Raw genomic sequence first — 56857 nt, forward strand, 5'->3', positions numbered from 1 at the left:
CGTGACCTCATCGGATTCGGGGTCGCTGGTGATCGACACCATCACGGCGGGCGGCAAGGTTGACGCGCCGATGCCCCAGCGGGTGTTCTGGGCGGTCTTCGAGGGCGCTGTGGCCATCGTGCTGCTGCTGTCGGCGGGGGGCCTGTCGTCGCTGCAATCCATGGTGATTTCGACCGGGTTGCCGTTCACGCTGGTGCTGCTGGTGATGTGCTTTGCGATCTGGCGCGGCCTGATGGCGGAACGTCGCCTGTAAGCCTGCGCTTTCGGGCGGGCACACCGCGCACGGGCCTTGCGGCCCGTGCGCTTTTTTGGCGGCGCAGGTTTGCGCGGGGTCGCGCTTGACGGCTCGACCGATCCCCGGTCTTTTGCGTCGCGACAAACGACCGGAGGCGTCATGCTGGATCTTAGCTATGTGCGCGGGCAGTTTCCCGCCTTTGCCGAACCTTCGCTGCAAGGTCAGGCGTTTTTCGAGAATGCCGGGGGGTCGTATACCTGCCAGCCGGTGATCGACCGGCTGTTCCGGTTTTATCACCAGCGCAAGGTGCAGCCCTACGCGCCCTATCCCGCGGCGCAGGCGGGCGGGGCCGAGATGGACGAGGCGCGCACGCGGCTGGCGGGGCTGCTGAACATCGCCCCCGACGAGCTGAGCTTTGGCCCGTCGACCAGCCAGAACATCTATGTGCTGTCGCAGGCCGTACGCGAGGCGATGCGTCCGGGCGAGGCGATCATCGTCACCAATCAGGACCACGAGGCAAACTCCGGCGCGTGGCGTCGCCTTGCCGATCACGGCATCGAGGTGCGCGAATGGAAGGTCGATCCCGAAACCGGCCATCTGGACCCGGCCGAGCTGGAACCGCTGCTGGATGAATCCGTCCGGCTGGTCTGCTTTCCGCATTGTTCCAATGTGGTGGGCGAGATCAACCCCGTGGCCGAGATCACCGCGCTGGCCCATGCCGCCGGGGCCTGGGTCTGCGTGGATGGCGTCAGCTATGCGCCGCACGGGTTTCCCGATGTCGACGCGCTGGGCTGCGACATCTATCTGTTTTCGGCCTACAAGACCTATGGGCCGCATCAGGGCATCATGGCGATCCGCCGCGAACTGGCCAACCTGCTGCCCAATCAGGCGCACAGCTTCAACGGGGATACGCTTTACAAGAAATTCACCCCCGCCGGGCCGGATCACGCGCAGGTCGCCGCCTGTGCCGGCATGGTCGACTACATCGAGGCGCTGGCGACCCATCAGGGTGTCTCTCCCCGCGAGGTCGCCGGGTTGATGCACGCGCATGAGGTTGCGCTGATGCAACCGCTGCTGGACTATCTGGGCACGAAGAACTCGGTGCGCCTGCTGGGGCCAACTGACGCCGCGCGGCGCGCGCCCACCGTTGCCGTGGCGCTGCAACGACCGGCCGAAGGCGTTGCGCGCGACCTGGCGCAGCATGGCATCATGGCGGGGGGGGGCGATTTCTATGCGGTGCGCCCGCTACAGGCGATGGGCATCGATACGGTCAAGGGCGTGTTGCGCCTGTCTTTCGTGCATTACACGTCGCCGGACGAGGTTGACCAGCTGCTTGCCGCGCTTGACGCGGTTTTGTGACGGCCCGCCGCCGCTGTCGCGGGGTTGTCGGGGCCTGCGGCGCTTGACCGGGGCGGAGGCGGGCTATCTGGCACCGCAACCAGGGAGCGTTCGATGCCTCAGACCAAGCCCATCCTCGTCTGGATCCGCCGCGATCTGAGGCTGACCGACCACGCCGCGCTTAGCAAGGCCGCGGGGATGGGGCGGCCCGTGATTCCGGTGTTCATCCGGGATCATACGGTCGATGCGCTGGGGGCAGCGCCGAAATGGCGGCTGGGGTTGGGGCTTGCTGTCTACGCGGATAGGCTGGCCGCGATGGGCAGCGCGCTGGTGCTGCGCGCGGGGCCGGCGCGCGAGGTGCTGGAGCGGCTGCTCGATGAAACCGGCGCCGATACCGTTTATTGGCAACGCGCCTACGATCCGGACTCGGTCGAACGCGACACCGCCGTCAAGGATGCGCTCAGGGCGCGCGGCGTCGAGGCGCAGAGCTTTGCGGGGCATCTGCTGTTCGAACCCTGGACGGTGGAAACCAGGCAGGGGGGGTATTACAAGGTTTATTCCCCCTATTGGCGCGCGGTCCAGCATCGCGGCGTGGCCCGGTCGCTGTCCGCGCCCGCGGAGCTGAGCGCCCCGCACACCTGGCCCACGTCCGAACGGCTTGACGACTGGCAGCTTGGCGCGCAAATGCGGCGCGGGGCCGCCGTGGCCGCGCCCTATCAACAGGTCGGCGAACAAGCCGCGCAGGACCGTCTTGCAAGTTTCGCCCGCGATGCCATCGCCGACTACAGGGACGGGCGGAACATGGTGGCCACCGACGGCTGTTCGATGCTGTCGGAAAACCTCAGCCTGGGGGAAATCAGCCCGGCGCAATGCTGGCACGCGGGCCGGCGCGCCATGCAGGCGGGCAAGGACGGTGCCGAACCTTGGGTCAAGGAACTGGTCTGGCGCGACTTTGCCTGGCACCTGCTGTGGCACACACCCCATATCGCCGACCGCAGCTGGCGCGCGGGCTGGCAGACCTTTCCGTGGAACGAAGACGAACGCACGGCCGAAGTCATTGCCTGGAAACGCGGCCGCACCGGCATTCCGTTTGTCGATGCGGCCCTGCGCGAGATGTATGTCACCGGGCGCATGCACAACCGCGCCCGCATGATCGTGGCAAGCTACCTGACCAAGCACCTGATGTGCCACTGGAAAATTGGCATGGACTGGTTCGAGCAATGCCTGACCGACTGGGACCCGGCCAGCAACGCGCTTGGCTGGCAATGGAGCGCCGGCAGCGGGCCGGATGCCAGCCCCTATTTCCGTGTCTTCAACCCGATCACCCAGCGCGAGAAATTCGACCCCGACGGCGCCTATGTCACCCGCTGGATCGCCGAAGGGCAAACCGACCCTCCGGGCACCGCGCTTGGCTATTTTCAGGCGATCCCGAAACGCTGGGCGATGACGCCGCAAGACGCCTATCCCGATCCCGTGGTCACCGCCGAGGCGGGGCGCAAGGCGGCCCTTGACGCCTACCAGAACCGCGATTTCTGACGCGGGCTCTGTTTCTTGCAGGACACAAGGCCAGGGCAGACCTTCCGCCATGGGGCGCAATGGCTTGCGGCAAGGCTTTGACGCGGTCTACGATTCGCGAACCGGATTTTCGAAGGGCCTTTCGATATGTTCACCGCCGCACGGCTGATTGCTGCCCTGTGTCTTGCGATACTGGCATGGTTGGGGGCGGACTATGTGATGCGCCTGATGCCGGAACGCGACCATTTCGGGATGTTTGCCTACACCAGCGTGGTGATCGGGTTCCTATGCGGCTGGATCATCGTCGGTCCGCGCGCGGGGCGGGGCAGCGCGGCGGCGATCTCGCACGGGGTCACCGGGGTTGTGGTGGCCATCCTGTGGGCCCTGTTTCTGCACGCGACGAATGAAATGGTCGATCTTGCGATGCGGCACCGCTACGACGGTGCGCTTGAAGCCTTTGCCGCGATCTTCGAGATCGCGGTCGAATACGGGACCCTGCTGCTGGATACCGGATTCATGATGCTGATGGTGATCGGGGCGCTGGTGACCGGCCTTCTGCCCGAGCTTGCATCGCGGCACTGGCGCTGAATTCGGCCCCGATGCAGGCGCCGATGCCGTTCCAGAAATCAGGCCAGAAACCAGACCAGAAACCAGACCAGAAATCAGGCACCCGCGAGGCGCCGAAGGAGTATCCTTGCCAGAGGTTTTTGTATTCGGCACGCTTTGTCACCCTCCGTTGCTGGACATCGTACTGGGGCGCAGCGCGCGGGTCGTGCCAGCGTTTCTTGCCGATCATGCCGCCTGCCTCGACGGGCAGGGCCGCCCGCCGCAGACAGCCCTTTGCGCATCGCCCGGCGCCAGGGCCGACGGGCTGATTGTCACCGATGCGACGCCGCAGGATTTTGCCCGCCTCGAATACTATCTGGGCGGCTATTCAGACGGCATCAGGCAGATGCAGGTCCGGGGGCTGGATGGAACGCCGCACAAGGTCCTTGTCGCTTTGAAAAGCGTCGCGCCGCGGGCCGACGCGCCGGCTTTTGTCCTGGCGCCCTGGGTGGCGCGGTGGGGGCCGCTTGCCTGTGGCACCGCGCATGAGATCATGGCGCGCTTCGGAGTGGCGGATATGGCCGAAACCGCGGCGCTGCGTCCGTTCCTGGCGGCGCGGGCCTGGGCGCAGGAACTGGCGCGGCGGGGGGCTCCGCACACGTTGCGGTCGGATCGCGGGCGCGACACGGTCGAACTGGTGCGCGACCGGCCCGGCTTCGAAGGCTTCTTTCGGTTGCGTGCCTTTGATCTGCGCCACCGGCGCTTTGACGGAACCATGTCGGATACGTTCGGCCGCGAAAGCTTCGTCACCTACGATGCGGCGCTCGTGCTGCCCTATGATCCCGAAACCGACCGGGTTTTGCTGGTCGAACAGTTGCGTTACGGCACCTATATGCGGGGCGATCCGTTCCCGTCGGTGCTGGAGCCGCCCGCCGGGCTGGTGGATGCGGGCGAAACCCCCGAGGCCTGCGCGCTGCGCGAAGCCCGGGAAGAGGCGGGCCTGACCCTGCGCGCGCTGCATCCCATGCTGCGCGCCTATGCCTCGCCCGGCTATACCACCGAATTTTACCACTGCTTTCTGGGGCTGTGCAGCCTTAGCGAGGCCGACAACGGCCTTGCCGGGCTGGAAGAGGAAAACGAGGACATTCGCAATCACGTCATCAGCTTCGATCACGCCATGACGCTGGTCGATAGCGGCGAAATCAATGTGGCGCCGCTGGCGGCGATGCTGTTGTGGCTGGCACGCCATCGCGACCGACTCCGCGCGGAATCGTGACCGGCGCACGCGCCCCCGTGAGGGGCCCGCAAGCTGCGCTTGAGTTTGCCCGCGCGCACGCCTAAACCTGTCACCCGGACCGTAGGAAAGGGGAGACACCCATGCGGGTTGCACAGGATCTGGCGCAGGCCATCGGGAACACGCCGCTTATCAAGCTTCGCCATGCCAGCGAGCTGACCGGCTGCACCATCCTCGGCAAGGCCGAGTTCGCCAATCCCGGCCAGTCGGTCAAGGACCGCGCCGCGCTTTTCATTATCCGCGACGCGGTGAAAAAGGGACTGCTGGAACCGGGCGGCACGATCGTTGAGGGCACCGCCGGGAACACCGGGATCGGCCTTGCGCTGGTCGGCGCGTCGATGGGGTTCAAGACGGTCATCGTGATTCCCGAAACGCAGAGCCAGGAAAAAAAGGACATGCTGCGTCTTGCGGGGGCCGAACTGGTGCAGGTGCCCGCCGCCCCCTACGCCAACCCCAACAACTATGTGCGCTATTCCGGCCGGCTGGCCGAACAGCTGGCCAGGACCGCGCCGCACGGGGCGATCTGGGCCAACCAGTTCGACAATATCGCCAACCGTCAGGCGCATGTCGAAACCACCGGCCCCGAGATCTGGGACCAGACCGATGGCCAGGTCGACGGGTTCATCTGCGCCGTCGGCTCGGGCGGCACGCTTGCGGGCGTCAGCATGGCGCTAGGCCCCAAGGGCGTCAAGATCGGGCTGGCCGATCCAGAAGGCGCGGGGCTTTACAAGATTTATACCGGACAGGAAAACCCCGGCGATTCCATCACAGAAGGTATCGGACAGGGGCGCATCACCGCCAACCTCGAAGGCTTCACCCCCGATTTCAACTATCGCATCCCCGACGCCGAGGCGCTGCCCGTCGTCTACGACCTGCTGGCGGACGAAGGCCTGTGCATGGGGGGCTCGACCGGCGTGAATGTCGCGGGCGCGATACGCATGGCGCGAGAGATGGGACCGGGGCACACCATCGTCACCGTCCTGTGTGACTTCGGCAACCGCTATCAGTCAAAGCTGTTCAACCCCGACTTTCTCAAGGGCAAGGGGCTGCCGGTGCCGCTCTGGCTGGATAGGGCGCCCGCTTCGATTCCGGGCGTCTTCGAAGACTGATCCCCGCGATGTCTCGCTGGTTTGCGACCCTTGCCCTGGCGCTGTGTCTGGCTTTTGGCGCGGTGGCGCTGCGCGCCCAGACCGGCAGCCTGGATTACGACAGTTGGACCGGGCTTGCGTCGCGGGCCGAACAGGTTCTGGACCGGGCGCAGGCGTCTTCCGAGGCGCTGGAGACGCTGCGCGCCGACATCGCGGGCTGGCGCGACACGTTTCTTCAGGCCGAAAGCACCAACGCGGCGCGCATCCAGACGCTGCAATCGCAGATTTCAGCGCTTGGCCCCCCCCCGGCCGAGGGCGAGTCCGAAGCGCAGGACATCGCCACGCGGCGATCCGAACTGACCGCCGAACTTGAACGGATCGAGGCGCCGGTGCGCCGCGCCCAGGAATCCTATACCCAGGCTGACGGTCTGATCCGCGAGATCGACCAGATCGTGCGCGAGCGCCAGACCGAAGCCCTGCTCGAACTGGGGCCGTCTCCGATCAACCCGTCGCTCTGGCCGGGGGCGTTTCGCGAATTGAGCGCGGCGTTGGGGTCGATCATGGCTGAAACGCGGTTCAACATCGCATCCGAGGTCAAGCAGCGCCGGGCACGGTCCAATCTGCCGATCATCGCGATGCTGCTGACGCTGGCGGCGCTGCTGGTGGTCCGTGGGCCGGTCTGGGTGCGCCGGCTTGTCGACCTGCTGCGCAGACGCACGCGGCGCGGCACCGGGATCTGGGGCTTTCTTGCGTCGCTCGCGGGGATCGTGCTGCCCGGCCTGGGGTTGATGGCGCTGACCGCCGCGCTACAGGCGACCGGGTTTGCGGGGCTTTCCGGGCAGCGCATTCTTCGGCTTGTGCCAATCTGGGGGCTGACCCTGCTTGTGGCGCGCTGGCTTGCGGATCAAAGCTTCAATCGTTCCGAAGACATCGCAACCCTGCCCCTGCGCCAGGCGCAGCGGCGCGAGGCGCGCTATTACGCCACGCTGTTGTCGATCCTGCTGGTGCTGCGCTCGGCCAACGAAACGCTGGATGACATCTTTTCGCTCGCTCCAACGACGCAGGTGGTCCTCGATTTCCCGATCCTACTGCTGTGCGCGCTGATGCTGTCACGGCTGGGGCATATCTTGACAACGCTGACGCCGGCGCGCGTCACCGAAGGCACCTTGCTTGAGGGATCGCATTTCCGACTGTCGCTGGCGCGTATCCTGGGGCGCGGCGCCATCGCCATGGCGGTGATCGGTCCGGTGATGTCGAGCATCGGCTATTACGGCGTGGGCGAGGCGATGGTCTATCCCGCCGTGCGCACGCTGGCGATCCTGGCCATGGTGCTGGTGCTTCAGCGGTTCATCAACGACCTGTACGAATTCTCGACCGGCAAAAGCGCGCAGGGTGCCGACAGCCTGCTTCCGGTGCTGGCGGGGCTGGTGCTGCTGATCGCGGCGCTGCCGTTTCTGGCACTGGTCTGGGGCGCACGGGTCGCGGACATGACCGAACTGTGGGCGCGGTTCAAGGAAGGCTTCGTGTTTGGCGAGACGCGCATCTCGCCGGCGGATTTCCTGACCTTCGTGGTGGTCTTTGCCATCGGCTATGCCCTCACACGGCTGGTGCAGGGGGGGCTGCGCAGTTCGATCCTGCCCAAGACACGGATCGAACCGGGCGGGCAGACCGCCATCGTCTCGGGGCTGGGGTATGTCGGGATCTTCCTTGCGGGGCTGGTTGCGATCACGTCGGCGGGGCTCGACCTGTCGTCGCTGGCCATCGTGGCAGGGGCGTTGTCGGTCGGCATCGGCTTTGGTCTGCAAAACATCGTGTCGAACTTCGTCTCCGGCATCATCCTGTTGATCGAACGACCGATTTCCGAAGGCGACTGGATCGAGACCGGCGGCACGCAGGGCATCGTCAAGTCGATCTCGGTGCGCTCGACCCGGATCGAGACCTTTGACCGCACGGACCTGATCGTACCCAATTCCGATTTCGTATCGGGCCGCGTGACCAACTACACACGGGGCAACGTGATCGGTCGCGTGGTGGTGAATGTCGGGGTCGCCTATGGCACCGACACCCGCAAGGTCGAAGATGTGCTGCGCAGTATCGTACGTCGCCACGACATGGTGTTGCTGAACCCCGAACCGATGATCACGTTCGAAGAGTTCGGCGCGGATTCGCTGAATTTCGTGATTCGGGCGGTGATCCGGGATGTCGGGCAGAAAATCGTGGTAACGTCGGATTTTCACCATGAAATCGCGCGACGTTTCGCCGAGGAAAACATTGAAATCCCGTTTGCGCAAAGGGATGTCTGGTTGCGCAACCCCGAAGCCCTGTACCCGGACAGGGCACCCGCGCCAAAGGATGCATCAGTGCAAACGCCCGCGCCAGACCAGGTGACGTGCGACGGGGATATGCCGGCGGGCCGCGATGGCGACGATGCGGGCGCAACCGACGGGGCTGTAGCCGATGGAGATGGCGGACGATGACAGAACTTCAGTACAACGACGATCCCTACCTGCGCGATGCGCCCGCCGAGGTCGTGGCGCACACGCCCGAAGGCGGGATCGTTCTGGACCGGACGATTTTCTACGCCAAGGGCGGCGGTCAGCCGGGTGACAGCGGGCGGCTTGTCTGGCCGGGCGGGGCGGTGGTCATCGCCACGGCGGTCAAGACCGAGGATGGCGCGATTGCGCTGGTGCCTGCCGAACCCGTGGCGCTGCCGCCGGTCGGGCTGCGGGTCGAACAGCAGCTCGACTGGGACAGGCGGCACCGGCACATGCGCGTGCACACGGCGCTGCACCTGCTGTCGGTGGTGATTCCGCTGCCGGTAACCGGGGGGTCGATATCGGCTGGCACGGGGCGGCTTGATTTCGCGATGCCCGAGCCTCCGGGCGACAAGGCCGCGCTGGAACGGGCGCTGAACGACATGGTGGACCGGGATCTGGTGGTCAGCAGCGACTGGGTCGACGAGGCGGTGCTGGACGCCAATCCGGGGCTGGTAAAGACGATGACCGTGCAGCCGCCGCGCGGGCAGGGCCGGGTGCGCCTTGTGCGGATCGGGGCGGGGCGCGATCAGGTCGACCTCCAACCCTGCGGGGGCACACATGTGGCGCGCACCGGCGAGATCGGGCGGATTCGCATCGGCAAGATCGAGAACAAGGGCAAGCAGAACCGGCGGGTGAACATTGCGCTGGACTGAGCGCGTTTCGCGCAGGTTCCGGGCCTAGGGGCGCGCGGCCCTTCGCCTTCCGCTGTTTCTGGAATGGGTCCGACCGGAAGAAACCAGCGGTGCCGCGATGTAGGCGGCAAGGCTGACGACAACGATAGCGCCGCCCGCCAGCATCCGGCTGGAGGGCGTCTCGTCCAGGATGATCCAGACCCAGAGCGGGCCCAGAACGGTTTCCAGCAACATGACAAGGCTGACATTTGCGGCATGGGTCAGTCGCGAGGCGGTCGAGAGGGCAAAAAAGGACGCGGGCAGGATCAGCACCCCGGTGGCGAGGATCGCCGGCACATTGCCCTGCGTCATCGCGGCGGGTGTGGTGATAAGCAGGCCGACCAGCCCCGCCAGCAGCGCGCCGCTGCCAAGGCCGGGAAGCAGCGGCAGGCTCGGGCGGTGACGCAGGGTGACAAAGGTGGTCGCAAGGCACATGGCGACGCCCAGGCCACAGGCGGCGCCGATCAGGGCCGAGCCGTTTATCGCGTCGTCATGGCTGCCCGAGACGGCGAGGGCGATCCCCGTCACCACCGCCGCGATGGTGATCCAGGTCGCGCGGCTTGTCGGCTCGCCCAGCAGCACGCGGGACAGCAGGGCGGCGCAAACGGGCGTGCAGGCGACCGCAAGCAGCACCACGGCCACCGGCGCATGCGCTATTCCCAGCGGAAACAGCAGGGCATTGCAGAAATGGGCCAGCACGAGCGTCGCTCCGGCCGGGCTGACAAGGCTGCGCAGGGTCGCGCGGTCGCGGGTGGCCAGCAACCAGGCGGCCCAGAAGACCAGCCCGGTGCACAGCCCGCGCCATCCGAGCATCTGAAGCCCGTCCATCCCGGACAGCCGCATCAGCAGCGCATCCGGTGTCAGCACCAGAGTGCCCGATGCGGCCAGAAGGATGCCCTTGGGCGAGGTGTCTTGCATGGGGCATCCAATGGCGGCGGGCGGGTCGCCGCAGCCTGACCTAGCGATAGAGCGGCTGCAAGCCCATCTGCATGTGGATCTGGTTCACCATGGTTTCGGGCAGGGCCATCGCCTTGCCGAGCCGGTCGAGAAACTCGGCCTCTTCCCCGGTATCGACGGTGATCGTGAGCAGGGCCGCGCCATAGACCTGCGGGCGCTGCGGCTCGGGCGTGTCGCGCGCCAGGGCCTCGGGATCGAGGGGGGCGGCTAGCAATTCCTGAACGGCGGCGCGGTCTTCGGCGGTGGCGTTTTCGCCGACGGTGTCGACGATCCGGGTCTTTTCGGCGTCGTCGATATGACCGTCGGCCTTGGCGGCCTGGATCATCGCGCGCAGCATCAGCCGGGCGGTGTTTTCGGTTTCCGGGGTGGTTGCGGCGTCATTGGTCTGGTCGATCATCGCACCGATGCCGTTGCCCCCCATGGTTGCGGCGCCCCCAGCCAGAGCCACCAGCCCGGCGATGCCGCCCTGAAGGCCACCCTGGCCGGCGCCCTGATCGCCGCCCTGCCCAAAGAGCGCCCCAAGGCCGCCTTGCTGCATTTTGGCCATCATGTCCTGCAACGGGTTGGCGCCGGGGGGGGAACCGGGCAGTGCGCCGCTCATGGCGCTGGCAGCCTGCGCCTGCTGGGCGGCACCGGGCTCGGACGCGCGAAGCTGCGCCCCCCCGCCAAGCAGACCCGCAAGGCCCTGTCCCTTTGACAGCTTGTCCATACCGCGCGCCGCGGCATAGCCGAGCGCGAGTTTGGTCATGGTTTTCATCAGGCTCATGGGGTCCTCCGGCGTTGTTGTCGCGCCCAGCATGGCAGAGCTTGCCCCGCCTTGGAAGCGCCAAGCCTTGACGCACCGGTCACACCGTGGTCAACCGGCGCGCATGGTCGTTCGTAGGCAAATGGATATGGCGGGTGCGGGGGGGCTGATTGCCTTTGCGCTGCTGCAGGCTTTCAATCAGGTGGTCGTCAAGGTCACCAACGACGGCATCTCGCCGGTTTTCGCCGCCGGCTTGCGCTCGGTGCTGGCGATGATCGTCGTGCTGGGCTGGGTCGTACTGTTCCGCCGCAAGGCTCTGCACGGCGCGGCGCAAAGCGTGGGGCCGGGGTTGTTGCTGGGCGGGCTGTTCGCGATGGAATTCGTGTTGCTGTTCGTCTCGCTGGATCTGACGAGCGTCTCGCGCGCGTCGGTGGTGTTCTACACGATGCCGGTGTGGCTGGCGCTCGGGGCGCATCTGTGGTTGCCACAGGAGCGCCTGACGCGGGCGCGGGCCTGCGGGCTGGGACTGGCGCTGGCGGGGGTGATCTGGGCCCTGGCCGACCCGCACAGCAGGAACGCGGGCGACTGGCGGGGCGATGCGCTGGCGCTTGGCGCCTCGCTGTCATGGGCCGGGATCGCATTGAGCCTGCGCCTGACCCGCGCATCGGATCTGTCTGCCGAGGCGCAGTTGCTGTGGCAGCTGGTGGTCTCGGCGCTGGTGCTGCCGCTTGTGGGGCCGTTGCTCGGCCCGGTGCTGCGGGCGCCGTCCGCGATGCACTGGGCCGGGTTGGCGTTTCAGGGGATTGTCGTGGTGGGTCTTGGCTTTACGCTTTGGCTGATGTTGCTGAAACGGTACCGCGCGTCGGACGTGGCATCGTTCAGCTTTTTGTCGCCGGTTCTTGCGGTGGCGATGGGCTGGGCGTTTCTTGACGAGCCGGTAGGGTTGTCGTTCGTCGGCGCGCTGGTCCTCGTGGCGGCGGGGATCGGGCTTATCAACCGCGGTTAGGCGGCCGTGTCATGTGCCGCAATAGGTCGCGGGAACGATTTCCTCCGGCAAGGGCGGTTGGGTCAGTGCCTCGGCGTCGGGATGATCGTCATAGGGGCGGGCGAGCACCGTGTTCAGGTGATGAAAGGCGCGGTCGTCGCCGTGCGTGGCGGCCACGATCATCTGTTCGATGCGGTGGTTGCGCGGGATCACGGCGGGGTTGCTGCGACGCATCAGGCCTTCGGGGTCGGGTTCGCTCTCCAGCCGCTGCCGCCAGCCGGTTTCCCAGGCGTCGAACGCTGCGGGATCGCTGAACTGGTCGCGCGCGCCGTCTGTCAGAAGCGCACGGAAGGCGTTGGTGAAATCCGCCTGCCCGGATTGCATCAGCTTGAGAAAGGCGCCGATCAGCGGAGCGTCTTCCTTGCGGGGGGCGGCGATGCCCAGCTTTGCCGCAAAGCGCGACATCCAGTGCCGGCTGAGCGTGTCGGCCATGCCATGCACGATCCTGGTAAAGCTTTGCACGGCCGCATCCTGATCCGGCATCAACGGGATCAGCGCGCTGGCAAGCTGGGCCATGTTCCACACGATGATTTCCGCCTGCGCGGCGTAGGCATAGCGCCCGTTGCGGTCGATCGAGCTGAACACCTGCTGGGGGGCGTAGGCATCCATAAAGGCGCAGGGGCCGTAGTCGATGGTCTCGCCGGACAGGGTGCAGTTGTCGGTGTTCATCACGCCGTGAATGAAACCAAGGCTCATCCAGTGGGCGACCAGCGCCGCCTGACGGTCGCAGACCTGTTGCAGCAGAGCCTGCGGATCGCTGGCGTCGGGGTAGTGGCGGGACACGGTGTGGTCGAACAACTGCCGCAGCTCGGGGATCATGTCCCGCGAGGCGAAAAATTCGAAATGGCCGACGCGGATATGGCTGGCGGCGACGCGGGTCAGGATGGCGCCGGGCACGGGGCCGGTTTCGCGCAGGATCATGTCGCCGGTGCGTACGGCGGCCAGCGCGCGGGTGGTGGGCACGCCAAGCGCGTGCATCGCTTCGGAAATCACATATTCGCGCAGCACCGGCCCCAGCCAGGCGCGCCCGTCGCCGCGGCGCGAATAGGGCGTGCGGCCCGATCCCTTGAGCTGGATGTCGCGCCTGGTGCCCTGGGTGTCGATGACCTCGCCCAGCAGATGCGCGCGCCCGTCGCCAAGCTGGGGGGCGAAGCCTCCGAACTGGTGGCCGGCGTAGATCTGCGACAGCGGGTCGGCGCCGTCGGGCATCACATTGCCGGCAAAGATCGCCGCAAGGCGCGGATCGTCGGTGCCGGTGATGCCCAGCTCGGCGCCAAGGCCGGCGTTGTAGGCGACCAAAGTCGGCGCGCTTACGCTTTGCGGTTTCAGCCGGGTGTGAAAGCTCGCGGGCAGGCGGGCGTAGCTGTTGTCGAAGGGGATGTGCAGGGTCATGAGGGCAATCTAGGGGGTTTTGCCGGTATTGAAAGACCCGTCGGCGCGCGGGTGGCGCGGACGGGACCGAGGGGGCTGCCTGCCCCCTCGGGCTCCCCGGGGAGTTTAAGGGCAAGATGAAGGGGGGCGGGCGTCAGAGTTCGCGGCTCATGAGGGCGTAGCCTTCGCGCATCTTGAAACGGTTGCGGCGGTAAAATTGCTGGGCCCGCTCGTCGCTGCGGTCGACTTCGAGGTGCAGGGCGCGCACGCCTGCGTCGCGCAGCCCGACGCTGAGCTGATGCAGCGCGTCCCCGCCCATGCCGCGGCGGCGGACTGCGGGGCGGATGTAGATTTCATCGACCACGGCGTCGAGGCCGCCGTATTCCAGGCTCCACCCGAAGCTGACCATGACGTAACCCACAGGCGCCTTGCGTGGGCCGACCAGCCACAATGCGCCATGCGGCATACCGTCGAGAATAGGGGCGAGCGCCTGTTCCACATGAACGGCATCGCTGCCGTGGCCGATTTCGCTGTGGAAGGCGAGGACCATGGCGGTCAGCTTGGACAGGTCCGACGGGTCGGCGAGGTGAAGCGATTTCACAGGCGGGCCAGCCTTTCGGCCAGCAGCGTGAAAAACCCGTCCGCGTCGAGGTCGCCGATGAACAGCGCGTTTCTGGGTCTGTCGGTGACGCCCCACCAGTCCGCCACCGTCATGCCACGCGTCAGCGGCGATGCGGTTTCGATTTCCACGTTGATCTCGCGCCCGGAGAACAGGGCGGGGTTCAGCAGCCAGGCGATGACGCAGGGGTCGTGCAGCGGTGCACCGTCCGAGCCGTATTTCTCGCGATCGAAGCGTTCGAAGAAATCGGTCATCTGCGCCACGGCGATGCCCGCGGGCGTGCCAAGCGCGCGGAAGGCGGCGTTGCGCGGCCTTGTCACCAGCGCCTTGTGGGTGACATCCAGCGGCATCACCACCAGCGGTGCTCGGGACGCGAACACGATTCTGGCCGCCTCTGGATCGACGTAGATGTTGAATTCGGCGGCGGGGGTGATGTTGCCGACCTCGAAATAGGCGCCGCCCATCAGCACGATCCGCTTCACCCGCGCGGCGATGTCGGGCGCGCGTTCAAAGGCAGTGGCGATGTTGGTCAGCGGTCCCAGCGGGCACAACGTCACGGTTCCTGCGGGCTCTGTTCGCAGGGTGTCGATGATGAAATCGACGCCATGGCCGGCTTGCAGGGGCATTGTGGGGTCGGGCAGGGTCGGCCCGTCAAGGCCGGTCTTGCCATGCACATGTTCGGCGGTCACCAAAGGCTGGCGCAGCGGGCGGTCGCAGCCGGCAAAGACCCTGACATCGGGCCGCCCCGCCAGTTCGCAGATCTTGCGCGCGTTCAGGGCGGTCAGTTCCAGAGGGACGTTGCCGGCCACCGCGGTGATCCCGAGCACGTCGATGTCATCGGGGGACGCCAGGGCAAGCAGGATGGCGACGGCGTCGTCCTGGCCGGGGTCGGTGTCGATGATGATGCGCTCGGCCATGCCCGCCCTTTCGATATTGCCGCCAAGGGGTGCCATGCTGCGCCATTGCGTTCAAGCGTCAAGCGCTGCGATCAGGCTTGCCATGTGCCTTGGCAAAGCGGTTTTTCGCGACGGGTCATTGCCGCATCGCCGCATGGTGTTACTGTCGCGCCGAGTCTTGCCCTTGAGATAGGTCTACGTTATCGCTAACACGCCCGAAGGCAGACCGATCGCCGGCCGGTGTTCGGCCAACGCACAGAACGCATAGAATCGGAGTACGCCCGACATGGTTTCACGCGTCATCCCTGTCGCCCCGTTCGATCTGGTCATTTTCGGCGGCACCGGCGATCTTGCCCGGCGCAAGATCCTTCCGGGGTTGTTCCGCCGCTTCTGCGCCGGACAGATTCCACCCGAAAGCCGCATCATCGGTGCCGCCCGGTCCGAACTGGACGACGCGGGCTTTCGCGAGTCGATCCGTGAGGCGCTGCATGAATTTGCCGCCAGCAAGGCGGGCGACCCGGACGCGGTTCAGGATTTTCTGGATCATCTGTATTATGTCGCGGTGGATGCGACTGGTTCGAACGGCTGGACGCAGCTCAAGGAGCTGATGCGGGATGACGACGAAGGCTATGTGCGGGCGTTTTATTTTTCGGTCGGGCCCAGCCTTTTCGGCCCCCTGGCCGAAGGGCTGCGCAACCACGGGCTGGCGCATCGCGAAACGCGGATCGTCGTCGAAAAGCCGTTCGGCCACGATCTGGAAACGGCGCGCGCGCTGAACGAGGAGCTGGCGCAGCATTTCCACGAAGACCAGATCTATCGCATCGACCACTATCTTGGCAAAGAGACGGTGCAGAACCTGATGGCGGTGCGGTTCGGCAACATGCTGTTCGAGCCGCTGTGGAACGCGCAATATGTCGATCACATCCAGATCACCGTCGCCGAAACCGTCGGCGTGGGCGGGCGTGGATCGTATTACGACAATTCCGGCGCGATGCGGGACATGGTGCAGAACCACCTGATGCAGCTCTTGTGCCTGATCGCGATGGAGCCGCCGGCGAAATTCGACGCGGATGCGGTGCGCGACGAAAAGCTCAAGGTGATCCGCGCGCTGGACCCGGTCGACCCGGACCAGATCGTGCGCGGGCAGTATACCTCGGATGGCAAGATGTCGTCGTATCGCGAGGATGCGGAAAACCCGGTGTCCAAGACCGAAAGCTATATCGCGCTCAAGTCGTATATCTCGAACTGGCGGTGGGCGAACACGCCGTTCTATCTGCGCACCGGCAAGCGGCTGAACGCGCGCGCCTCGGAAATCGCGGTGGTGTTCAAGGAAACGCCGCATTCGATCTTTGGTATCGATTCGGGGCGGCACCGCAACGTGCTGTCGATCCGCCTGCAACCGGATGAGGGCATGACGCTGGGCGTCACCATCAAGGAACCGGGGCCGGGGGGAATGCGCCTGCTGGACGTGCCGCTGGACATGTCGTTCGCCGACGCTCTTGGCCCCGAGGCCGAAGAGGTCACCGACGCCTATGAACGGCTGATCATGGATGTGATCCGGGGCAACCAGACGCTGTTCATGCGCGGCGACGAGGTCGAGGCCGCGTGGGCCTGGACCGATCCGCTGATCGAAGGGTGGGAGAGGCGCGGCGACAGCCCCAAACCCTACGACGCGGGCAGCGTGGGGCCGGACGACGCGGCCTTTCTGATCAATCGCGACGGTCGCCGCTGGAGGGTACTCAAGTGACGAACTACGAATTGCGCGACTATCCCGACCGGGAATTGCTGGCGATGGATCTGGCGAACCAGATCGCCGGAGAACTGCGCTCGGCGCTGGGACACCGCGAGCGGGTGGCGCTGGCGGTGCCGGGGGGGACGTCTCCGGGGCCGGTGTTCGACGCGCTGTGCGCGGCCGATCTGGACTGGAGCCGGGTCGATGTGCTGCTGACCGATGAACGCTGGGTGCCCGAAAGCTCGGCACGGTCCAACACCCGGCTGGTGCGCGAACGTCTGCTGACAGACCGGGCGGCTGCGGCGCGCTACCTGCCGCTTTATGCCGCCGCCGACACCCCTGAGGACAAGCTGGCCGGGCTTGCCGAGGCGATTGCGCCGTCGCTGCCGCTGGCGGTGGTCTTGTTGGGGATGGGGGCGGACATGCACACCGCATCGCTCTTTCCAGGCGCCGACAAGCTGGCCGAAGCGCTTGCGTCCGACGCGCCGATCCTGTTGCCCATGCGCGCCTCCGGCGCGCCCGAGCCGCGCATCACGCTGACCGCGCCGGTGCTGGATGGCGCTATGAAGAAGCACGTTGTCATTCTCGGAGCCGAAAAGCGCGCGGTTTTGAAAAAGGCCCGTGGCCTGCCGCCGCAGGAGGCGCCGGTGAATGCCATACTCGACGAAGCGGTGGTTCACTGGGCTGAATGACCGGCCCGCTGATCCGGGCTGAATGCACAGGGTCGGATACCGACCTTCAGAAGAAGTGAGAGTGCCATGTGGGATGATCTGAAACGCCTCGCCGCAGCGCGCGAGGGGCGCCGTATCGACGCGCTGTTCGCGCAGGATGCCGACCGCGCCGCGTCTTTTTCCATCGAAGTCGATGGAATGCTGTTCGATTTCTCCAAGACGCAGCTTGATGACGAGGTTCTTGCGGCTCTGATCGCTGTCGCCGACGCGGCCAAGGTCGCCCCCCGCCGCGAGGCGATGTTCGAAGGCGTCAGGATCAACGAAACCGAAGGCCGCGCGGTGCTGCACACTGCCCTGCGCAACCTCGACGGCGCGCCGGTGCTGGTCGACGGCGCCGATGTCATGCCCGCGGTTTTGGGCACGCTGGACCGGATGGAAAAGCTGGCCAACGAGATCCGCGGCTCGGCCATCACCGACGTGGTGAACATCGGCATCGGCGGGTCCGACCTGGGGCCGAAGATGGGCACCATCGCGCTGGCGCCGTTCCATGACGGGCCGCGCTGCCATTTCGTGTCCAACGTCGACGGGGCCGACATTGCGGACACGCTCAGGCGGTGCACCCCCGCGACGACGCTGTTCGTCATCGCGTCCAAGACATTCACCACCATCGAGACGATGACCAACGCGCGCACCGCCTGGGACTGGCTGGAGGCGGCGGGCGAAACCACCGACGGCAAGTTCGTCGCGCTGTCGTCGAACCAGACCAGGGCAGCGGAATGGGGCATTCCGGCCGAACGCGTGTTCGGATTCGAGGACTGGGTCGGCGGGCGCTATTCCATGTGGGGACCGATCGGGTTGTCGATGATGCTGGCGGTCGGGCCGGGCAATTTTCGCGCTTTCCTGAGCGGCGGCATGAAGATGGACCGGCATTTCCGCGACGCTCCGCTGGCGCGGAACATGCCGGTGATGCTGGCGCTGGTGGGCATGTGGCACAATCAGGTGCTGGGTTACAGCACGCGCGCGGTGCTGCCGTACGACAACCGGCTGGAACGTCTGCCAGCCTATCTTCAGCAGCTTGAGATGGAAAGCAATGGCAAGGGCGTCAGCATGGAGGGGGCCGGCCTGACGGTCAATTCCGGCCCGGTGGTCTGGGGCGAGCCGGGCACCAACGGGCAGCATGCCTTTTACCAGCTGATCCATCAGGGCACCCGTGTCGTGCCGTGCGAATTCATGGTCGCCGCGCGGGGGCACGAACCTTCGCTGCGTCATCATCACGAACTGCTGGTCGCCAATTGTCTGGCGCAATCCGAGGCGCTGATGCGCGGGCGTGCCCTGGATGAGGCGCGCGCCGGGATCGCGGACGCGTTCAACGGTGACGAGCTGGAACGACAGGCGCGCCACCGGGTGTTTCCGGGCAACCGCCCGTCGACGACGCTGGTGTATAAATTGCTCGACCCCGAAACGCTGGGGCGCATTGTCGCGCTGTATGAACACCGGGTGTTCGTCGAGGGGGTGATCCTGAACATCAACTCCTACGATCAGTGGGGGGTCGAGCTGGGCAAGGAACTGGCAACGACGCTTCACCCGATGGTGACCGGGGCCGAAACCGCCGAAGGAAAGGACGGATCGACCCGCCAGCTTCTTACATTCCTTCAGCGGAATGTCTGAATTGGTTCCATGACATTAATGTCAGGTCGAAAGGTATCGGGGCATGGAACGGTTGCGGGGTGACCCGTGTTGTTGGGGCATACGTCATTCAAGACGACACCAAACGGAGGAACACCACATGAAACGCCTTACCATGACCGTTGCCGCTCTCGCTCTGACCGCAGGTGGCGCCGCTTACGCGCAGACCGCCGACGAGACCAAGATGCAGACCCAGGACAATATGGAGCAGGCCGAAACCAATCTGGAGCGCGCCGGCGAAAATCTGGAGCAAGCTGCCGAGAACACCGGCGACGCGATCCAAAACGGCGCCCGGAACGCTGGCGATGCGATGCAGAACGCCGCAAACGACGTGGACGGCAAGATGAACCGGGCCGCCGGCGACACCGAGGCGCTGTTTGCCAACGATGCTGACGGTCTGATCCGCGCCCGTGACATTCTGGGTGGCCGGGTCTATGCCGAAAACACCGACGAAATGACCGACGAGTCGATCGACAACGCGGCCACCGACCCGGCGGCAACGACCAGCACCGACATGGCGTCGGGTGACGCTGCGGTCACCACCGAGGGAGAAGAAGACACCGATATGGCGGCCAATGGCCAGTCGGCGATCCAGGACAACTGGGATAACGTCGGTGAGATCGAAGACCTCGTGTTCAACGCCGACGGCTCGCTCGAAGGTATCGTGGCCGAGGTTGGCGGCTTCCTCGACATCGGCGACAAGCACATCCACATCTCGCTTTCGGATGTGAACCTCGTGCCGGTCGACGATGCGACCTACGCCATCGTGGTTCCCTACACCAAGGACCAGATGATGGAGATGCCCGACGTCGATGAATCCGCTCTGAACTGATTTATCGCGCCTCTCGTACTCTCACGGACGGGCCGGAGCTTTTGCTCCGGCCTTTTCTTTTGTCACAAAGGTTTACGGCATTTCCCGAAATCCCGGCGATCGGCCGCGCCGGTCGGCCACAGGTGCGGCCCGCCACCGGACCGCACGCTGCAGTTGGGGGTGGTTAATAAATTCTGGCGACATTTGGTGCTGCGGGAAAGCGTCCCTTCAAGAGGGCGCTCGCCGCGACACCTAGATCGAGCGAGTAAACACCATGACCAGCAGCGACGTTCGGCGCATGGCCGAAGAAATCGTCGCCCGCGAGGGCGGCTATGTGAACGACCCCGACGATCCGGGCGGGGCGACCAAATATGGCGTCACCATCCACACGATGCGCAGGCTCGGGGTCGACCTTGACCGCGACGGCGACGTGGACGCGCGCGATGTGCAGGCGCTCAGTCGTGCCCAGGCGGTCGATATTTTCCTGACTCATTACTTTTCCGGCCCGCGTATCGCGGATCTGCCAGAGGCTCTGCATGCGAGCGTGTTCGACATGTATGTGAACGCTGGCAGCAACGCTGTGAAGATCCTTCAGCGGCTTTTGCTGAAGATGGGCGAGACGGTCGCGGTCGACGGCGCCATCGGGCCGATGACCATCGCGGCGACCCATCGCGCCCATGCGCAGGCGCCCACCGTGATCGCGGACGCCTACGGCATCGAGCGGCGGAACTACTATTTCGCGCTGGCCGATCGCCGTCCGGCATCGCGCAAATACGCCCGCACCCGCGCAGGCGGCAAGGGCGGCTGGATCAAGCGCGCCGAGGAGTTCATCTCGCCGCGGTTCCACATGAGCGCGGCGGAGTTCAACGCTCGGGTGGCGGCATGGGGATGACGGGCATGATCGGATCGCTGTTCCAGGTGGTGTTCGGATCGGGGCGCAACGTCATCCGCGAAACCGCCGAGGTGTTTCGTGAAAACACCGAAGCGCAGGCGGCGCGCGAAGCCGGTTTGCAGGCCAGTGCGCTTCAGCAATTCGGAACCGAGTTCACCTCGCAACACAGTTCGCGGTTCGACCGCTTCATCGACGGCCTGAACCGCATTCCGCGCCCGGCGCTGGCGCTTGGGACACTGGCGCTGTTCGTGGCGGCGATGGTGGACCCGCTGTGGTTTGCCGAGCGCATGGCGGGAATCGCGCTGGTGCCGGACCCGATGTGGTGGCTTCTGACGGCCATTGTCGGATTTTATTTCGGCGCGCGTCATCAGGTAAAGGGCCACGCCTTTCGCCGCGACATCGCCGCGAGCGTGGCGGCGGTGCCGGGCGTGGTGGCGCAGATCCGCGCGCTTGACCCCGAGACGGCACAGGGGGGGGCAGCTGCGCGCCTTCCTGCGCGGGTTGCCGATGACGCCGACGGCGGCGGCAATCCTGCACTGGCGGAATGGCAGTCGACACGGTGATGGCACGGCGCCGTCGGGCCTGACCCACGGGGATGTTTCGGGCCGACAAGGATGGGCGGGCGCGGTTTTCGGACCGCGCCCGTTCCGCATTTCGCCCGCGACAAAGTGTTATAGGGCAAGCTGCGGTTTTCGTTGGCCGGGTGTGGGGGGGTGCCGTATAGAGGGGCCCATGATAAACGAGCTTGGACATTTTGCGCTGATCCTTGCGGCCCTTGTTGCCTGCGTGCAGGCGGTGGTGCCGATGATCGGGGCGCACAAACGCTGGCCCGGCTGGATGGCCGTGGCCGAACCCGCCGCAACCGCGCAATTTCTGCTGACGCTGCTTAGCTTTGCGGCGCTGATGCATGCCTTCATCGTGTCGGATTTCTCGTTGCGGCTGGTGGTGGCCAACAGCCATTCCGCCAAGCCTTTGCTGTACAAGATCAGCGGTGTGTGGGGAAACCACGAGGGGTCGATGCTGCTGTGGGTGTTGATTCTGGCGCTGTTCGGGGCGCTGGCCGCGTGGTTCGGAGGCAATCTGCCTGCGACGTTGCGCGCGCGTGTGCTGGGTGTGCAGGCGATGGTGGGGGTGGCGTTCTTTGCGTTCATCCTGTTCACGTCGAACCCGTTCCTGCGTATGGCTGTGCCGCCGTTCGACGGGCAGGATCTGAACCCGCTGTTGCAGGATCCGGGCCTGGCGTTTCATCCGCCGTTTCTGTATCTGGGCTATGTCGGGCTGTCGTTGTGCTTCAGCTTTGCCGCGGCGGCGCTGATCGAGGGGCGGGTGGATGCGGCCTGGGCGCGCTGGGTGCGGCCCTGGACCTTGCTGAGCTGGGTCTTTCTGACCATCGGCATCGCACTGGGGTCGTGGTGGGCCTATTACGAACTGGGCTGGGGCGGGTTCTGGTTCTGGGACCCGGTCGAGAACGCATCGTTCATGCCCTGGCTGCTGGCTGCGGCGCTGCTGCACAGTGCAATCGTGGTTGAAAAGCGCGAGGCGCTGAAAAGCTGGACGATCCTTTTGGCGATCCTGGCCTTCGGGTTTTCGCTGATCGGCACGTTCATCGTGCGTTCGGGGGTTCTGACTTCGGTGCATGCCTTTGCCACCGACCCCGAGCGCGGTGTGTTCATTCTGGCCATTCTGGTGATTTTCACCGGCGGGGCGCTTACGCTTTACGCCGCGCGGGCGGGCACCATGCAGGCCAAGGGGGTGTTCGGTGTTGTCAGTCGTGAATCGGCGCTGGTGGCGAACAACATCCTGCTGGCGGTTGCCTGTTTCGTGGTTTTTGTCGGAACGCTCTGGCCGCTGGTGGCCGAAATGCTGTTTGACCGCAAGCTGTCGGTGGGGGCGCCGTTTTTTGACATGGCGTTCACGCCGTTCATGGTGCTGCTGGGCCTGATCCTGCCGGTGGGCGCGCTGCTGGGGTGGAAGCGGGGAAAGATGGGCCGGGCGCTGCGCCAGCTTGTGCCGGGTTTCGGGCTGGCTGTCGCCGTGGCGGGGCTGGTCTGGACGATGCAGACCGGGCGCAGCCTGTTGGGGCCGGTGGGGCTTTTCCTTGGCACCTGGCTGGTGGCGGGGGCGGCGACGGATCTGCTGACACGCGTCGGGCGGTCGCGCGATTACGCCCGCCTGCTGCGTCTGCCGCGCGCCGACTGGGGCAAGGCCGTGGCGCATGGCGGGCTTGGCGTGACCATGGCGGGCATCGCTGGGCTGATGGCCTGGCAGATCGAAGACATCCGCGCTGCCGATCTGAACACGCCCTATACCGTGGGTGCGTTCGAATTCGAGTTGCTTGGGGTGCAGCGCGTGCAGGGGCCAAACTGGTTTGCCGATCGGGGCGAGGTATCCGTGCGCCGGGATGGCGCCGAAATCGCGCATCTTTATCCTGAAAAGCGTACCTATCCGGTGGCCCGGATGCCTACCACCGAGGCGGCGATCCACGGCGGGTTCTGGCGCGACATCTATGTGGTGATCGGGGATGCGCAGCAGGGCGGCGGATGGACCGTGCGGGTGTATCTCAAGCCGCTGGCGAACTGGATCTGGGGGGGCGCTATCCTGATGGCGATCGGCGGCGCGCTCAGCCTGTCCGACCGGCGATTCCGCGTTGCCGCAGGCGCGCGCAAGGCCGTGCCCGCCGGGGAGGTGCCGGCGGAATGAAGCGATTTCTGGTGATCCTGCTGTTTCTCTGTGGTCCGGCGCTTGCGGTGCAACCCGACGAGGTTCTGCCCGATCCCGCGCAGGAGGCGCGGGCGCGGGAGATCTCGCAAGGGTTGCGCTGCCTTGTGTGCCAGAACGAGAATATCGACGATTCCAACGCCTCGTTGGCGCGCGATCTGCGGCTGTTGGTGCGCGAACGCATTACGGCGGGCGACAGCGATGACGAGGTGGTCGCCTATCTGGTCGACCGCTACGGGGAATTCGTGCTGCTTCGGCCAACGACGAGCGGCTGGAACTGGCTGCTTTGGGCGGCGGGCCCGCTGTTGTTTCTGTTCGCGATGGGCCTGGGGGGCGTCTATATCCGTTCCAGGTCACGCGCGGAGGCGCCGAGCGAGGCGGTCCTCAGCCCCGAGGAACAGGCGCGCCTGCGCGACATCCTCGACGACAACCGCTGAGGCTGCTATGATCGGGGCAGGGTCCGCAGTTCACCCAGGCTCCGCCATTTGCTAAACCTGCCTTGCACATCGGTTTTACCCCCGGATGGATGCCCGAGGGACAAGGGCGGACCTCTCTGATCCCGGATGCGGGATGTGGTATCCGGACCCCGGAGGACCCCATGAGCCGTGACGTCATTCCCCTGACCATCCACGACCTGTCTCTATTCGCCCGCCGCCTGCACGACGGGCTGAAAACACCGCCCTCGCATCTGGAATTGCTGGGCCAGATCGCCCGCGCGGCGGGCTATCGCAACTATCAGCATCTGCGCGCGCAGACGACACCAACTCCTGAAATCGACCGCAAGCTGCTGTTGCGCGCCTTGCGCGAGTTTGATGCTGACGGGCGGTTAAGGCGGTTTCCCTCGCGCAACCGGATGCAATTGCTGTGCCTGTGGCCGATCTGGGCGCGGCTGCCCGCGCGTGAGCCGTTGACCGAACGCCAGATCAGCGCGCGCCTCGACGCGCTATGCGCGTTCCGCGACGCGGCGCAGGTCCGGCGCACCCTCGTCGAAGGCGCTTTCGTGACCCGCACCACCGATGGGTCGGCCTATTTGCGCCGCGAACAGGCCCCGCCTGCAGAAGCGCGCGCGTTGATTGCCGAGCTGTCCGCGCGCATGTGACGCCGCGTATCGCTTGACCGGGCTGGTCCGCCGCATGCCTCATCGCGACGGACCAGCCGGGCCAGAAGAGCGCGGATGAATTACGAAATCACCCGCTACGAGGTGACCGGCGGCGTTGCCCTGATACCCCGGGGCGCGCCGCGTCGTTCATCTGTGGCCTGGTCAGGCGGCCATCACCTCTTCGACATCGTCTTCCGGCGCTTCGGAGCCGTCAAGCGCGGCCTGCTCGGCATCCTGCGCAAGCTTGCCGTAATCGTCATAGCTCAGCAGGTACTGCGCGCAATCGTCAGCGGAATCGTCCGGCCCGCCGCCTTCGACCGGCACCTCCTCAAGCGTCGATACCGTCAGGTTGTCAAAGTAGATGTCCTCGCCCGACGACGAAATATCCGAATACATATACAGCTGCACCGACGAGGCGGTCTCCAACCCTTCGGTCCATTCAAGCGAGGATTTTTCCGAGTTGATCTCCTGCCCGGTCTTGTCGCCGACCAGGGCCGTCCCCGTGTCGTTGACGGTGAACGTATCGAGATGTTCCCAGTCCGAGCCATCGACCAGCGCCCAGACCTGAAGGCTGTCGCCGCCGTAGCCACCGTTTTCGAAATATTCAGTGTGGGGCGCGCGGGCGTCCATGGCGATCTTAGCGTCGTTGCCGCCGGTGTCGACCTGGTCGAACCAGATATGCCCGTCGTCGCTGCCATCGGTGTTCAGCTCGCCATTCCTGACGTCCCAGTCGGTCCATCCCTTGATCATATCGGCCGAATTGGTGCCCCAAAAATGATCCGAGGAATCGAAATCTTCGGACGCGACCTCGGTTTCGACGGTTTCGGTGTCGTCCGAGATCACGGTTTCGGTGGTGTCGAGGAATTCGACATTGTCGATAAAGACCTGTTCGTTTGCCGAGGTGAAATCGGCGCCGATCACCATCTGGACGGTTTCGGCATCGTCAAGCGCACCGCCCGAATAGCTGAGCGTGGTGCTGTCGGCGGTGATCTGCTGGCCCGTCGTGTCACCTACGAGGGCATCGCCTTCGACATTCACTTCGAACGTGTCGAGCAGTTCCCATTGGCTGCCGTCGATCTGGACCCAGACTTCCAGACTGTCGCCGGCCCAGCCGCCGTTTTCGAAATATTCGGTGTGGGGGGCGCGGGCGTCAAAGCTGATTTCCATCTTGCCATCGACATCGACCTTGTCGAACCACAGGTTCCCGTCGTTGCAGCCGTTCGCGGCCAGCTCGCCGTTGGTGGCGTACCAGTTTCCGGAATGGGCGACGATGTCGGACTGCCAGGCATAATGGATGTCGTTGAAATCATCCTCTGCCGCGACAGTGGTTTCGTAAGCGGCGTCGTCGGACCCGCTGGCGTCGGGGTTGGTCAGTGCCAGCCCGGTGCCGGTTTCCGAGTTGACCACGCAGGTGAGCGAGTTCAGGTCGATGTCGTCGATGGTCAGCCCCTCGGCGCCGTCGATCCAGAACGTCATCGCCGCCTGATCGACGTCACCGCCGGTGGTATAGGCTTCGGTGCCGAATTCGATCTTGCAGTCATACTGGCCCTGTACCTGGGCGCCGTTGTTCAGCTGGTTCAGTGTGCCGACCGAGGCTTCGAACCCGGTGATGTTCTCGCCGTTGGATCCGATGTCTTCGCTGTACTCGGGGTTGATGTGCAGGTCGCCGATCACCGCGTCATTGGTGAAGTTGAAGAACAGGCCGTCGATGTCGGTGTTGGCCGGATCGTCCGATGTGACGCTCAGCCACAGATTGCCTGCGTCTTCGACGATTTCAACGGTGACGGTCGGATCGCATCCGAGGGTGACGTAAGTATGCTGACCGGTGGACATGGGGGCTCCTTGAATGTCGGGCAGGACAATGTCGCGCTGCCCCTGATTTGCCCCAAATGCGCCGCAGTTTGTTGAAAATTATCGGAAACGGTTTGTTTCGAAACTGTTATGACATCAATGCATGCTGCTGCCGCTGATTTTCGTCAGTACTGGAAACAGTCGGCCCAACAATACGCCCCCGTCCCGTCGGATTGACACGGGGTTGCGAAAATCATCCCCCATGATCGCCGTGTCAGGGAAGATTTCGAAAAAAGCCGGCCCCTCTCGCAAGGGGCCGGCTTTGACAGTTGCTTCCGCTATCGCGCCGCGATCAGCGGTTTTCGATATCCGTGTAATCGCGCAGGGTGTGGCCGCGATACAATTGGCGCGGACGGCCGATCCTGTGATGCGGATCGGCCAGCTGCTCTTTCCACTGCGACACCCAGCCCACGGTGCGCGACAGCGCAAAGATCGGGGTGAACATCGACGTCGGAAAGCCCATCGCCTCCAGAATGATGCCCGAATAGAAATCGACATTCGGGAACAGCTTTTTCTCGGAGAAATAGTCGTCTGCGAGCGCCTGCTTTTCCAGTTCCTTCGCGGTGGCAAGGACCGGGTTGTTTTCGACGCCGAGCAGATCAAGCACCTCGTCCGCGGACTGCTTCATCACCGTCGCGCGGGGATCGAAGTTCTTGTAGACGCGGTGCCCGAAGCCCATCAGCCGGAACGGATCGTTCTTGTCCTTGGCGCGGGCGATGTATTCGGGAATCTTGTCGGGCGAGCCGATTTCCTTGAGCATTTCAAGGCAGGCCTGGTTGGCACCCCCATGGGCCGGGCCCCAAAGGCAGGCAATGCCCGCCGCGATGCAGGCGAACGGATTGGCGCCCGACGACGATGCAAGCCGCACGGTCGAGGTCGACGCATTCTGTTCGTGATCGGCGTGCAGGGTAAAGATCCGGTCCATCGCGCGGCTCAGGATCGGGTTCACATGATAAGGCTCTGCCGGCACGCTGAAACACATGTGCAGGAAGTTCGCCGCATAGCTGAGGTCGTTGCGCGGATACACGAACGGCTGGCCGATCGAATATTTGTACGCCCAGGCGGCGATGGTCGGCATCTTGGCAATCAGGCGGTGCGACGCGATCTCGCGCTGGCTGTTGTCGCTGATGTCGGTGCTGTCGTGATAGAATGCCGACATGGCGCCGACCACGCCCACCATGGTCGCCATCGGGTGGGCGTCCCGGCGGAAGCCACGGAAGAAATACTGCATCTGTTCGTGCAGCATGGTGTGGCGGGTGATGGTGTTCTCGAATTTCTCAAGCTCGCCCGACGACGGCAGTTCACCATAAAGCAGCAGGTAGCACACTTCGAGGTAATGCGATTTCTCGGCCAGCTGGTCGATGGGATAGCCGCGGTGCAGCAGCTCACCCTTGTCGCCGTCGATAAAGGTGATGGTGCTGTCGCAGCTGGCGGTCGACGTAAAGCCCGGATCGTAGGTAAAGACATCGGCCTGTGCATAAAGCTTTCGGATATCAAGAACATCCGGGCCCGCAGTTGGCGAATAGAGCGGCAGTTCGATGCTCTGACCGTTGATCGTGAGCGTTGCGGTTTTGCTCGGGGTGTCAGCCATGCTAGTCTCGTTCCTTTCGAAAGGGGGCCGCGGACACCGGGTGGTGCCCTGGCAATCAATCACATGGCCTGTCGAAACGCTGGAGTGAGACCCCGAAAGGGCGCGATCACGTCTCGGAGGCCGCTGCCTGCTCGATCCGAAGAATAGCTTCTTCGCGGCCGAGCACCAGCATCATGTCGAATACGCTCGGAGTGACGGTACGGCCTGCGAGTGCGGCGCGCAGCGGACCGGCAATCTTGCCGAACTTGGTTCCCTGCGCCTGTGCGAACTCGGCCATCGCCCCTTCGAGATCTTCCCGCGTCCAGCTAACACTTTGCAACTGCGGCGTCAACTTGACCAGTATACCACGGGATACAGGATCAAGCGCCTTTTGCGCCTTCTCATCCATGTCGACCGGGCTGTCCGCCAAAATGAAATGAGCCTTTTCAAGCAGTTCCGGAAAAGACTTGGATCGCTCTTTCAGGCAGTACATGCCGCGCAGCATGGTGTCTTTCTTTGCCTGCGTCAGCGCGGGCAATGCTGCGGCTGCAAGGTAGCCGTCGATTTCATGCAGCAGCGCGGCATCGTCACCCGCGGCGATGTGCTGACCGCACAGATTCTCGAGCTTCTTGAAATCCAGCCGCGCCGGTGCCTTGTTGATTCCCGACAAATCGAACCACTCCTTGGCTTGCGCGTCGGTAAAGAACTCGTCGTCGCCGTGGCTCCAGCCCAGGCGCGCAAGGTAGTTGCGCATGCCCGCCGCCGGGTAGCCGAGTTTCTGGTATTCATCCACGCCAAGCGCGCCGTGGCGCTTGGACAGTTTCTTGCCATCGGGGCCGTGGATCAGCGGGATGTGGGCGTAGACCGGCAGCGGCCAGCCCATCGCCGTGTAGATGCCCATCTGGCGCGCGGCGTTGTTCAGGTGATCGTCGCCGCGAATGACATGGGTGACGCCCATGTCATGATCGTCCACCACCACGGCCAGCATGTAGACCGGCGTGCCGTCCGAGCGCAGCAGGATCATGTCGTCAAGCTGGTCGTTGCGGATCGTGACGCGGCCCTGAACCTCGTCTTCGATGACGGTTTCACCGTCCCTGGGGGTCTTGAGCCGGATCACGAAGGGCGCATCGGGGTGCGTGTCGGGGGATGCATCGCGCCAAGGGCTTTGGAACAGCGTCGAGCGGCCTTCTTGCTTCGCCTTTTCCCGAAATGCGGCGATTTCTTCCTGCGGGGCAAAGCACTTGTAGGCAGCGCCCTGAGCGAGCAGTTGCTGGGCGATCTCGGCATGGCGGTGCGCGCGGTCGAACTGGCTGATCACGTCGCCATCGTGATCGAGGCCCAGCCAATCCAGCCCGGACAGGATCGCCGCTGTCGCTTCGGGGGTGGACCGGGCGCGGTCGGTGTCTTCGATACGCAGCAGGAAATGGCCGCGACGCCCGCGCGCATACAGCCAGTTGAACAGCGCCGTGCGTGCGCCGCCGATGTGCAGGTAGCCCGTGGGGGACGGTGCGAAACGGGTGACAACGGGTGCGGCGGACATGGGGATCTTAACCTCTCGGTAACCAGAAATGGCGTATGACGTCAGGTATCCCTCTAACCAGCGGACGGCGCAGGGGCAAGTATGCGGCAGATCCTACAGCGGTGCGAGGGCGCGTTGATCGGGCAGCGCGGGCACCTGTTCCCTTGGGTGCCAGTGGCGCTTGGTTGCGGGATCGGGCTGTACTTCCTGATGGGGTCCGAACCGCTGACGTGGGGTCTGTCGCTGGCGGCGCTCTTTGGGGGCGGTCTGCTGGCGCTGTCGCGGCGGCTCGGGGTGGGGCACGCGCCCCTGGCCGTCGCGATTGGCCTGCTGGCCTGCGGTGTCGCGCTGGCGGGCGCACGCGCGCACCTGATCGCAGCGCCGCAATTGTGGTTTCGCTATTACGGGCCGATCGAAGGACGGGTGGTAAAGATCGACCGCTCGGCGTCGGATGCGCTTCGGCTGACACTCGACCGGGTTGTGCTCAGCCGCATGGCGCCGGACGACACGCCGGCGCGCGTGCGGGTATCGCTGCATTCCAGGACGTCATTCCTGGAGCCGGGACCGGGGATGCGGGTGATGATGACAGGCCACCTTGGCCCGCCCGGCGGCGCCGCCGAACCCGGCGGTTTCGATTTTCGGCGTCACGCCTGGTTCCTCAGGCTTGGCGCCGTTGGCTACACCCGCACCCCGGCGCTGTTGCTGGAACCCGCGCAAGGCGGGCAGTGGATCTCGCGTATGCGCATGGGCCTATCGGCGCGGGTTCAGGCGGCGCTGCCCGGCGAGACCGGGGCCTTTGCCGCCGCCATCATGACCGGCGATCGCTCTGGCATGTCCCAACAAAGCATTCAGGCGCTGCGCTACAGCAACCTTGCGCATCTGCTGGCGATCTCGGGGTTGCACATGGGGTTGCTGGCGGGGTTCGTCTTTGGCGCCGCGCGCATCGCGTTTCTGCTGCCGCCAGGGGCGCGTCATCACTGGCCGGGCAAAAAGATCGCCGCTGGAATCGCGCTGCTGGCATCGGCGGGTTACCTTGCGCTGTCGGGGGGCAATGTCGCCACCGAACGCGCATTTGTCATGGTCGCGGTGATGCTCATCGCAGTCATCCTGGACCGGCGCGCCTTGTCTTTGCGGGCCGTCGCGCTGGCCGCGATCATCGTGCTGTTGCTGCGACCCGAGGCGTTGCTGGGGCCGGGATTCCAGATGTCGTTCGCGGCCACCGTGGCGCTGGTGACGGTCTTTGGCTTGCTGCGAAATTTCGGGATCGAACGCGAAGCGCCGGGCTGGGCGCGCCCCGTCCTGACGCTGGTGGTCTCGTCCCTGACCGCATCGTTCGCGACGGCGCCCATCGCGATGGCACATTTCAACCTGCTCTCGCATTACGGGCTGGTGGCAAACCTTGTCGCGGTTCCGGTGATGGGGATTCTGGTGGTGCCCATGGCCGTGGTGGCGGCCTTGCTGATGCCGTTCGGGCTGGACGCGCCCGCGATGTGGCTGATGAAGCTGGGGCTGGACTGGATTCTGTTGGTGGCGACGACGGTGTCGGGATGGGAAGGATCGCTCGGCCACGTCATGGCGCCGGGTCCGGTCGTGTTGCCGTTGCTGGCCATGGGCGGACTTTTTCTGTGTCTCTGGCAGGGACGGCTGCGTTGGGCAGGGCTTGCGCCGATGGCGCTGGCGGTCGTGCTGTGGCCGCTTTCACAACGCCCGGATCTGCTGATCGCCGACACCGGAACTCTTGTGGGTGCGATGACCGCCGAGGGTCGCGCCCTGTCGCGTGCGAAGGGGGCCGGGTTTCTTGGCGGAGTCTGGCTGGAAAACGACGGCGCGTCTACAGATCAGGCCGAGGCCGCTGCGCTTTGGCCAGGTGGAAGCGCGGATCGCACCGCCCGGATCCAGCTCGCCGGGCTGAGGGTGACCCATCTGCAAGGCAAACGTGCAGCCGAAGCGTTCAAAGGGTGCCCGATACCGGAAATCGTGGTGTCCAGCGTCGATCTGCCCGAGATGCCGGGCTGCGACGTCTATGACCCCAAGCGGCTGCGCGATACAGGCGCAGTCGCGGTCTGGCTGGGCGAGGACGGGGCGCGCTTTGTCACCGCGAGCGGCGCGCGGCTCTGGCATGAGCCGCGACGCGGGCGTCAGTAGGTGCGGATCAGCCCGACGAGCTTGCCCTGGACCTTGACGGAACCGATCGGCAGCACCCGCGGTTCATAGGCGGTGTTCGCCGCCTCCAGAACGATCATATCGCCCTTGCGGCGAAAGCGTTTCAACGTCGCCTCGTAGCCATCCACCTGCGCCACGACAATATCGCCATTATCGGCGCTTGCGGTCTCGCGAATGATCACCACGTCGCCGTCGTTGATCCCGGCGTCGATCATCGAATCCCCCTTGACCTCAAGAGCGTAGTGGTGGGCATTGGACGCCAGCATCGTTCCGGGCACCGCGATCCCCGGAGGGTTGTCGGAAATCGACTGGATCGGCGCGCCGGCGGCAATGCGCCCCATCACCGGAAGCTCGATCGCGCCTATGGTCGACAGCGCGCGGGCTCCGGCGGGCAAATGGTCGGGGCGGTCACCGTCGACCACGTCAGGAGTAAAGGTCGTCGCCGTGCCGCCAAGGTTTTCGGGCAGTTTGAGAATCTCGATGGCGCGCGCGCGATGCGCAAGGCGGCGGATGAATCCGCGCTCTTCAAGCGCGGTGATCAGGCGATGGATGCCGGACTTGCTGCGCAGGTCGAGCGCCTCTTTCATTTCGTCGAAACTGGGTGGAACCCCATCACGTTGCAGCCGCTTGTTGATGAAATCCAGAAGATCGAGCTGTTTCTTGGTCAGCATTCTGCATGTCCCTGCCGTGTCTCTGGTTTGTTCTAGGCATGTTCTCTTTTTGTGTCAATATGCTTGCGATCGAGGAGCCGGCCAAAGCTCGTCATAAAGCTCGTCATAGTGGCACGAAATCAACGACATCTCGCGCGGCGCGTGCAGGATCGAAGGGGGGGCGGACAACCAGCGCGTCCGCTTCTCCGAGGATGCTCAGCAGGGAGCTGTCCTGCCGCTCGAACGGGCGCAGGCCCTCAGGAAGAATGCGCGCGCGCATGTAGTGTTCGCGCGGGCCGTTGGCCGGCAGGTCCACCGCGAGCGGCCCCCGTTTCCGTAGAGCGGGCTCCGCAGGCAGACCCAGCATGGATCGGATGACAGGCGCCATGAAAAGATGCCCGCAAACCATTGCCGAAACAGGATTTCCCGGCAGCCCCATCATCATCGCAGCGCCGAGTTTTCCCGACATCAACGGCTTTCCGGGCCGCATGGCGACCTTGTGAAAGGCCCGTTCCATCCCCAGATCGGCGACCACCCTGGCGACAAGATCGTGATCCCCGACCGAGGCGCCGCCAACCGTGATCACAAGGTCCGCGTCGCCGATCAGGCCAAAGACTGTGCGCAGCGCGCTTTCGCTGTCGCGCGCAATCGGCAGAAGCCGGGGTTCGGCACCCAGATCACCCAGCATCGCGTGCAGGCCGTGCGTGTTTGACGCGATGATCTGATCCGGACCGGGGGCCTCTCCGGGCATCACCAGCTCATCGCCAGTGGAAATCAGCGCCACCCGTGGGCGGCGCGTCACCGGCACTGTGGCAATATTCATCGACGCGAGCAGGGCGATGTCCTGCGGATTGATCCAGCGTGGTGCCAGAACCTGGTCGCCAATGCGAAAATCAGTTCCGCAGGGGCGGATGTTGTCGCCGGATCCAAGCCTGTCCGTGATCAGGATTTCATCTCCGAAACGCTCGACATCTTCTTGTATTACAACAGTTGTTGCGCCTTCAGGGACGGGGGCGCCAGTGAAAATCCGCACCGCCTCGTTCGGGCCAAGCCGGCCGTCGAACCGCGCTCCGGCGGCCGATTCACCGATGACCCGAAAACGCAGTCCCGGCGCGGCGCTGGCAAGAGCGTACCCATCCATCGCCGAAGAGGCAAAGGGAGGCTGGTCGCGCCGCGCCGAAACCGTCCGGGCAAGGACGCGGCCATTGGCCTCGATCAACGGTACCAGTTCGACCGGAAGTGGCGACGCAAGCGCGAACAGCCGGTCCAAAGCTTCAGAAACGCTGATCATGTCGCTTCGTATCGCCCTGATTTTCCACCGTCTTTAAGAACCACGCGAATGCCGCCGATTTCCATAGCCCGATCCACCGCCTTTGCCATGTCATACACCGTCAGCGCGGCGGTGGTGACGGCGGTCAGCGCCTCCATCTCGACGCCGGTGCGGCCGGTTGTCTTGACCGTCGCCTCAATACGCAAGCCGGGAAGGTCTGCATCGGGGGTCAGGTCCACCGACACCTTGCTGACCGGTAGCGGATGGCACAGCGGGATCAGATCGGGCGTCTTTTTCGCACCCATGATCCCGGCAAGGCGCGCGATGCCGATAACGTCGCCTTTTTTCGCACGGCCTTCGGTAATGATATCAAGGGTTTCAGGCGCCATCTTTACCCAACCCCCGGCGGTTGCCACGCGGGACGTTTCGGGCTTGTCCGACACATCGACCATATGGGCATCACCCTTGGCGTCGAAATGCGTCAGCCCGCTCATGCCGCCACCGGGTTCGTCAGAAGGTTGCGGGTCGCGGTTTCGACGTCCTGCTGACGCATCAGGCTTTCGCCGATCAGGAAGCCGCGCGCGCCGTGGCGCGCCATTTCCGCCAGATCGTCCGGCGTGTTCAGGCCGCTTTCGGAAATCAGCATTCGTTCCGCGGGAATTGCCTGAGACAGGGTGCGCGTGGTCTCAAGAGTCGTCTCGAACGTCTTGAGATTGCGGTTGTTTATGCCCATCAAAGGGGATTTCAGTGCCAACGCGCGATCCAGTTCGGCGCGGTCGTGAACCTCGATCAGCGCATCCATCCCCCAGGACAATGCGGCCTCTTCAAGCTCGGATGCCTGGGCGTCGGATACGCTGGCCATGATGATCAGGATACAGTCGGCGCCCAGAGCGCGCGCCTCTGCCACCTGATAGGTATCGTACATGAAATCCTTGCGCAGGACGGGCAATGACGTGGCGGCGCGCGCCTCGACCAGAAACCGCTTGGCGCCCTGAAACGACGGCGTGTCGGTCAGCACCGACAGGCAGGTCGCGCCGCCCCGCTCATAGGCGGCGGCAAGGCCTGCCGGGTCGAAATCCTGTCGGATCAAGCCTTTGGAGGGTGACGCTTTCTTGACCTCGGCGATCAAGCCATAACCCGATTGAACGGCGCGGTGCAGCGCGTCTGAAAACGGGCGTACCGGAAAAGCGGCGCGCGCCTCGGCCTCGATTTCGCTCAGGGGGCGGGCGCGCTTGTCTGCGGCGACCTCTTCCAGCTTGTAGGCCTTGATCTTGTCGAGGATCGTCTGCGTCATCGGGCCTCCGGCGTGGTCCAGTTTATAGGTGTTTCCCCATTTTCAATAAGCCAGTCGTTGACGCGCGAAAAGGGTCGTGAGCCGAAAAAGCCCCTGTAGGCCGAGAGCGGAGACGGATGGGCAGACCGCAGTACGAGATGCCCGCCGCCACGGATGTGCGGTTCAAAGGCTTTCGCGGGGCCGCCCCAAAGCACAAAGGCGCGGCGGCGAGCGGACAGGGTTTCAAGCACCTGGCGGGTCAGTTCGGTCCAGCCAAGCCGGGAATGGGCCTTGGGTTTGCCTTTTGGCACACTCAGCGCGGTGTTGAGCAAGAGCACGCCCTGCGCGGCCCAATCCGCCAGATCCGTCCGATCGCGAGAAACGCCAAGATCGTCGTGCAACTCTTTGAAAATGTTTCCAAGACTGTCGAGCTTGCCTGGAAAGTCCTGGGAAATCGAAAATGCCAGACCGTCCGCCTTGCCTGGTGTGTGGTAGGGGTCCTGCCCAAGGATCACCACCTTGACCGCGTCGGGCGGACACAGATCAAGCGCGCGGAAACGGTGGGTGGCGGGCGGATAGACCGGCAGCGGTTCCGCGTCGATGGCGCGCGCGATCACGGGGTAGGTGTCGCGGAAAAAGGGCAGCCCGGCCCAGGCGGCGGGCGGTGTCATGCGACCTTTTGCGTCGCCTCGGCAAGCGCTGTGACCTTGCCAAGCGCCGCCCCGCTGTCGATGCTTTCCCCCGCCATTGCAACGCCTTCGCGCAGGTCCGCAGCCTTGTCCGCCACCACCAGCGCGGCGGCTGCGTTCAGCAGCACCGCGTCGCGATAGGCGTTCCTGGCGCCATTCAGCACGGCGCGAAAGGCGCGGGCGTTTTCGGCCGGGGTGCCGCCGACGATCTGATCAAAGGGATGCTCGGGCAGGCCCGCGTCCTCGGGATGAATCTCGGTTTCGCGCACGGTGCCGTCCTGTTCCAGCGCGGCCAGCCAGCTGACCCCCGAAATCGCAAGTTCATCGGTGCCGTCCGAGCCATGCACCAGCCAGGCGCGGCTTGACCCGAGCTGGCCCAGCGTTTCGGCCATAGGTCGGATCAGGTCGCGCGAAAAGGCCCCGGTAAGCTGGCGTTTGACCCCGGCCGGATTGGTCAACGGCCCGAGGATGTTGAAAATCGTGCGCGTGCCAAGTTCGGTGCGCACCGGCATGACATGTTTCATCGCCGGGTGGTGCACCGGGGCCATCATGAAACAGATGCCCACGTCACGCAGGATCGGGGCAATGACGGCGGCGGGCAGCATCACCTGCACGCCCATTTCCGACAGCGCATCCGCCGAGCCGGATTTGGACGACAGGTTGCGATTGCCGTGCTTGGCCACGACCGCGCCCGCGCCCGCCGCCACAAAGGCCGCGGCGGTCGAGATGTTCAGCGTGCCCTTGCCATCGCCCCCGGTGCCGACGATGTCGATGGCGCCGTCGGGTGCGGCCACCGGGTTGCATTTGGCGCGCATCACCCCGGCGGCGGCGGCATATTCGGTTACCGTTTCGCCGCGTGTGCGCAACGCCATCAGAAAGCCCCCCATCTGGGCGGGCGTCGCTTCGCCATCGAACAGCACCTCGAAGGCGGATTCAGCCTCGGCGCGTGTCAGGGGGCGGGTGGCGGCGGCGGCGATCAGCGGTTTGAGGCGATCGCTCATGCGGGGACCTTCATCGTATCCAGAAACGACTTTATCAGCGCGTGACCGTGTTCGGACGCGATGCTTTCGGGGTGGAACTGCACGCCATGGATCGGCAGGTCGCGGTGGCGCAGGCCCATGATCGTGCCATCCTCAAGCCAGGCGTTGGCGATCAGGCTGTCGGGCAGCGTGGCCCTGTCCACGACCAGCGAATGATAGCGTGTGGCGGCGAAGGGGCTGGGCAGCCCGTGGAACACGCCGGTATCGTCATGGTGCATGGTGCCCATCTTGCCATGCACGATTTCGCAATGTTGCACCACTTTTCCGCCGAAGGCCTGTCCGATGGTCTGATGACCAAGGCAGACGCCAAACAGCGGCGTTCGGGTTTCGGCAGCGGCCTCGGTCAGGGCAAGGCAGATGCCTGCCTGGTCGGGATCGCAGGGACCGGGGCCAAGCAGGATGCCCGCGGGCTTCAGCGCCATCGCCTCTTGCACGTTCAGGGCGTCGTTGCGCCAGACCTGCGTTTCGACCCCAAGTTCGCCAACGTAGTGGACGAGGTTCCAGGTAAAGCTGTCATAGTTGTCGATAAGCAGGAGCATTGCGGCATTCTCGGGCTGGTAGGCGGGGGTTCGTCCGGGGTATACATGCGCCCGGAGACGGTGCAGCGTCAAGGGCATGCACCGGAAGCGACCGCTCGGGGAACGGGCGGCGGGCTGACACGGGCAGGAACGGCCCGCGCGCGGTTTCGGGACAGCGGACCGGCGCGCGGCACAAGGCAGACCAGGGGGCGAGGGGCAATGGCAAGAGGCTTTGTCGCAGGGGCGATGATCGGAGCGGTGGTGTCCGTGGTCGGGGCAGGGACGCTGTCCCTGGTTGTCGGCCCGCCGCCGCGCGATGCGGTGATCCCGGACCCGGTACCTTTGGAAACCGACGCGCTGCCCCCGGGCGGGGTCGCGACAGCGCCGGTGCGCGAAACACCCGGCCCGGACGCCGTGCAACAGAGCGCACCGCCCGAGCCGATCCCGACCGAGGACGTCGCACCGCCGCCCGAGACGGCAACGCCACAAGGCGATGGTGCGGTGCCGGCGTGGCCATCCGAGCCGGACATGACGCCGCCGCAGCCTGTCGATGCCGCCGATCCGGCCCCGGCGGTTCAGCCGAGCACCCGGCCCCGGCCCATGACACCGCCCGAGCCGATCGCGGATGCGCGGACCGATTCCGGCGCGCCCGAACCGGACATGGTCGCCCCGACGGTCGACAGCACCGGGCCGGTCCTGCCGCCCGCTCCGGTTCCTGCGGACAGGACCGGCGCGCCAGCCGCGTCGGAAACCGCTGCGGGCGCGCGGGACGGTGCCGCGGTTTCGCCCTCCGTCGCCGGGGAAGACCCCTCGCCCGTGGTGTCGACGGCGACGCCGACCCCGCCGCTGCCAGCGCCGATGCCCGACATTCCGGAACGCTCGTCCGGACTTCCGGTCATCGGCGCCCCGGACGGCGACGCGGTCGGCGAAACGCCAAGGCCGCCCGCCGGGGGGGTGGCGATCGGCATCCCCTCGATCGGCGCGCCTGCGGGGTCCTTGGTTGATCGTGACGGCGGTGTGCCCAGACGGCGCCTTCCGAGAATCGCCGGCACGTCCGACGCGCCCGCCGAGACAGCATCGGACGATCAGCCACCGCTGGAACGCTACGCTGCGGCAGTGACCCTGCCCGAGGGCGAGCCGGTGATGTCGGTGGTCCTGATCGACGATGGCAGCGGGCCGCTTGGGCCGGACACGGTTGGCGAACTGCCCTTTCCGGTGAGCTTCGCGATTTCGCCGTCGCACCCTGACGCGCGCGCGGCGGCGCAAGCCTATCGCGCCGGCGGTTTCGAAGTGCTGGCCCTGGCCGGGGTGCCCGACGGCGCGCAGGCCAGCGACGTCGAGATCAACCTGGAGGGCGCGCTCGGCGCGGTGCCCGAAGCAATCGGTGTGCTTGAAAATCCGGCCGGAGGGCTGCAGGGGTCGCGCGGCGTGTCCGAGCAGGCGGCGGAATTTCTGCGCGACTCCGGGCATGGGCTGTTGATGCTGCCCAAGGGCCTGGGCACCGGCGAGGCGCTGGCGCGGCGCGTCGGCGTGCCGACCGCGACGGTTTTTCGGGATTTCGACGGCTCGGGGCAGGACCCGAGGGTCATGCGGCGGTTTCTCGATCAGGCGGCCTTTCGTGCCCGGCAAGAAGGCGCGGTGGTGATGCTGGGCCGACTGCGGGCCGATACGGTTTCGGCGTTGCTGTTATGGGGGTTGCAGGACCGGGCAAGCAGCATCGCTTTGGTGCCGGTGTCGGCGATCCTGACGCGTGACGGGGCGCCGGGTTAGCATCGCGAACCGCAGCCCTGTTGCTTGAAACAGCGCATTGACGCCATCGCGTCACGCCGCCCGTGCGGCCCTGTCACAGAGAGATCGGCATCCTTGAAACCGGGTCAGACCGACCGGTCATCCCGGCTGACCGGGGTCATGCCCCAGCGCGCGACCAGAGCGAGGACCAGAAGCAGCGGAATAACCGTGCCCGCGCCCCAGGACAATAGCGCCCAGACCGTCAGACCGGCAAGCGCCAGGACGGTTATGATCAGGATACCCAGATGGGTTACCGGCATACGCACCTCCTTTATCTTCAAAAGATAGGGCGCGCGGGGGCGAGAATAAACCCGGTTTGCCGAATATAGATGAATTCTTTGCCTGTTCAGGCCGCACCATTTCGCGAGCCCGACCGGCGGCGTTGGTACGGACGTGACAATGGTTCCTGTTTGTTCCAGGGGGCACCGCAACGGGGAATCGTCGTATGGAATCGCGATGCCCGACCGCTTTGTTGCGAACGGCCGCCGGTCTGGCCACGGTGCTGCCCGGCGCACCGGCGGACGGTTCGAACGGCGTCGCTATGAGAACGCGCATGACGGCTGGGACATCCCCGAAAACCCGCCCCTGTGGGCACCGGGGTCAGCAAAGAACGCTTGCGCCGCCCGATCAACCATGGGCGCTCGCCCGACATCCCGTTGCAGTGCACCATCACCCCCCATCGCGGCTGCGAGCATGGCTGCACCTATCGCTTCGCGCGCCCGGCCCATGCTTGTCTTGGCCTGTCGCCCAGGCCGGGTTTCGAAATCCGGCTGGTGGCGCGGCCCGGTGCGCCCGACGTTCTGGCGCGTGAAATGAGGGCGCGGGGGTATCGCCCCAAACCCCTTGCCGGTCGATCGGGCGCGATCACGGGATCATGCGCGTCTGCCTTGAGGGGCTCTGCGATTTCGGTCATCGGGTCACCGTCGTGACCGGCGCAGGATCATCGAGCGCGACATCGCCATCCTGTCGCATATGATCGCCCGCCGCTTTGCCGTGGTGGCCCGCGGGCTTGGCCTGGATGCGCCGCTGCCGCCGCTCGGACGGACCTGTTCGGCGCCTCTGCTTGTTCCGCGCGCGCCTGTCCGCGTCCCCGCCCGCCCGTCCGGGCGATCAGCCTTTCCTGTACTGAGCGCGCCGCTCAGTCGCCCCGTAGCCGGGCGAGCACGCCGGGCAGGGCCGGGTCTTCGTAATCGGCAAGGGTCGCCTTGGCTCCGGCCTCGCGCAGACGATCCTCGGTCAGGCCCGACCGGATGCCGACCGGAAAGGCCCCGCACCGGGCTGCGGCGCGCATGCCGCTGGGGCTGTCCTCGAAGGCGATGCAATCCTGCGCGCGCACGCCCAGATGGCGCATGGCGGCAAGATAGGGCTCGGGGTCAGGCTTGGCCCGCGCGCATTCGTCGCCGATGACCAGCAGTTCGAAACGATCCCGCAGCCCGATGGCCTTCAGCATATGCTCGCCGTTTTCGCGCGGCGCGTTGGTGACCACGGCAAGGCGCCAGCCTTCCGCCTCCGCACGATCAAGCAGCGCCACAGCGCCGGGCATCGGGGGCGTGCCGCCGCTCAGGCGTGCGCGAAAGCGGGCCTCCTTGTCATCGGACAGCGCCTGCGGGTCCTCACCGGGAAAGAGCTTGGGAAAGCTGTCCAGATTGTGATGGCCGTGAATGCGGTTTTCGTAGATGGCGGGGGTCAGCGTCATGTCGCGCTCGGCGAACATTTCGGCGAACACCTCGTAATGCAGCGAATCCGACAGCAGCAATGTGCCGTCGAGATCGAAAAGAAGTGCCTTTTGGCCGGCGGTGCCCATTGTGTGTCCTTTTGCGTTCCGACCCGTGCGTGCCGATGTCCGCGCCCGTGTCCCTGTCGGAGAAACGGCATCGGTGCGTCCGTTTCCAGACTCGCCCCCTGATAGCGCCAAAGGTGCGGGGATGCACCCGTTTCCCGACCCGCGCGATGCGCGCCCATATCGCAGGGAAGATGTGATCGTTTCCACGGGCAAGGCGGGTTGTGATCGGAGGGTTTCGCGGGCAGATGACGGGGCGCCTTGCGGTTGTTGCAAGCGCACCCCGACACATGGCATTCGCATGTTTGCTGACCCGATCATCGCCGTCGTCCATGCAGGGTTCACCGTGGGCTTCGAAGAAGACGGTCGATGACGCGAGGTGCGGATCCGTCAGCAAGAAAGATCGGACCCGCCATCGGTCTGTTTTCGAACGGCGGGTCACGACGGGGGCGCGAAATCAACGGCTTCTGACGCTTGGCAAGACAACGGCACCGGGCGGTCTCGGGACCGCGGCAATACGTTCCCTCATCTGGATGGCACAGCCCGGGGCCGGTTCACGCAGAAAACGATTTGTTGTTCAACTCGTCAGGCGATCCCCGCGGGCCGGGGCGGGATCGCGCTTGCGCGGTGGGCATGCGCCGCGTATCGTGACGCCAAGTTGAAATTCGGAAAGGCGCATGAATATGGCGCCAAGGCGTCCAGACGGCACGGGCGCTTTCCCGAAACCGGTAGAGAGCTCCGCGCCGCACAACCCCGATCCCAATGCGCTCTACGCGGCGCTGGATTTGGGGACAAACAGTTGTCGCATGCTGATTGCCCATCCCAAGGGCAGTCAGTTCCATGTGGTGGATTCGTTTTCGAAATCCGTTCAGCTCGGGCACGGGCTGGAACGGACTGGAAAGCTGTCGCGTGCGTCCATGTCCCGCACCATCGGGGCCTTGCATGTGTGTCAGCAAAAGATCAAACGCCACGAAGTGACGCGGATGCGTCTCGTCGCGACCGAGGCATGTCGGCGTGCCAAGAATGCGCGTGACTTCATTCGGCAGGTCCGGCGCGAAACTGGTCTGACGCTTGAAATCATCCAGCCCGAGGAAGAGGCGCGCCTTGCGGTGATCTCATGCGCGCCGCTCGTGTCCACACGCACGGAACAGCTTCTGGTGGTCGACATCGGCGGGGGATCGACCGAGCTGGTCTGGATCGACCTCGGCTCGGTTCCGGCGCGGGATCGCCCGCGCGCGATCATGCGGCTTCACGCCGGATTCCACCCCGCCGAAAGCCCGTTTCCCGCAGCCAAGGTGGTCGACTGGATTTCGGTGCCGCTGGGGGTCGCAACGCTGCGTGACCAGTTTTCGGACGTTGAAGACGATGCCGCGCGCTACGCGCTCATGAGTTGGTTCTTTGAAGAAAACCTGTCGGAATTTGCCCCTTACAAGGACACGCAGTCGCGCGAGGGCTTTCAGATCGTCGGCACATCCGGGACGGTAACCACGGTGGCCGCGTCGCATCTCGGGTTGCGCCGGTACGATCGCACGAAAGTCGACGGTCTGCGCATGTCATCGGACCAGATCGAGGCCGTGATCCGGCGGTATCTTGAACTGGGGCCGATCGGAAGGCGCCGCGATCCGCGCATCGGTCAGGATCGGCAGGCGCTGATCATGTCCGGTGCCGCCATCCTTCAGGCGTTGCTGCGGCTGTGGCCGACCGACCGGCTTTCGGTTGCCGATCGCGGCCTGCGCGAGGGGCTGCTTTACGCGCAGATGTCAGCCGATGGCGTGCTGGAGGACGGTCCGCTGTAGGCGCGGCAGGCGCCATCCCGCGCCGAGCGCGCCAAAATTTTTCGTACGAAAAATTTTGGCGCCCCCTCAAGCAAATGCGCGTGTCAGCCGGCGAGCGCCTTGTTCAGGTTCTCGTCGATCTTTTCCAGAAATCCCATGGTCGTCAGCCATTGCTGATCCGGTCCGACCAGCAGGGCAAGATCCTTGGTCATCCAGCCGTCTTCGACGGTCTCGACGATGACCTTTTCCAGGGTGCTGGCAAAGGCCATCAGCGCGGTGTTGTCATCCAGCTTGGCGCGGTGTTTGAGTCCACCCGTCCAGGCAAAGATCGAGGCGATGGAATTGGTCGACGTCGCCTTGCCCTCCTGATGCTGACGGTAATGGCGGGTGACGGTGCCATGCGCCGCCTCGGCCTCGACGATCTTGCCATCCGGGGTCATCAACTGCGACGTCATCAGGCCAAGCGAACCAAAGCCTTGCGCGACGGTGTCCGACTGCACATCGCCATCGTAATTCTTGCACGCCCAGACGAAGCCGCCATTCCATTTCATGCAACAAGCGACCATGTCGTCGATCAACCGGTGCTCGTACCAGATGTTCTTGGCCTTGAACCGATCTGCGAATTCCTCTTCATAGACTTGCTGGAACAGGTCCTTGAAGCGACCGTCATAGGCCTTGAGGATGGTGTTTTTGGTCGAAAGATACACCGGCCAGCCCAGGTTCAGCCCGTAGTTGAGAGAGGCGCGCGCGAAGTCGATGATCGACGCGTCAAGGTTGTACATCGCCTGATAGACGCCTGCGGACGGGGCGTCATAGACTTCTTTTTCGATGACCGTCCCATCCTCGCCGACAAATTTCATCGTCAGCTTGCCAGCGCCCGGAAAGGTAAAGTCGGTTGCTTTGTATTGATCGCCAAAGGCATGGCGGCCAATCACGACGGGCCGGGTCCATCCGGGCACCAGGCGCGGCACGTTGCGACAGATGATCGGCTGCCGGAACACGACGCCGCCAAGGATGTTCCGGATCGTCCCATTGGGCGATTTCCACATCTGCTTCAGCCCGAATTCCTCGACCCGCGCTTCGTCGGGGGTGATCGTGGCGCATTTCACGGCGCAGCCGATTTCTTTTGTCTTTTCAGCGGCATCAATGGTGATCTGATCATCGGTAGCGTCGCGGCTTTCGATGCCGAGATCGTAATAGAGAAGATCCAGATCGAGATATGGAAGGATCAGCTTTTTCTTGATGAAATCCCAGATGATGCGCGTCATCTCGTCGCCATCCATTTCGACGATCGGGTTGTCGACCTTGATCTTCGACATACGGAATCCTTTCCTGTCTACATGCGGCCCATGCTGTGTGCTTTAGAGCAGAATCGCATGAAGAGAAAGTGCTGTATGCATTTGCATACCGAAGATTGCGGCATGTGCGGAAGAATCGGGCTGGACGTAACAATTTGGAAAGACGCCACGGAATATAGCAGGGGATGCAGACCCGGTTTTGCCACTTCCTTGATGCCCTGATGATTGTCGCGGCGCTGGTATGCGGCATCGGCAGCACCTTTGCCGCCGCGCTGGGGCCGATGCCCGACCGCGCGGGCGATGTTGTCCTGGTGATTGCACCGCCCTGGTCGGTCGGCGCGGCGGCGCTTGTCCTGCGCGCGGGGGGGCAGCCGGTGGGACCGTTTTCCGCGCCTTTCGGCACCCTCGCCGTCTTTGATACAGCACCACCCGTCAGCCAGCTTGTCAGCCTTGGCGCATGGACCGTGCGCGATGCACGCTTCATTTCTTCCATTTGCGGAGTCTCCGGATGATCCCCATGCTTCTTGACCGTATCCAGAAGATGCCGGAGGCGCTGCTTGTGTCGCTTCTCGGGATGATGGTGCTTCCGGTGAACTTCGCGTCAGATCTCTATCTCGGTCTGTCGAACATGCCGGCCACCGCGAGCGCGGTGGTGCTGGTGGGCATGGCGCTTTTGTCGATCCGGATGAACACCCGGCTGCGTGATTTCGTGGTGACAACGGCGGTTCTCGCCGAAGTGATGATCCTGACGGCTGTGTATCAGATGCATCCCTGGCAGATCGACACGCACATGATCTACTTCGTGATGCTTGCCGGGATCTCGGCAATGAACCGCGTCAGCGTCATGCTGTACGGTGCCGGTCTGGTGGCGGTCCATCACGTTGCGCTGACGGTATTTTTTCCATCTCTGGTGTATCCGTCTGTCGATTTCATCGAAGGCGTCATGCGCACCTCGCTTCATGCCGGAGTCGTTATCATGGAAACGGTGATCCTCACGTTGTCGATCCTGCAGCGAAATATCGCGACCCGACGGATCGAGGAAAGCCGCGAGATGCTTGCGGATGAAAGCCACAAGGCGGCCGAGGCACGATCGCGCGCCGAAGCGGCCGAGCGGGAAACGCGCGAGGTTGTCACGCTGTTCAACGACCACCTCCACCGGCTCGCGGACAGGGATCTGTCGTACAAGATCGAAAAACCGCTGCCCGAAGCGTTCGAACCGCTGCGTCGTGATTTCAACCAGGCGGTGACGCAGCTGGAACAGGCGATTTCGGGCGCCAACAAGAAGGCACTCGATTTCGAAGAAGAAGCACGGGGCCTGGAATCCGTGACGGGCGATTTGTCCGGGCGCAGCGAGCAGCAGGCCAACGATCTCAGCTCTGCCGCGCAGCACATGTCCGCCATGACGCGCGCGCTTGGCGGCACCGCCGAGCAGGCGGGGGCGGCTTCCGAACGGGCGCTGGTTGCGCGCGAAAGTGCCGAGCATGGCGGCGCAGTGACAAACGACGCCATCCAAGCGATGCATCTGATCGAGCAGAGTTCTTCGGAAGTCGGCAAGATCATGGATCTGATCGACGATATTTCCTTCCAGACAAATCTTCTGTCCCTCAACGCCGGGGTCGAGGCGGCGCGGGCCGGCGAAGCCGGCAAGGGCTTTGCGGTCGTCGCATCCGAGGTCCGCCAGCTTGCACAGCGCACATCCGAAGCGGCGGCAGGGGTCAAGACGCTGATTCTGGTCAGCGAAGAGCAGGTGACCAACGGCGCGCGGCTGGTAAACGAGGCCGGAGCGAGACTGTCCGCGATTGTCGAAGAAGTCAGCGCGGTCAGCGCGATGATCAGCAAGATTCGCGACGAAAGCCATGGTCAGTCAAAGGGCATGGGCGATCTGTCTGCGACCCTTGCGCGGCTCGATTCCGAAACACAGGACACCGCCGGTCTGAGCGAGGAAATGGCGGCCCTGGGTCTGCGAATCCGCGGCCATGCGCGGGGATTGCTGGGGGATATGGGGGTTTTTCACCTTCCCCAGGACGACGAGGCGCAGCGCCGCAAGGCCTGAAAAGCCCTTGCAATGACGATAGAGCGGGCCTCTCCGGGGCGGGCCCCCGGACCACCCCGGTCAGGATCGCGCTTCGACCCGCAGCAGCCATCGCATTGCAAGCAGCGCAAGTACCGCTTCCACAAGGACCCCCGCCGCCAGCGGAACCGGCGTGCCATTGAACAACAATCCGACAGGCGCCGCGATGATCACCGCAATGACCGTCGCAACCGCCCCGATCAGAGACGCCGCCAGCCCGGCGATATGGCCCACCGGCTCCATCGCGATGGCATTCACGTTTCCGATGGTCAGGCCCATCTGAAAAAATACCGACCATTGCCACACCAGAAAAACCGCGAAGCCCCACCCTCCCGGAACCCCGACAATAAAGGCCGTCAGCGCCAGCGCCACTATGACGACATTGGCCGCAAGCATGACCTGGATCAGCAGCCGCATCCCGAGCCGCATCACCAGAGCCGCGTTCAGCACGTTGCCGCTTGCGGCGCAAACCGCGACACCCGCGAACCACAGTGGAAAGCTGTCCCCCTTGCCGAAGCTCAGATCGTAGATCTGTTGCACCTGTGAAATCATCGAGAAAAGCATCGAAAAGATCAGCCCCTGCATCAGGATCGTGATCCGCACCACCGGGTTTCCCAGCAACTCCGCCAACGCGTCCTTCAACGCCACGACGCTGAAGGGACGGCGATTCTGGCGCGGCAGGGTTTCGGGAAGACGCAGAAACAGCCACAGGGACGATATCGTCGCAAGCAGGACGAAGGCCCAGAAAATCGCTCTCCAGCTGCTGACGTCGATGATCAGCGCGCCAATCGACGGCGCGAGTGCCGGGAACAGGGTGAACACCATCATGACAAAGGACATGATCCGGGCCATTTCCCGTCCCGAATGCAGGTCGCGCACGATGGCAAGCGCGACGACCCGCGGCCCGGCCGCCCCAAACCCCTGGATCATCCGCGCGAACAGCAGGCCTTCGAGCGTGTCTTCCGTGGCGGCGAGCAAAGACATCGCGATATAGATCGCGGCGCCCCCAAGGATCACCGGTTTGCGCCCGAAGGTGTCGGACAGCGGTCCCGTGAACAAAGTGCCAATCCCCATGCCCAGCACAAAGCTGGTCACCACCAGTTGCGCGCGGTTGACATCCTCGGGGGTCAGTTCCGCGCCGATCTGGGGCAGCGCGGGCAGCATGGCGTCGATCGAAAAGGCGATCGTGGCAAAGAGCGTCGCGAGCAAGGCGACGAACTCCACGCGTCCTGGGGCGGTGATGATGCGCAAGGGAGGCCTCGGGGTCGGGAGGGGACAGGGCGGAACCGCCGTCGGGCCGGGGCTGGCCTCGAATGCAGCGGGCGTTCGGCCTTGGGGCTATCGGAGTTTGGTGACGGGTCACAAGGTACAACGATACCAAACCGCTCACAAGCCCGTGACCGCAGCGTAAGCGTCCGGTCGCGCCCCCGTCACGAGGCTGCACGATCCTGCGCCGCCACCTCGGCGATGACCTTTGACCACAGCTCGGTCGCCTGTGCGCCGGGCACCGCATGCTTGCCGGCGACCACAAAGGTCGGCACCGCCGTGACACCCATGCCGCGCGCGGTTGCGTCCATCTCGACGATCTCGCGCTTGTCGGCATCGCTGCCAAGCAGCCGCAGAACGACGCTGGCATCAAGGCCGCAGGCGTCGGCGATGTCCCCGAGCACCTCGTGATCGCCGATGTCGCGCCCTTCGGTGAAGTAGGCGGCAAACAGCGACGAGACGACGGCGGTCTGCACGCCTTCGATCCCGGCCCAGTGGATCAGCCGGTGCGCATCCAGGGTCGAGGGGGTGTGCGTGATCGCATCCAGCCGCATGTTCAGCCCGGTGGCCTCGGCCTCCTGAGCCACGGGCAGATAGGCATCGACCGCGGCCTGCTTGCCGCCGAACTTGGTTTCCAGATAGGTGCGGCGGTCCACGCCGCCCGCCGGCATGTCGGGATTAAGCATGAACGGACGCCAGCGGATGGTGAACGGATGGCCCGGCGCCTCGATCAGGGCGGCATCCAGCCGGGCCTTGCCGATGTAGCACCAGGGACAGATCGGGTCGGAGAAAATATCAAGAGTAACCATGGCAAGCGTCCTTTTGGCCGGCCTTCTAACAGGCCAGGGCGTCAGAGGCGACAGCGGAATCGCCTCTGCGCCGGGGGCGCCTGCCAGGGTCAGCCGCGGCCACGTTTTTCAAAGCGCGGCAGCATGGCGGAAAAATCCATGCCCTGGCCGGACTCTTCCTCGACGAAGCGGCGATAAAGCTCCAGCGCGCGGGCGCCCATCGGTGTGTCGGCATCGACTGCCTCGGCGGCCTGTTGCGACAGGCGCAGATCCTTGAGCATCAGGTCGGCGGCGAAGCCAGGCTTGTACCCGTTGTCCGCGGGCGAGGCCGGTCCTACCCCCGGCGCCGGGCAATAGGCGTTCATCGACCAAGAAGACCCCGACGAGGTCGACACCACGTCAAACATTGCCTCGCGCGCAAGGCCCAGCTTGTCGGCCAGCGCGAACGCCTCGCAGGTGACGATCATGGTCGCACCAAGGATCATGTTGTTGCAGATCTTGGCCGCCTGGCCGTTGCCCGACGGGCCGCAATGCACGGCCTTCTGGCCCATGATGTCGAACAGGGGCGTCGCGATGGCGAACGCCTCGGGGCTGCCCCCGACCATGAAGGTCAGCGTGCCCGCGGCGGCGCCGCCGATGCCGCCCGAAACCGGGGCGTCCAGCGCGCCCAGCCCGGCCGCCTGCGCCTGCTCTGCAACGGTGCGGGCGCTGTCCACATCGACGGTCGAGCAATCCAGCAGCACTGCTCCCTGCGCCATGGCGGGAATGATGTCATCGGCGACTGTGCGCAAAATGGCGCCGTTGGGCAGCATGGTGATGACCACCCGGGCGTCGGCGACCGCCTGGGCCGCGGTTTCGGCCTGTGTGACGCCCGGCGCCGTGGCGCCCGCCACGTCGAAGCCGATGACGCTGTGGCCCGCCGCGGCAAGATTGGCCGCCATTGGCGCGCCCATGTTGCCCAGTCCGATGAATGCGATGTTCATGCCGTTTCCTCCCGTTCAATACCTGTTACAGCGTCAGTTCGCGGTCCCCGAGCGGGGCAAGCATGGCCGCGACCTTGTCCGGCGTGACGTCGCCCGCCTGAAACCGCCATTTCGGGTCCCGGTCCTTGTCGATGATCTGCGCGCGCACGCCTTCCAGGAAATCGCCCTGTTCGACGGCGCGATAGGACACGCGGTATTCCTGTTGCAACGCCTCGCGGATACCGCCGGGTGCTGCGCGCAGACGGCGCAGCATTTCCAGCGTCAGCGCCATCGACAGCGGCGCATTGCGGCGCAGCGCCTTGAGCGCACCTGTTGCAAGGTCGCTGTGCGCGGCGGCAAGGGCGCTTTCGATCACGGCCACGGTTTCGCCCGCAAACAGCGTTTCGATGTCGCCCTCGCTTGCGGCAAGCGCGCTTTCGGGGGGTGGAGCCGCCATCGCGGCCAGGGTCTGCGCGTCGCCGGTCTGGCACAGGTCCGCCGTCAGCGCGGGCCAGTGCGCCTGAGGGATGAACAGATCGGCGAACCCGGCGAAAAGCGCATCCCCCGGCCCCATGCGGGCCGACGTGAGGCCAAGGTAGTCGCCAACCCGGCCCGGCGCGCGCGCCAGCAACAGCGTTCCGCCGACATCCGGCACAAAACCGATGCCGCATTCGGGCATCGAGATCTGCGTGCTTTCCCCGACGATCCGGTGCGAGACATGCCCGCCAAGGCCGACCCCACCGCCCATGACGAAGCCGTGCAGAAAGGCGATGATCGGCTTGGGATAATCCGCCAGCTTGGCGTTCATCCGATATTCGTCGGCCCAGAAACGGCGGCCAAGATCATAATCCCCGGCCATGCCGGCGCGCCAGACGTCGCCGATGTCGCCCCCCGCACAGAAGGCGCGTTCGCCTTGTGCATCCAGGATGACCAGCGCCACCGCGTCATCCTTTCGCCAGGCGTCGATGGCGGTTTCGATGGCCAGGCACATGTCATGGGTCAGCGCGTTCAGCGCCTGGGGGCGGGTGAGGGTGATGCGCCCGGCGCGGCCCTCGATACGGGTGTGGATGTCGGGCATCTGCTGCTCCTTTCGTGGCGGATCAGCGCGACACAAGTCCGCGCGCCACGATCAGCCGCATGATTTCGTTGGTGCCTTCCAGGATCTGGTGCACACGCAGGTCCCTGACAATCTTTTCGATGCCGTAATCCGCAAGATAGCCGTATCCGCCGTGCAGTTGCAGGCACTGGTCCGCCACTTTCGACCCGGCTTCGGTCACGAATTTCTTTGCCATGGCGCAGTATCCGGAGGCATCGGGGGCGCCCTGATCCAGCTTCCACGCGGCCTGACGCAGGAACACCCGCGCGGCCTGCAAGTCGATTTCCATGTCGGCCAGCCGGAATTGAAGGGCCTGGAACTGGTCGATGCTTTGGCCAAAGGCCTGGCGTTCGGCCATATAGGCGAGCGTCGCGTCCAGCGCGGCCTGCGCGGCCCCCAGCGAGCAGGCCGAGATGTTCAGCCGCCCGCCGTCCAGCCCGGCCATGGCGTATTTGAACCCCTTGCCCTGTTCGCCCAAAAGGTTTGCAGCGGGAACGTCGCAGCCATCCATCTGGACCTGCCTTGTGGGCTGCGACTTCCAGCCCATTTTTTGTTCCAGCCCGCCAAAGGACAGCCCCGGCGTGCCGTCTTCGACCAGCAGGGCGGAAATGCCGCGCGGGCCATCATCGCCGGTGCGGGCCATGACCACATATATGTCGGAATAGCCGCCGCCCGAGATGAAGGCCTTGGTGCCGGTCAGGCTGTACCCGGTCGCGGATTTGTCGGCGCGGGTGCGCAGCGCGGCAGCGTCCGAGCCTGAATTCGGTTCCGTCAGGCAGTAGGACAGCACCGTTTCCATGGACAGCGCACCGGGCAGCACACGCGCCTTCATCTCGTCCGAGCCGTAGCTGTCGATCATCCGCGCGCACATGTTGTGGATCGACAAGAAGCCCGCGACCGACGGGCAGGCCATGCTGAGCGCCTCGAACACCAGCGTGGCGTCGAGCCGCGTCAGCCCCGCGCCGCCGCTATCCTCGTCGACATAGATGCCGCCAAGGCCCAGCTCGCCCAGCCGGGGCCACAGATCGCGCGGGATGGTCCCGGCGGTTTCCCAGTCGCGCGCATGGGGCGCGATGTGTTCCTGCCCGAACCCGTGGGCCATGTCGAAGATCGCCGATTGCTCGTCGCTCAACGCAAAATCCATGGGACGCCTCCCTTTCTCATGGAAATTGAACAGTTGTTCAGATTGTGTGCGGAGTCGGCGCGGATTGCAAGCGGGGATGACGCCGGACCGGCGCGGCCGCCGGCGATCAGGGGCGCGGGGTGGGCGCCTCGCGCATGATGCGTTCCATCTTTTGCAGCAGCACGGCGTTGTCGAATTTGGCTTCGGCGGTGGCGCGGGCGGCGCGGGTCATGGCGCTGCGGTCGCTCATGTCGAGCACCTGGGCGATGCGCGCGGCAAAGCCCTGTTCATCCCATTCGGGCACCAAAAGCCCGTTGACGCCATGCTCGACCGCCTCGGGAATGCCGGCGTGGATCGTCGACAGGGTGATGCAACCGCAGGCCAGGGCCTCCTGGATGGCGGTGGGCAGGCCTTCGGTGTTGCCGTTTTGCGCGGTGACGGAATGTTGCAGGAAGGTCTCGGTGATCTCCAGCCGCTGGCGCACGGCATCATGCGGCAGGGCCCCGGCAAAGGTCACCTGATCGGTCACGCCAAGCGTCGCCGCCATGGTCCTGCATGTGTCCAGCAAGGGGCCGTCGCCGATAAAGGTCAGATGCGCGTCGCGTCCCCGCGCGGCGGTGGCAAAGGCACGCAGGGTGACCTGGGGCGCCTTTTTCTCGACCATGCGCCCCACCGCCAGAAACGTCCCCGGCGTCTTGGCCCTCGGGGCAAAGCGGCGGATGTCCACCCCCGAGGGCACCACATGGGCGTTCGGGTGCGTCACGCCATGGGCGGCCAGATTATCAAGCAGGAACTGGCTGACCGAAAACACTCCCGCAAGCCGGGGCATCATGCGCCGGTACGCGCGCACGATCTGGCGAGAGCGCAGCGCAAAGCTGGCATCGGTGCCACGGAAATAGGTAAAGACGGGGATGTCCAGCGCCGCCCCCAGCTTGGCCACCACCAGCGCCTGGGTGCCGAATTCCGCCAGGATCACCTGCACATGCTGGTCGCGCAGCCAGTCCGCGAGGCGCTGGCGGTTCCGGCCAAAGGGCAGCCGGCCGGTGCCTTCGACCGCGGCGTTCCAGCCCATGGCAAAGGGCGCGCGCAGTTTGTCGGCCATGCCCAGCGGCGCGCGGCGCACGAACAGCGGCTTGCCGAACGGATCGGCGCCGTTGAAGCGCCCGGTCAGCACGCAGGTATCGCCGCCAAAGGCATGCTGGATATGGCGGTTGATGAAGGTTTCGCCGGGGACGTGAAAATCCGAGGTGACGATGCAGGTTCTCATGGGCGTTCCCCGTGCTGTCGCCGTGCTGGCCCAGTGTATAGTCCAGTGTGGTCCAGTGCTGGACCCGTGCCGGGCAGGTCCCGTAGATGCCTTGCGACGGCGTGCCGCGCAAGGGTCAGAGTCCTTCGTGAAATTCGTCGATCAGATGGCGGACGACGGCGCGCATCCCGTCCTCGCTTCCTTCGGCAAAGGGGGCGGCGGCGGCGCGCTGGCGGCTGGCGGATGTGCCGGTGCGCACCACATGGCGCATCCGGTTCACCTCGGCGCTGCACCCAAGCGCCTCGGCGTCTTCGGCGATCAACGCGAGCAGATCGTCGGCAAGCTGGTCGAACGGCACGATGGCGCCGGCGCCAAAGTCGATCAGCCCTTCGGTCACGCCATACCGCTGCGCGCGCCAGCGATTTTCCGCGATCAGGAAATTTTCGTAGATCCGCCATCTCTGGTTGCGATGACGGAGGCGCCAGAGCATGCGCAACAGGCATTGTACCAGCGCCGCCAGCATCAGCGTGTCCTCGATGCGGGGCTGCACATCCATGATGCGGGTTTCAAGCGTGGGAAAGCGCGCCGAGGGACGCAGATCCCACCAGATCTTTGAACTGTCCTCGATCACCCCCAGATCGACCAGCGCCTGCACCGAGCGTTCGTAATCCTCCCAGTTGGCGAATTGCGGCGGCAGGCCGGTGCGCGGCAGGTTGTCGAACACCGAAATCCGGTAGCTGGCCAGCCCGGTGTCCTGCCCCTGCCAGAACGGCGACGAGGTCGACAGTGCCAGAAGATGGGGCAGGAAATAGCTGACCTGCCGCATCAGGTCGGCGCGCAGATCGTCGTCGCCGATTTCGACATGCACGTGCATGCCGCAGATCAGCATGCGCCGCACCACCGCCGCCAGCGCGCGGTGCAGATCGTTGTAGCGGTCCTTGTCGGTATGGAGCTGGTGCTTCCAGTCGGCGCGCGGATGGCACGAGGCCGCGATGGGCGACAAGCCAAATCGCGCGGCATGCCGGGCGACGGTGCGGCGCAGGCGGCGCAGATCGTCGCGCGCCTGGGAAATATCCGCGCAGGGCCTGGTGCCGATCTCGATCTGGCATTGCAGGAATTCCCGGCCGACCTGATCGCCCAGATCGGCGCGGCACGCTGTCAGCAGGCCTTCGGGCGCTTCGGCAAGGGCCAGCGTGGTGCTGTCGACCAGCAGGTATTCTTCTTCGATGCCCAGTCGAAACGCCGGGCGCGTGCTGCCATGTGCCATTGCCATCCTCCCGCACGCAGCAAAGCAGAGCCGGCGCCATCGGGCAAGAGGCGCGCGGTTCAGCGCGCGGCGCGCAGGAAATCCGCGATCTTGCGTTCGGGCTGGCCGATATGGTCCAGCGCCGCCGCTTCGGAGCGAAATACGTCGATCCGGTAGGGCAGGGTATTGTCGGCGACCTGATGGTACATGCGTGAGGCGCCGAACGCGAGATCGTCGGGCGCGTAAAACGCATAGCGCGTGCCGGGCAGCACGTTTCTGGTCAGCCGCGATTCCGCCCCGACCATTGACAGCACCTGGAGGAAATCCGACGTCAGGTCCGCGATCCCCGACAGGTCGGCAAACAATGCGGTTCCGGGACGGCAATGGGGGTCGCCCTGAAGCCGTTCGATCACGCCGATATACTCTGCCGGCGTCGTGACACCGAAAAAGCGCAAGTAGGCAAGGTTCCGTTTCGGATAAAGGATCAGGTCAATTGCCATCTGGGATCGTACGTTTCTTCCAACACGTTAAAGTGGATCGTGGAGCGTTCAGCTCGCGCATTTGGTGTTCCGCGATACTGGAGATGTCAAGCGGTTCACATGCCGGCCCCCCAGCGTGCCCGCTCAGGCAAGTCTGCAAAACCGGTTTCCGGCGGACCGGACAAGCTGCGCGTCCGCGCCTTGTCCTGCTGGAGGCACGGTACAACCTGTCGAAGCATACCCGTGTTTTCATGGCCATTCGGGAGTCCTGATGCGCGACGCGACCGGGGGCGGGATAGGTCGCACGCGTTTCTTCCGCAGTACCGGCGAACTGATCGGGCTGGTGCGTCCGCACCGCCATGAGCCGCGGGTCATCCCGTTCGATCGCGGCGGCCGACGACCGATCGACAACGTGCTTGTGCCCGGATCGGGCATCGGGGGAGGTATGTAGCGACCAAAGACCATCATGGTTTCCTCGAGCCCGGCAAGTCCTGCGTCACGAACGAAGACAAGACCCCGAGCGGGCGGGATATGGACAAAGACGGGCATGAACGGTGAGCTTACTGGATGAACAAGAGCACATCGAGACAGGGCCGCGTGAAGGAACCGCCCTGTGATCGCGGAATACTTCTCACAATCTGAATGCGGAATGCAACCATTTGGTGAGAGCCTTTTCGAAAAAATGAAATTTATCCTGTGTTAAACACAAATGTGACCGGCAAGCCACATGGAACCGGGGTGGCATTCCTGCCACCCCCCTTCGCATCACGTCCTGTTCGGATCCGATCAGTCCATGGCCTTGAAATTGAACTCGCCGCCTTCCTTGATTCCGGAAAACCAGCGCGCGGTGACGGTCTTGGTTTTGGTGTAGAACCGGAACGCGTCGGGGCCGTACTGGTTAAGATCGCCGAATGCCGATTTCTTCCAGCCGCCAAAGGTGTGATAGCTCAACGGCACCGGGATCGGAAAGTTGATCCCGACCATGCCCACATTCACCCGGTGGGCAAAATCGCGCGCGGTGTCGCCATCGGCGGTATAGATCGCCGTGCCGTTGCCGTATTCGTTGTCGATCACCAGTTCGAGCGCCTCTTCGTAGGTTCCGGTGCGCACCTGGGTCAGCACCGGGCCAAAGATCTCCTGCTTGTAGATCTCCATATCCGGGGTGACGTTGTCGAACATCGACGGACCGACGAAAAAGCCGTTCTCATAGCCCTGAAGCGCGAAATCGCGGCCATCGACCAGCAGCGAGGCCCCCGCATCGACGCCCGATGCGATCAGCCCTTCGATGCGCGCCTTGGACGCAGCGGTGATGACGGGGCCGTAATCCACGTCCTCGCCCGCCGTATAGGGGCCGACCTTCAGCTTTTCGATGCGCGGCAGCAGCTTTTCGACCAGCGCGTCGGCGGTTTCCTTGCCCACCGGCACCGCCACCGAAATCGCCATGCAGCGTTCGCCGGCCGCGCCAAAGCTGGCGCCGACCAACGCATCGGCGGCCATGTCCAGATCGGCGTCGGGCATGATGATCATATGATTCTTGGCGCCGCCAAAGCACTGCGCGCGCTTGCCGTTGCTGGCGGCGCGACCATAGATGTACTGGGCGATCGGGGTCGAGCCGACAAAGCCGACCGCCTGCACGGTGTCATTGTCGAGGATCGCGTCGACGGTGTCCTTGTCGCCGTTGACCACCTGAAGCACGCCTGCGGGCAGCCCCGCTTCGATCAGCAATTCGGCCAGGCGCAGCGAGGTCGACGGCACGCGCTCGGACGGCTTGAGGATCATCGCATTGCCCGAGCTGAGCGCCGGCGCCATCTTCCACAGGGGGATCATTGCGGGAAAGTTGAACGGGGTGATGCCGGCGACCACGCCCAGCGGCTGGCGCATGGAATAAAGGTCGATGCCGGGCCCGCCGTTGTCGGTGTATTCGCCCTTGAGCAGGCTGGGCGCGCCCATGCACAGCTCGACGACCTCAAGCCCGCGCTGCACGTCGCCGCGCGCATCGGGCAGGGTCTTGCCGTGCTCCATCGACACCAGCTCGGCGAGCTCGTCCATGTGCTCGTTGATCAGCGCGCCGAATTTCATCATCACGCGAGCGCGGCGCTGCGGGTTGGTCGCGCCCCATGCCTTTTGCGCCTGTTCTGCGCGGGCGACCGCATCGTTCAGCTCCTGGACGGTGGCCAGCGGCACCCTGGCGATGGCTTCGCCGGTCGCGGGGTTGAACACATCGGCAAAGCGCCCCGAGGTGCCCTTGACGCGCTGCCCGTCGATGAAATGAGTCAGTTCCTTCATGGTCGCTCTCCCTTGCGATTTCGGATTTGAGCGCAGCCTAGTCTTGCACAAATGCAGGGTACAGGGGTAATCCGGCAAAAGGGTTTTGCGTTTTTGCAAGGGCAAGCCATGCGCGACAACTGGGACGACCTGCGGATCTTTTTGGCGGTGGCGCGGGCGGCCGGGCTTTCGGGGGCGGGACGCGTGCTGCGCATGGATCCGGCAACCGTGGGGCGGCGTGTGGGCCGGCTGGAGGAAACGCTGGGCCAGCCGCTGTTCGCCAAAAGCCCGCAAGGCTATGCGCTGACCGAGGCGGGCGCGCGCCTGCTGGGTCACGCAGAAAGCGCCGAGGCGGCGCTGGGACTGGGCGCGCAGGCCGTGCGCGGCGCGGGCACCGGCATGTCGGGACAGATCCGCATCGGTGCGCCAGACGGCATGGCCAATTTCCTGTTGCCGCAGGTCTGTGCCGAAATCGGTGCCGCCAACCCGGATCTCGACATCCAGATCGTCGCCCTGCCGCGCATCGTCAACCTGACGCGGCGCGAGGCGGATCTGGCCATTGGCGTGTCCGCGCCCACCGCCGGACGGCTGGTGGTGCAAAAACTGACAGAGTACCGGCTGCATCTGGCCGCCTCGCGCGATTATCTGGCGCAGCACCCGCCGAT

General features: G+C 65.0%; 52 protein-coding genes (2 of these 52 running past the window's edge). 25 read left to right on the plus strand and 27 right to left on the minus strand.

Annotation, left to right across the window (positions count from 1 at the left end; all coding sequences use genetic code 11):
• From ATI53_RS05165 to ATI53_RS05200, 8 genes are all read left to right on the plus strand, one after another.
• Positions 1-253, plus strand: partial view of a BCCT family transporter gene (locus ATI53_RS05165; RefSeq protein WP_009503252.1) — the 3' end only. 1391 nt of this gene lie to the left of the window's left edge; 253 of the gene's 1644 nt are visible here — the last part of the coding sequence; its start codon lies beyond the left edge, outside the window; the stop codon is at positions 251-253.
• A gap of 141 nt (positions 254-394) precedes the next feature.
• On the plus strand, positions 395-1594 hold the full coding sequence (locus tag ATI53_RS05170; RefSeq protein ID WP_034451745.1) for an aminotransferase class V-fold PLP-dependent enzyme: 1200 nt from the start codon (positions 395-397) through the stop codon (positions 1592-1594).
• A gap of 93 nt (positions 1595-1687) precedes the next feature.
• Positions 1688-3109, plus strand: coding sequence for a cryptochrome/photolyase family protein (locus ATI53_RS05175; protein WP_111549867.1), 1422 nt, complete (start codon positions 1688-1690; stop codon positions 3107-3109).
• A 126-nt stretch (positions 3110-3235) separates the two neighbouring features.
• The gene (locus ATI53_RS05180; RefSeq protein WP_009503255.1) at positions 3236-3676 is read left to right on the plus strand and encodes a TrgA family protein; all 441 of its coding nucleotides are present in this window, start codon (positions 3236-3238) and stop codon (positions 3674-3676) included.
• Between the two features lie 106 nt (positions 3677-3782).
• Positions 3783-4910 (plus strand): NUDIX domain-containing protein, encoded by a 1128-nt coding sequence (locus tag ATI53_RS05185; protein ID WP_111549868.1) that lies wholly within the window; start codon positions 3783-3785, stop codon positions 4908-4910.
• A gap of 101 nt (positions 4911-5011) precedes the next feature.
• Positions 5012-6037, plus strand: coding sequence for a cysteine synthase A (locus tag ATI53_RS05190; RefSeq protein WP_009503257.1), 1026 nt, complete (start codon positions 5012-5014; stop codon positions 6035-6037).
• Positions 6038-6045: 8 nt separating this feature from the next.
• The gene (locus ATI53_RS05195) at positions 6046-8493 is read left to right on the plus strand and encodes a DUF3772 domain-containing protein (RefSeq protein WP_111549869.1); all 2448 of its coding nucleotides are present in this window, start codon (positions 6046-6048) and stop codon (positions 8491-8493) included.
• A complete protein-coding gene (locus tag ATI53_RS05200) occupies positions 8490-9206 on the plus strand; it encodes an alanyl-tRNA editing protein (protein WP_009503259.1) in 717 nt (238 codons plus the stop codon). The genes ATI53_RS05195 and ATI53_RS05200 overlap by 4 nt, the downstream gene beginning before the upstream one ends.
• A 24-nt stretch (positions 9207-9230) precedes the next feature.
• Here ATI53_RS05200 and ATI53_RS05205 read toward each other — a convergent pair whose 3' ends face one another.
• Positions 9231-10142 (minus strand): DMT family transporter, encoded by a 912-nt coding sequence (locus ATI53_RS05205; RefSeq protein ID WP_009503260.1) that lies wholly within the window; start codon positions 10140-10142, stop codon positions 9231-9233.
• Between the two features lie 40 nt (positions 10143-10182).
• Complete coding sequence (locus tag ATI53_RS05210) at positions 10183-10947, minus strand: DUF533 domain-containing protein (RefSeq protein WP_009503261.1); 765 nt, start codon at positions 10945-10947, stop codon at positions 10183-10185.
• Positions 10948-11074: 127 nt separating this feature from the next.
• Here ATI53_RS05210 and ATI53_RS05215 point away from each other — a divergent pair, with 127 nt between their 5' ends.
• Positions 11075-11932, plus strand: coding sequence for a DMT family transporter (locus ATI53_RS05215; protein ID WP_009503262.1), 858 nt, complete (start codon positions 11075-11077; stop codon positions 11930-11932).
• Positions 11933-11941: 9 nt separating this feature from the next.
• Here the strand turns inward: ATI53_RS05215 and ATI53_RS05220 are convergent, their stop codons facing one another.
• From ATI53_RS05220 to ATI53_RS05230, 3 genes are all read right to left on the minus strand, one after another.
• Positions 11942-13363, minus strand: a complete 1422-nt coding sequence (locus tag ATI53_RS05220) for a protein adenylyltransferase SelO (protein ID WP_111549870.1) — start codon at positions 13361-13363, stop codon at positions 11942-11944.
• Between the two features lie 133 nt (positions 13364-13496).
• The gene (locus tag ATI53_RS05225) at positions 13497-13943 is read right to left on the minus strand and encodes a GNAT family N-acetyltransferase (protein WP_009503264.1); all 447 of its coding nucleotides are present in this window, start codon (positions 13941-13943) and stop codon (positions 13497-13499) included.
• Complete coding sequence (locus ATI53_RS05230; protein ID WP_111549901.1) at positions 13940-14878, minus strand: nucleoside hydrolase; 939 nt, start codon at positions 14876-14878, stop codon at positions 13940-13942. The genes ATI53_RS05225 and ATI53_RS05230 overlap by 4 nt, the downstream gene beginning before the upstream one ends.
• A 265-nt stretch (positions 14879-15143) precedes the next feature.
• Between ATI53_RS05230 and zwf the strand changes: the two genes are divergently transcribed.
• From zwf to ATI53_RS05275, 9 genes are all read left to right on the plus strand, one after another.
• Positions 15144-16604, plus strand: coding sequence for a glucose-6-phosphate dehydrogenase (zwf, locus tag ATI53_RS05235; RefSeq protein WP_009503266.1), 1461 nt, complete (start codon positions 15144-15146; stop codon positions 16602-16604).
• A complete protein-coding gene (gene pgl, locus ATI53_RS05240) occupies positions 16601-17281 on the plus strand; it encodes a 6-phosphogluconolactonase (RefSeq protein ID WP_009503267.1) in 681 nt (226 codons plus the stop codon). The genes zwf and pgl overlap by 4 nt, the downstream gene beginning before the upstream one ends.
• A 66-nt stretch (positions 17282-17347) precedes the next feature.
• Complete coding sequence (pgi, locus tag ATI53_RS05245; RefSeq protein ID WP_111549871.1) at positions 17348-18928, plus strand: glucose-6-phosphate isomerase; 1581 nt, start codon at positions 17348-17350, stop codon at positions 18926-18928.
• A gap of 118 nt (positions 18929-19046) precedes the next feature.
• Positions 19047-19778: a PRC-barrel domain-containing protein gene (locus ATI53_RS05250; protein WP_009503269.1), complete on the plus strand. Its 732-nt coding sequence runs from the start codon at positions 19047-19049 to the stop codon at positions 19776-19778.
• A 253-nt stretch (positions 19779-20031) separates the two neighbouring features.
• Positions 20032-20649, plus strand: coding sequence for a holin-associated N-acetylmuramidase (locus ATI53_RS05255; RefSeq protein ID WP_111549872.1), 618 nt, complete (start codon positions 20032-20034; stop codon positions 20647-20649).
• A gap of 5 nt (positions 20650-20654) precedes the next feature.
• Positions 20655-21212 (plus strand): holin family protein, encoded by a 558-nt coding sequence (locus tag ATI53_RS05260; RefSeq protein WP_223865896.1) that lies wholly within the window; start codon positions 20655-20657, stop codon positions 21210-21212.
• 169 nt (positions 21213-21381) lie between these two features.
• Positions 21382-23349, plus strand: a complete 1968-nt coding sequence (locus tag ATI53_RS05265; protein ID WP_111549874.1) for a heme lyase CcmF/NrfE family subunit — start codon at positions 21382-21384, stop codon at positions 23347-23349.
• Positions 23346-23804: a cytochrome c-type biogenesis protein gene (locus tag ATI53_RS05270; protein ID WP_009503273.1), complete on the plus strand. Its 459-nt coding sequence runs from the start codon at positions 23346-23348 to the stop codon at positions 23802-23804. The genes ATI53_RS05265 and ATI53_RS05270 overlap by 4 nt, the downstream gene beginning before the upstream one ends.
• Before the next feature lie 161 nt (positions 23805-23965).
• Positions 23966-24466: a DUF2087 domain-containing protein gene (locus ATI53_RS05275; protein ID WP_009503274.1), complete on the plus strand. Its 501-nt coding sequence runs from the start codon at positions 23966-23968 to the stop codon at positions 24464-24466.
• Between the two features lie 162 nt (positions 24467-24628).
• On the opposite strand, the gene ATI53_RS05280 is transcribed toward ATI53_RS05275, so the two are convergent.
• The 3 genes from ATI53_RS05280 to gltX form a co-directional block, all read right to left on the minus strand.
• Entirely contained in the window at positions 24629-26299 is a 1671-nt protein-coding gene (locus tag ATI53_RS05280) for a hypothetical protein (protein WP_111549875.1), read from the minus strand.
• 310 nt (positions 26300-26609) lie between these two features.
• Positions 26610-27908, minus strand: a complete 1299-nt coding sequence (gene gltA, locus ATI53_RS05285) for a citrate synthase (RefSeq protein WP_009503276.1) — start codon at positions 27906-27908, stop codon at positions 26610-26612.
• Between the two features lie 106 nt (positions 27909-28014).
• Positions 28015-29427 carry a glutamate--tRNA ligase gene (gltX, locus tag ATI53_RS05290; protein ID WP_111549876.1) on the minus strand — a complete coding sequence of 471 codons (1413 nt, stop codon included), beginning with the start codon at positions 29425-29427 and terminating at the stop codon, positions 28015-28017.
• Between the two features lie 81 nt (positions 29428-29508).
• On the opposite strand from gltX, the gene ATI53_RS05295 reads away from it, so the two are divergent.
• On the plus strand, positions 29509-31551 hold the full coding sequence (locus tag ATI53_RS05295; RefSeq protein ID WP_111549877.1) for a ComEC/Rec2 family competence protein: 2043 nt from the start codon (positions 29509-29511) through the stop codon (positions 31549-31551).
• Here ATI53_RS05295 and lexA read toward each other — a convergent pair.
• The 7 genes from lexA to ATI53_RS05330 all read right to left on the minus strand — a co-directional run bounded on the left by lexA (position 31545) and on the right by ATI53_RS05330 (position 37030).
• A complete protein-coding gene (gene lexA, locus ATI53_RS05300; protein ID WP_111549878.1) occupies positions 31545-32240 on the minus strand; it encodes a transcriptional repressor LexA in 696 nt (231 codons plus the stop codon). The genes ATI53_RS05295 and lexA overlap by 7 nt on opposite strands.
• A gap of 103 nt (positions 32241-32343) precedes the next feature.
• A complete protein-coding gene (locus ATI53_RS05305; protein WP_009503280.1) occupies positions 32344-33510 on the minus strand; it encodes a molybdopterin molybdotransferase MoeA in 1167 nt (388 codons plus the stop codon).
• Positions 33507-33983 (minus strand): cyclic pyranopterin monophosphate synthase MoaC, encoded by a 477-nt coding sequence (moaC, locus tag ATI53_RS05310; protein ID WP_009503281.1) that lies wholly within the window; start codon positions 33981-33983, stop codon positions 33507-33509. The genes ATI53_RS05305 and moaC overlap by 4 nt, the downstream gene beginning before the upstream one ends.
• Positions 33980-34783, minus strand: coding sequence for an indole-3-glycerol phosphate synthase TrpC (gene trpC / locus ATI53_RS05315; protein ID WP_111549879.1), 804 nt, complete (start codon positions 34781-34783; stop codon positions 33980-33982). Before trpC ends, moaC begins: the two co-directional genes overlap by 4 nt.
• Positions 34780-35433, minus strand: coding sequence for a uracil-DNA glycosylase (locus tag ATI53_RS05320; RefSeq protein ID WP_009503283.1), 654 nt, complete (start codon positions 35431-35433; stop codon positions 34780-34782). The genes trpC and ATI53_RS05320 overlap by 4 nt, the downstream gene beginning before the upstream one ends.
• Positions 35430-36452, minus strand: a complete 1023-nt coding sequence (gene trpD, locus ATI53_RS05325) for an anthranilate phosphoribosyltransferase (RefSeq protein ID WP_111549880.1) — start codon at positions 36450-36452, stop codon at positions 35430-35432. Before trpD ends, ATI53_RS05320 begins: the two co-directional genes overlap by 4 nt.
• Positions 36449-37030, minus strand: a complete 582-nt coding sequence (locus ATI53_RS05330; RefSeq protein ID WP_009503285.1) for an aminodeoxychorismate/anthranilate synthase component II — start codon at positions 37028-37030, stop codon at positions 36449-36451. The genes trpD and ATI53_RS05330 overlap by 4 nt, the downstream gene beginning before the upstream one ends.
• Positions 37031-37228: 198 nt before the next feature.
• Here ATI53_RS05330 and ATI53_RS05335 point away from each other — a divergent pair, with 198 nt between their 5' ends.
• The gene (locus ATI53_RS05335; protein WP_170134528.1) at positions 37229-38779 is read left to right on the plus strand and encodes a divergent polysaccharide deacetylase family protein; all 1551 of its coding nucleotides are present in this window, start codon (positions 37229-37231) and stop codon (positions 38777-38779) included.
• Between the two features lie 104 nt (positions 38780-38883).
• Here the strand turns inward: ATI53_RS05335 and ATI53_RS23195 are convergent, their stop codons facing one another.
• A complete protein-coding gene (locus ATI53_RS23195) occupies positions 38884-39057 on the minus strand; it encodes a hypothetical protein (RefSeq protein WP_009503287.1) in 174 nt (57 codons plus the stop codon).
• A gap of 878 nt (positions 39058-39935) precedes the next feature.
• The gene (locus ATI53_RS05345) at positions 39936-40601 is read right to left on the minus strand and encodes an HAD family hydrolase (protein ID WP_009503289.1); all 666 of its coding nucleotides are present in this window, start codon (positions 40599-40601) and stop codon (positions 39936-39938) included.
• 659 nt (positions 40602-41260) lie between these two features.
• Between ATI53_RS05345 and ATI53_RS05350 the strand changes: the two genes are divergently transcribed.
• Entirely contained in the window at positions 41261-42373 is a 1113-nt protein-coding gene (locus tag ATI53_RS05350) for a Ppx/GppA phosphatase family protein (protein ID WP_034451734.1), read from the plus strand.
• Between the two features lie 83 nt (positions 42374-42456).
• On the opposite strand, the gene ATI53_RS05355 is transcribed toward ATI53_RS05350, so the two are convergent.
• Positions 42457-43671, minus strand: a complete 1215-nt coding sequence (locus tag ATI53_RS05355; RefSeq protein WP_009503292.1) for an NADP-dependent isocitrate dehydrogenase — start codon at positions 43669-43671, stop codon at positions 42457-42459.
• Between the two features lie 164 nt (positions 43672-43835).
• Here ATI53_RS05355 and ATI53_RS05360 point away from each other — a divergent pair, with 164 nt between their 5' ends.
• Both ATI53_RS05360 and ATI53_RS05365 read left to right on the plus strand, forming a co-directional pair.
• The gene (locus ATI53_RS05360; protein ID WP_111549883.1) at positions 43836-44162 is read left to right on the plus strand and encodes a hypothetical protein; all 327 of its coding nucleotides are present in this window, start codon (positions 43836-43838) and stop codon (positions 44160-44162) included.
• Positions 44159-45703: a methyl-accepting chemotaxis protein gene (locus ATI53_RS05365; protein WP_111549884.1), complete on the plus strand. Its 1545-nt coding sequence runs from the start codon at positions 44159-44161 to the stop codon at positions 45701-45703. Before ATI53_RS05360 ends, ATI53_RS05365 begins: the two co-directional genes overlap by 4 nt.
• A gap of 60 nt (positions 45704-45763) precedes the next feature.
• On the opposite strand, the gene ATI53_RS05370 is transcribed toward ATI53_RS05365, so the two are convergent.
• The 8 genes from ATI53_RS05370 to ATI53_RS05405 all read right to left on the minus strand — a co-directional run bounded on the left by ATI53_RS05370 (position 45764) and on the right by ATI53_RS05405 (position 53948).
• Positions 45764-46930, minus strand: coding sequence for a multidrug effflux MFS transporter (locus ATI53_RS05370; RefSeq protein WP_263398761.1), 1167 nt, complete (start codon positions 46928-46930; stop codon positions 45764-45766).
• A gap of 221 nt (positions 46931-47151) precedes the next feature.
• Positions 47152-47796, minus strand: a complete 645-nt coding sequence (locus ATI53_RS05375) for a DsbA family oxidoreductase (protein WP_009503296.1) — start codon at positions 47794-47796, stop codon at positions 47152-47154.
• Positions 47797-47885: 89 nt separating this feature from the next.
• Positions 47886-48758, minus strand: a complete 873-nt coding sequence (mmsB, locus tag ATI53_RS05380) for a 3-hydroxyisobutyrate dehydrogenase (RefSeq protein ID WP_009503297.1) — start codon at positions 48756-48758, stop codon at positions 47886-47888.
• Between the two features lie 25 nt (positions 48759-48783).
• On the minus strand, positions 48784-49815 hold the full coding sequence (locus ATI53_RS05385) for a 3-hydroxyisobutyryl-CoA hydrolase (RefSeq protein WP_111549885.1): 1032 nt from the start codon (positions 49813-49815) through the stop codon (positions 48784-48786).
• Between the two features lie 22 nt (positions 49816-49837).
• Positions 49838-50977, minus strand: a complete 1140-nt coding sequence (locus ATI53_RS05390) for an acyl-CoA dehydrogenase family protein (RefSeq protein ID WP_009503299.1) — start codon at positions 50975-50977, stop codon at positions 49838-49840.
• A 106-nt stretch (positions 50978-51083) separates the two neighbouring features.
• Complete coding sequence (locus tag ATI53_RS05395; RefSeq protein WP_009503300.1) at positions 51084-52223, minus strand: glycosyltransferase; 1140 nt, start codon at positions 52221-52223, stop codon at positions 51084-51086.
• A gap of 115 nt (positions 52224-52338) precedes the next feature.
• A complete protein-coding gene (locus tag ATI53_RS05400; protein ID WP_111549886.1) occupies positions 52339-53469 on the minus strand; it encodes a carboxylate-amine ligase in 1131 nt (376 codons plus the stop codon).
• A 59-nt stretch (positions 53470-53528) separates the two neighbouring features.
• A complete protein-coding gene (locus tag ATI53_RS05405; RefSeq protein ID WP_111549887.1) occupies positions 53529-53948 on the minus strand; it encodes a hypothetical protein in 420 nt (139 codons plus the stop codon).
• Between the two features lie 250 nt (positions 53949-54198).
• Here ATI53_RS05405 and ATI53_RS05410 point away from each other — a divergent pair, with 250 nt between their 5' ends.
• Positions 54199-54378 (plus strand): hypothetical protein, encoded by a 180-nt coding sequence (locus ATI53_RS05410; RefSeq protein ID WP_111549888.1) that lies wholly within the window; start codon positions 54199-54201, stop codon positions 54376-54378.
• 335 nt (positions 54379-54713) lie between these two features.
• On the opposite strand, the gene ATI53_RS05415 is transcribed toward ATI53_RS05410, so the two are convergent.
• Complete coding sequence (locus tag ATI53_RS05415) at positions 54714-56213, minus strand: CoA-acylating methylmalonate-semialdehyde dehydrogenase (RefSeq protein ID WP_009503304.1); 1500 nt, start codon at positions 56211-56213, stop codon at positions 54714-54716.
• Positions 56214-56321: 108 nt separating this feature from the next.
• On the opposite strand from ATI53_RS05415, the gene ATI53_RS05420 reads away from it, so the two are divergent.
• Positions 56322-56857 carry the 5' portion of a LysR family transcriptional regulator gene (locus ATI53_RS05420; RefSeq protein WP_009503305.1) on the plus strand. The gene runs 361 nt beyond the window's last position, so only the first 536 of its 897 coding nucleotides appear in the window; its start codon is at positions 56322-56324; the stop codon falls past the right edge of the window.

Origin of the sequence: Salipiger aestuarii, assembly GCF_003259905.1 — a bacterium.
Classification (GTDB): domain Bacteria; phylum Pseudomonadota; class Alphaproteobacteria; order Rhodobacterales; family Rhodobacteraceae; genus Salipiger; species Salipiger aestuarii.

Coding starts and splice junctions, on each gene's coding strand:
- gltA (WP_009503276.1), bottom strand. CDS start 27,908: ATGGCTGACACCCCGAGCAAAACCGCAACGCTCACGATCAACGGTCAG.
- ATI53_RS05215 (WP_009503262.1), top strand. CDS start 11,075: ATGGCGGGTGCGGGGGGGCTGATTGCCTTTGCGCTGCTGCAGGCTTTC.
- ATI53_RS05400 (WP_111549886.1), bottom strand. CDS start 53,469: ATGGCACATGGCAGCACGCGCCCGGCGTTTCGACTGGGCATCGAAGAA.
- ATI53_RS05175 (WP_111549867.1), top strand. CDS start 1,688: ATGCCTCAGACCAAGCCCATCCTCGTCTGGATCCGCCGCGATCTGAGG.
- ATI53_RS05410 (WP_111549888.1), top strand. CDS start 54,199: ATGCGCGACGCGACCGGGGGCGGGATAGGTCGCACGCGTTTCTTCCGC.
- ATI53_RS05210 (WP_009503261.1), bottom strand. CDS start 10,947: ATGAGCCTGATGAAAACCATGACCAAACTCGCGCTCGGCTATGCCGCG.
- zwf (WP_009503266.1), top strand. CDS start 15,144: ATGGTTTCACGCGTCATCCCTGTCGCCCCGTTCGATCTGGTCATTTTC.
- ATI53_RS05355 (WP_009503292.1), bottom strand. CDS start 43,671: ATGTCGAAGATCAAGGTCGACAACCCGATCGTCGAAATGGATGGCGAC.
- ATI53_RS05295 (WP_111549877.1), top strand. CDS start 29,509: ATGCGGCAGATCCTACAGCGGTGCGAGGGCGCGTTGATCGGGCAGCGC.
- ATI53_RS05230 (WP_111549901.1), bottom strand. CDS start 14,878: ATGGCCGAGCGCATCATCATCGACACCGACCCCGGCCAGGACGACGCC.
- ATI53_RS05405 (WP_111549887.1), bottom strand. CDS start 53,948: ATGGCAATTGACCTGATCCTTTATCCGAAACGGAACCTTGCCTACTTG.
- ATI53_RS05320 (WP_009503283.1), bottom strand. CDS start 35,433: ATGACACCGCCCGCCGCCTGGGCCGGGCTGCCCTTTTTCCGCGACACC.
- ATI53_RS05205 (WP_009503260.1), bottom strand. CDS start 10,142: ATGCAAGACACCTCGCCCAAGGGCATCCTTCTGGCCGCATCGGGCACT.
- ATI53_RS05200 (WP_009503259.1), top strand. CDS start 8,490: ATGACAGAACTTCAGTACAACGACGATCCCTACCTGCGCGATGCGCCC.
- ATI53_RS05385 (WP_111549885.1), bottom strand. CDS start 49,815: ATGCCCGACATCCACACCCGTATCGAGGGCCGCGCCGGGCGCATCACC.
- ATI53_RS05280 (WP_111549875.1), bottom strand. CDS start 26,299: ATGTCCACCGGTCAGCATACTTACGTCACCCTCGGATGCGATCCGACC.
- ATI53_RS05260 (WP_223865896.1), top strand. CDS start 20,655: ATGATCGGATCGCTGTTCCAGGTGGTGTTCGGATCGGGGCGCAACGTC.
- ATI53_RS05270 (WP_009503273.1), top strand. CDS start 23,346: ATGAAGCGATTTCTGGTGATCCTGCTGTTTCTCTGTGGTCCGGCGCTT.
- ATI53_RS05375 (WP_009503296.1), bottom strand. CDS start 47,796: ATGGTTACTCTTGATATTTTCTCCGACCCGATCTGTCCCTGGTGCTAC.
- gltX (WP_111549876.1), bottom strand. CDS start 29,427: ATGTCCGCCGCACCCGTTGTCACCCGTTTCGCACCGTCCCCCACGGGC.
- ATI53_RS05350 (WP_034451734.1), top strand. CDS start 41,261: ATGGCGCCAAGGCGTCCAGACGGCACGGGCGCTTTCCCGAAACCGGTA.
- mmsB (WP_009503297.1), bottom strand. CDS start 48,758: ATGAACATCGCATTCATCGGACTGGGCAACATGGGCGCGCCAATGGCG.
- ATI53_RS05275 (WP_009503274.1), top strand. CDS start 23,966: ATGAGCCGTGACGTCATTCCCCTGACCATCCACGACCTGTCTCTATTC.
- ATI53_RS05250 (WP_009503269.1), top strand. CDS start 19,047: ATGAAACGCCTTACCATGACCGTTGCCGCTCTCGCTCTGACCGCAGGT.
- ATI53_RS05170 (WP_034451745.1), top strand. CDS start 395: ATGCTGGATCTTAGCTATGTGCGCGGGCAGTTTCCCGCCTTTGCCGAA.
- ATI53_RS05195 (WP_111549869.1), top strand. CDS start 6,046: ATGTCTCGCTGGTTTGCGACCCTTGCCCTGGCGCTGTGTCTGGCTTTT.
- ATI53_RS05390 (WP_009503299.1), bottom strand. CDS start 50,977: ATGGATTTTGCGTTGAGCGACGAGCAATCGGCGATCTTCGACATGGCC.
- ATI53_RS05265 (WP_111549874.1), top strand. CDS start 21,382: ATGATAAACGAGCTTGGACATTTTGCGCTGATCCTTGCGGCCCTTGTT.
- ATI53_RS05395 (WP_009503300.1), bottom strand. CDS start 52,223: ATGAGAACCTGCATCGTCACCTCGGATTTTCACGTCCCCGGCGAAACC.
- trpD (WP_111549880.1), bottom strand. CDS start 36,452: ATGAGCGATCGCCTCAAACCGCTGATCGCCGCCGCCGCCACCCGCCCC.
- lexA (WP_111549878.1), bottom strand. CDS start 32,240: ATGCTGACCAAGAAACAGCTCGATCTTCTGGATTTCATCAACAAGCGG.
- ATI53_RS05330 (WP_009503285.1), bottom strand. CDS start 37,030: ATGCTCCTGCTTATCGACAACTATGACAGCTTTACCTGGAACCTCGTC.
- ATI53_RS05415 (WP_009503304.1), bottom strand. CDS start 56,213: ATGAAGGAACTGACTCATTTCATCGACGGGCAGCGCGTCAAGGGCACC.
- moaC (WP_009503281.1), bottom strand. CDS start 33,983: ATGAGCGGGCTGACGCATTTCGACGCCAAGGGTGATGCCCATATGGTC.
- ATI53_RS05345 (WP_009503289.1), bottom strand. CDS start 40,601: ATGGGCACCGCCGGCCAAAAGGCACTTCTTTTCGATCTCGACGGCACA.
- pgi (WP_111549871.1), top strand. CDS start 17,348: ATGTGGGATGATCTGAAACGCCTCGCCGCAGCGCGCGAGGGGCGCCGT.
- ATI53_RS05190 (WP_009503257.1), top strand. CDS start 5,012: ATGCGGGTTGCACAGGATCTGGCGCAGGCCATCGGGAACACGCCGCTT.
- ATI53_RS05365 (WP_111549884.1), top strand. CDS start 44,159: ATGATCCCCATGCTTCTTGACCGTATCCAGAAGATGCCGGAGGCGCTG.
- ATI53_RS05360 (WP_111549883.1), top strand. CDS start 43,836: ATGCAGACCCGGTTTTGCCACTTCCTTGATGCCCTGATGATTGTCGCG.
- ATI53_RS23195 (WP_009503287.1), bottom strand. CDS start 39,057: ATGCCGGTAACCCATCTGGGTATCCTGATCATAACCGTCCTGGCGCTT.
- ATI53_RS05255 (WP_111549872.1), top strand. CDS start 20,032: ATGACCAGCAGCGACGTTCGGCGCATGGCCGAAGAAATCGTCGCCCGC.
- ATI53_RS05305 (WP_009503280.1), bottom strand. CDS start 33,510: ATGATCAGCGTTTCTGAAGCTTTGGACCGGCTGTTCGCGCTTGCGTCG.
- ATI53_RS05180 (WP_009503255.1), top strand. CDS start 3,236: ATGTTCACCGCCGCACGGCTGATTGCTGCCCTGTGTCTTGCGATACTG.
- trpC (WP_111549879.1), bottom strand. CDS start 34,783: ATGACGCAGACGATCCTCGACAAGATCAAGGCCTACAAGCTGGAAGAG.
- ATI53_RS05335 (WP_170134528.1), top strand. CDS start 37,229: ATGGCAAGAGGCTTTGTCGCAGGGGCGATGATCGGAGCGGTGGTGTCC.
- ATI53_RS05220 (WP_111549870.1), bottom strand. CDS start 13,363: ATGACCCTGCACATCCCCTTCGACAACAGCTACGCCCGCCTGCCCGCG.